We start from the raw sequence: 57121 nt of genomic DNA, 5'->3' as shown, positions 1-57121 counted from the left end.
CGGCTTCCTGGCGGATTTCCAGCGAGCCGACCTGGATGATGGTCAGCGGATCATCGCCGGCCTTTTCGACCCCGGCGTCCACCCAGGGCCGCGCATGCTCGCGAACGAAGGCGATGGTGTCGTCCAGTGCGGCGCGGCCGATACCTGCGTCGATGGCGGCGGTGGTCAGTTGGGCGAAAGGTCCGGCCAGGGTCGGCACTTCATAGGAGCGGTAGCTGGGAAACAGATTGAAGGCCGGCACGCGCAGGCCATCGGCGATGACGGTGCCGCTGGAGGTGGTGCGCTGGCCGATGCTGTCCCAGTCATCGACCACCACCAGGCCCGGCGTGCCGCGCTCGACGAAGGCCAGTTGCGCGCGGTCCTGTTCGTCCAGGGCCAGGACGCCGATCCAATGGGCGTAGAGCGAGCCGGTGCAGTAACCCTTGCGCCCGTCGATGCGATAGCCCTCGCCCTCCGCGACCAGGCGGGTGCGGATGTCGGTCACGGTCTTGCCGCCGGTCTCCGACAAGGCGTTGGCAAAGCGATGCCCCTTGAGCACCAGGTCGAAGAAGAAGCGCTTCTGCTCCTCGGTGCCTTGCAGGCGGATGTCCTCCAGCAGGCAGTAGTGGTTCTGCGGGATCTGCCCCAGGGACGGGTCGGCGGCGGAAACGATGGCGATCACCCGGGCCAGCGTGGCGAAGGACACCTCGGCGCCTCCGTAGGCACGGGGCACGGTGATGCCCCACAGGCCGCTATTGGAAAAGGCATCGACCACATCGGCCGGCACCCGGCGCTGGCGGTCGCGCTCGGCGGCACCTTCGCGCAGCAACGCGGCGATACGGTGGGCAACGGCGATCGCTTCGGCATCGTCGCGGATGATATGGGCGTCCGGTTGACGGATGTCGTAGTGGGCGGAAACGGCAGGTGTGGACATGGGAGGTTGAATCCTGGAATGCGATGACCAAGGGGCTATCGCACATCCCATGCCAACAGATAAAAACCTTTATTTTCAATTGCTTGAATTAAAAGCCCAACACTTCTACCGGCTGGTCGGCCAGCAAAATGTTGGGCTGCTGTTGCTGGGTGGACAGTTGGATGCAGATCAGTCGCTCACCCCGTTCAACCCTTGCTGTGCTCCGGCGAACTTGGCCCGGTACCGGCCTTGATCCCGCGTGGCCCCCAGATGCCCCAGACAATCAACCCGAGCACCGGGAACAACACGATACCGACGAACCAGGCCACCTTGACCCCGTCCGGCTTGTCGCTTCGGAAGATACTGACGATGGCCCAGAGGTCCACCAGGATGATGATGACCGCAACAGCGATCCAGAAATAGCTGACCGGATCCGACATGATGATTCTCCTGAAACAGGGCTGTTTCGAAGTTGGGTCATCACCGGCGGATCCGGGTTCAAATTTTATTGCGCAGCAGTAAGTAAATTAACTGTTGCGCTAACTAATGACGCCCCTTCAAACAGCCGCGGCCATCCCCATGCCGACCGAAACACCGGCCAGGTGCCGCGCGCGTGCCGCGCCCCAATTCATCGCCCGGGTCATGGTTTCACCCGGGCGGGAATCGTAGATTTCCTCGACCAGCAGTGCGCCGGCCGCAGAATAGACGCCTATGAACAGCTGGGTTGCGCCTACCCGGGACAGGCGCACCTGCACATCGACGGTCTCGCCGCCTTCCAGCACTTCTTCATGGGATCGGCTCATCAAAGGTGCTTCGGCCCAGGCCCAATAATGCTTTCCGCGATATTTCATGACCACACTCCTGTGCCCGTTTTTAATTTAAGTACCCTGCTGAGCCTAACGCCCAGGATTGTTTCCGCCAACAAGCCCGGTCATTATTCGTGAATAACTGACGACCGGTTAACAGTTACTGCCACAGCGAACAATTCAGCAACTCCTTTGAACTTTCGTGGCATATCGAAATAACCATTTCAATCAATAAAACCTTTTAACCCGAGGATTTTCCAGGGGCACCGCTGTGGCTTTTCGCATGTTCCTGCGCGGTGGAATCGCGCTTGCCATGTCCGGGTTCGTCTGGCCGGCGGGCGTCGTTATCCCGTTCCACTTCGCCGGGCATCTGCTGGTCGGGTGCAGCGCCGGTGTGCTTGCTGTTGGCCATGGTTGTTCTCCATCGATGAGCGATGCAGGAACCGACCGCTGCGCTTGGCGAAAAGATCCCCGGACACGACCACCGGCACGCTGACGACCATTCGGCGCCCGAAGCGGACAAAAAAGGAACACGGCAAACCTGCGTCGTTTCCAGATGTTCATCGCGTACAGGAGATCGCTCCGATGAAAGCTCACCTGGTCAAACTGCTCACCCACCCGGACTACGCCTGGGTCGACATCCGCAGCGAAGAAGAACGGCAACCGCGTCAGTACCTCCCGCACCTGCTGCTCTGGGCCCTGCTTCCGGCGATCTGCCTGTTCATCGGGGTCACCTGGACCGGCTGGAGCCTGGCCGAAGGCGACCGGGTACGGGTGAGTGTCGCCAGCGGACTGCAACTCGGGGTGCTGCTGTACCTCACCATGCTCCTCGGCACCCTGGTCATGGGCGGCTTCATCCGCTGGATGTCGCGGACCTTCGAAGCGCGGCCAACCCTGAACCAATGCATCGGCTTCGTCGCGTACACCACCACGCCCTACTTCCTGGCCGGTATTACCGGGCTCTATCCCAGCCGCTGGCTGGCGGTGGCCGCGCTGATCGTGGCCGGAGCCTATGCCACCTACCTGCTGTTCGTGGGCCTGCCGAAGTTCATGCGATTGAACCAGGACAAGGGGTTCCTCTATGCGGCTTCCGTGTGGGGCGTCGGCTTGCTGGTGCTGGTGACCATCCTGGTGAGCATGATCCTGTTCTGGTTCAACACCTTGCAGCCTGAGTACCTGCGACCTGCGACGTTGCCTTGAGGCCCTCATCGCTGGCAAGTCGGGGCGCCGAACCGCAGCTCCCACACTGTGGGAGCTGCGGTTCGGCGCCCCGACTTGCCAGATGAGGCCATCAGCAACACCCTCTACCGTGAGCCTTGTTCGATGCTGTAGTGGAAGGTGTTCTTGATCCCGGGCACTTCCACCGCCTTGCCATCCACGATCCTCGGCTGGTACCGAAAGCTGCGCGCCGCCTGCAACGACGGCTGGGCAAACCACGGATGACAACCCTCCACCACCTGCGGATCGCGCACCCGCCCTTGGGTATCGACGGTGTAGCTCACCGTGCAATCCCCCTGGATGCCCTTGTCCAGCGCCCGTTGCGGATAGTCCGGAGCCTTCTTGGTGATCGGCAGGTACTGCTGGCTCGCCGCCGCTGCGGCACGGGCACGCTCATCCGCCGCCCGGCGCTCGGCAGCCAGGCGCTGCTCAGCCAGCCGCGCCTCGGCTGTTTCCCGCGCCAATTGTTCCTGTCGCTGCTGCTCCTGGCGTTGGCGGCTCTCTTCCCGTTGACGACTCTCTTCCCGTTGACGGCTCTCCTCACGTTGACGACTCTCTTCACGCTGGCGCTTCTGCTCCGCCGCCCGCTCCTGCTTCTCGCGCTGCTGCTCGCGCTTGAACGCCAGCTCCGCCTCGCTCGGCACCACCGGCGCCGGGGCTTTCAGCATTTCCGGCGGTGCAGGCTCGACCGCCGCCGGCGCAGGCGGCTCTGGTGCAACCATAGGCTCGACCGGCTCAGGCACCGGCGCGCTGACCAACTGCGTAGTGATCACCGGTACCACCGGAGCCGGCAAGCGCGGGGTGTAGCCATGCCCGAGCAAAGCCACCGCCAACGCCACATGCAGAGCCACCGCCATCCCGGCGGCCCCGGCATTGACGCGCCATTGCGGCAGCGTGACGAAAGGCCCCGCAGCGGGCAGCGGCAGACTCATCGCATTCATCTCAAGGCTCCTCGGTAATCAGGCCCAGGTTGCTCACCCCGCCGCGCTGCAACTCGGCGATCCCGGCAACCACCCGCCCGTAGTCGGCGCCCTGGTCGGCACGCACATAGACCTGGGTGTCACCGCGCTCGGCAATGATCCGCCCGACCTTGTCGCGCATCTCTTCGAGGCTGACCGCGCTATCGCTCTGCCCGTCGAGCTTGAGGTCCGGCCCGACATTCCAGTAGAAGCCGCCATCGACCTTCACCGACAGGGTCAGCACCTGCCGCTCGCTGTCGGCAGGCATGGCCCGCGCGGCAACCTTGGGCAGTTCGAGCTTGACGCCCTGCACCAGCATCGGCGCGGTGACCATGAAGATCACCAGCAGCACCAGCATCACGTCGATATAGGGCACCACGTTCATTTCCGCCTTCACGGCGTGCTTGCGCTGGGGTTTGAGCAACATCGGAAAACTCCTTCTCAGGCCACCGCGGCCATGCTCGGGGTGCAGTGCAGACGCTTGTGCAGGCGTGCCAGCAGTTCATTGGCGAAAGCGTACTGGCGGGCACTGAGCATCTGCCCGCGGGCGCTGAAGCGGTTGTAGGCCATGACCGCCGGGATCGCCGCGAACAGGCCGATGGCGGTGGCGATCAGCGCTTCGGCGATGCCCGGGGCCACGGTGTTGAGGGTCGCCTGCTGGACCTGGGACAGGCCCAAAAAGGCATTCATGATGCCCCACACGGTGCCGAACAGGCCGATATAAGGGCTGACCGAGCCCACGGTGGCGAGAATGGCCAGGCCCTTGTCGAGGCGCTCGTCCTGCTCGGCGAGGGATACCTGGAGGCTGCGCTCGACGCCTTCGAGCACGGCGCCGTGTTCGATCTGCGGCTGGCGCTGCAACTGGGCGAAGGCCTGGTAACCGTCGACGAACAGGCGTTGCAGCGGCGTCTGGTCATCGCCTTCGGCAGTGTGCGCCTGGCTCTCGCGGTACAACTGGGCCAGGTCGCCGCTGACGCGGAATCGCTGGAGGAAACCGTCCGAGGCCTTTTCGCTGCGGCCCAGGCTCCAGCCACGCTGGACGATCAGGTACCAGCTCAGCAGCGAGGCCAATACCAGACAGGCCATTACTGCCTGCACCACCAGGCTGGCGTCGCTGACCAGGCCCCAGATGCTCATGGGTTCGCTTGCGTGCATGTTCTTGCTCCTTGGCCCCGCGCCAGGCGGGGCGTCGTGTAATTGGATGACACCGGTATTGCCGGCTGATGACAGCGGCTCAATCGAGCTGCAGCGCTTCCACTACCTGGCTCCAGGCAATCGCCTTGAAGTTCTGCCGCCCTTCGGGCATGCGCTTGCGGCCGTCCTGCACCACCAGCAGGCCCTGGCTCCACGGCCCACCGAGGTTGGCCGAGGTCACTTCCAGGCCGTCGGTCTGCGAAGCACCGTCGATACCGCGCTCGGCATTCAGGCCGATGGCGAAGGCACCACGCAGGCGATACGGCGGCGCAGCCTCGACCACCACGTAGCGGTCGTTGCCCTGGCTGGAGATCACCAGGTAGTCGCGCTTCTGGCCCTGGTAGAAGGCCAGCCCTTCGATATCCGCCTTGATCGCGCCGCCCACGGTGATGACGTTTTCAAGCGTGGTGGGGGCGTCGGCGCGGGCATCCAGGGTCCAGACCGCCTTGTCTTCCTCGCCGATGAACAGGCGCTGGCCACGGTCGTCGGCCACGCAGCCTTCCGGCTGGGTCGCCGTGGCGAAGCGGCGCACCAGCTCGCCCTGGACCTGGCCTTGCGCCGCACCGAGGCGGTATTGCAGAAAGCTGCCGTCCTTGTCGTTGACGATGGCGTGGATCGCTCCGCCGGCGTCCTTGAACAGGCACAGGCCGTAGATGTCCTTGAGCGGGGTGGCGACCTCGCCCAGGGGGCTGACTTCGCCGGTCCGCGGCTCGATGGCGAACAGCTGCAGGCTGTTGTGATCGCGGTTGCTGGCCACCGCCAGGTCCACCGTGCGCTCGCCGAGCCTGAAGCCGTTGCGCACATCGACGTTGTTGAGCCGGCCGGCGCGCAGGTCCTGCAACTGCTTGCCGGCAAGGTCGTAGACCAGCAGCCCGCCCTTCTTGTCGGTGCCGAGGATCCGGCTCTGCTGCGGGTGGGCGGCATTGACCCAGATCGCCGGATCGTCCGCCGCATCGCCGAAGCTCGGCACCGGCTCGGTCTGCATGCGGGCCGGCAATACCGCGACCGGCGCGGCGACCTTGGCCAGCGGCAGGTCCCAATCGAGCCGGGCGCGACGCTGGCCTTGGTCATCGACGATCAGCAGGTCCAGGCCCTTGGCGTCGCGGCGCACGCTGAGTTGCTCGGGCTCCTTGAGACCGGCCAGCGGCAGGCTCGCCTCGGCTTTCCAACCGGCGCCGGTCTGGCGGTACAGGTGCAGGTTCCCGGCCAGCGGGTCGAGGGCCAGCAGGCCGCCGGGCACCACGGCCATGCCGGCGGCACGTTTGGCGATGGCACCGAACGGCGCGCGCAGGTCCACCGGGCGCCGTTGCAGCGGCGCCTCGGCCGCCGCGCCATAGCGCCACCAACCCACGTTCTGTTCATTGACGAACAGGCTGTCGCCGCTATCGTCGCCCTGGCAGTGCTCGCTCAGCGGCGGCAGGCTCAGGCCACGAACGCGGCGGGCTTCGCTCAACGGCTGATCCGCGGTTGCCACCAGCCACTGCTCGCCCACGCCCTCGGCGCCCATCAGGAAGACGAAGCTGTTGCGCGCGCTGTCGCGATACAGGCACAGGCCCTCGACGGGAAAATCGCGCTTGGGCAGGTACAGCGGCGTGCTCCAGCCGGTGTCCTTGTGCAGTTGCACCAGCAGGGCCTGCTGGCGCCTGGTATCGAGGCTGGCGACCAGCAACGCGTGCTGGTCGCTGCGCAGGTCGAGGCCCTTGTAGCGGCCATCCAGCTGGCTCAGCACCTGGCCATCGGCCTTGAGCAGTTGCAGGCCATGCTTGCCGGCGACCACACGGTCGGCACCGAGCCAGAAGCCGTCGCTACCCAACAGTCGGGCATTCTCGACACTGCCGGGCAGGCGCTCGCCGAGGGTCAGGAGCGGCGCGGCAGCCACGGCCTGGGACAGCGTCAGGGCCAGCAGCAGGCCGCCAGCGAAGGTGAAAGGTCTTGCATTGAACATGTTCGGGTCTCGGCTGGCGGTCAGAAGTGGGTCAGGGTCAGGCCGACCTTGTAGGTCGGGCCGTATTCCTCGTACTGCGAGTTGAAGCGCGAGCGCCCGGTGTAGGTGTAGTAGGACTCGTCGGTGATGTTCTGCGCCTCGAAGGTGAGCTGCAGATCCGGAGTGAGGAAGTAGCCGGCCTTGAAATCGACGAACAGCTGGTCGTCCGAGTACAGGTCGTGGGCCTTGTCGTCCACCGCGGCGACTTCCGCCAGGTATTTCGACTTGTAATTGGCCGCCAGGCGCAGGCTGAGCTTGTCGTCTTCCCAGCCCAGGGTCAGGTTGCCGACGGTGTCGGACTGGTTGGGCAAGTCGATGCGCCGGGTCAGGCCCTGGCCTTCGATGTCCGCGCGGGACTTGCTCAGGGTCAGGTTGCCGCCCAGCAGCAAGCCGTTCCAGGGCGCCGGCAGCCAGTCGAGTTTCTGCGAGTAGGCCAGTTCCACGCCGTACAGCTTGGCGCTGCTGCCGTTGGCATAGGTCTTGGCCTCGTCGAAGTTGACCCACTCGCCGGTACCGGCCAGGTCGGTGTTGTAGACGAAATTGTCGATGTCCTTGTAGAACAGGAAGGCCGAAACGGTGCCGGCACGTCCCATGTAGTGCTCGATGCCGAGGTCGAGGTTCATCGATTCCAGTGGCTTGAGGTTCGGGTTGCCGAAGCTGGCCTCGCCTTCGCTGTCGTCGATCATGAAGCCCGGCGCCAGCTGGCCGAAGGTCGGGCGCACCACGGTGTTGGTCCAGGCCGCACGCAGTTGGGTCTGCGGGGTGAACTGGTAGCGTGCATGCAAGCCCGGGAGCCAGTGGTCGTAGCGCTTGCGGCTTTCGGTGGGGCTGTAGACGCCATCGCGCAGGCCGGTGCCCTTGGCCTCGAATTCGGTGCCCTCGTAGCGCACCCCGCCGATCAGGCGCCAGGCGTCGATATCGACGGTGTTCATCAGGTAGGCGGCGTTGATGTCTTCGCGCATGCTGAAGTCGTTGATCCGCGACTCTTCCTCGTCGTAGAAGGCATCGCGGTCCATGCCGCCGATCAGGCCCTTGATCGCCCCGGCGCTGATGCCGTTGCCGAAGTTCCCGAGGGCGTAATCGACCTTGCCGCTCTGGTAGCCCGCCAGGGTCACGTCGTCGAAATCGTCATAGACCCAGACGTCGGTGTCGGCACGTTTGTCGCGGCGGCTGGCCTTGGCGCCGAACTTCACCTGGGCGGCATTGCCGGCCAGGTCGTAGTCACGGGCCAGATCCAGGCGCAGGTTCTTTTCCTCGTCGGTGGAGTTGGCCTTTTCCCATTCCACCTTGTCCAGGGTGAAGGCGTCCGCGTCGTAGAAGTCAGCGCCTGTGCCCAGGCGTGGTTTGCGCGTGCCATCGAAGCCGATGCCGCTGAAGTCGCCTTCGAACCTGGCATTGGCGATACCGCCCGGGTCGTTCTCGCTGGACCGGCTGAAGCCGGCCTGGCCGCTGAGGGTCCAGGCATCGATCAGGCGTTCACCGCCGAATACATAGGACTGGATTTCCTGGGTGTCCTCGCGGGACTTCAGGGCGCGCCAGCCCTCGCCGTCACCGCGCTCGCCGGAGGCTTGCGGATCTCCGAACTCGACCCCGGCGGCGTTGCGGGTCTCGGTGTCCTTGAAGCGGCTGTAGAGGGTACGCAGGTAGTAGCTGGAGAAATCGTCCGGACGATAGTCGAAGTTCAGCCCGGCGCCGGTGCGTTCGCGGCGGATGCGGTAATCACGCTGCTCGGCCTCTTCCAGGCGCGCCTGGTCGCCTTCGAAGTCCCAGGCGCCGCCGGTCTCGACGTTGTCCGAACCGAAATCGCGCTGCTGCCAACTGAACGCTGCGGCCACGCCGAAGTTATCGATACCGTCGCCGAGGCTGAATGTGTTGCTGAAGGCGCCGGAGAATTTCGGGCTGGTCTGGCTGGTGTTCTCGTCATGGCTGGCTTCGCCGCTGACGGTATAGAACAGGCCCGGATGATCGAAAGCCGACAGGCTTTCCACCTCGATCGTACCGCCGAGGGAGTTGGCGTCCATGTCCGGGGTCAGCGACTTGACCACCGACAGCGACTGCACCAGTTCGGTGGGCAGAACGTCCAGGGCCACGGCGCGACGGTCGGCTTCCGGCGCCGGCAGCAGGGTGCCGTTGATGGTCACGCTGTTCAGGTCCGGGCCGATGCCACGCACGCTGACGAAACGCCCTTCGCCCTGGTCGCGCTCGACCGACAGGCCGGGAATTCGCTGCAGGGCTTCGGCGGCGTTATCGTCGGGCAACTGGCCGACAGCGTCGGCGTGGACCACACTGCGGATGCTGTCCGAGGCCTTCTGCTCCTTCAGCGCCTGGTCCAGGCTCGCGGCCTGGCCGACAACGTTGACGTGCTCCACCTTGTCTTCGGCAAAGGCCGGCAGGCTGGCGGCGATGGCCATGCCGAGCAGGCTGATCTTGAATCTGACGATTGCCACGTTATTGCTCCCCTGAAGTCGATCCGCCACACCGGGGCGGAAACTGAGGGGCACGCTAGGGCGGGTGTGTGGCAGATCTGTGACAGGAATGTCCAGGGCGGCCGGATCGGGGCATTTTCGGATGGTTTTCGCGGGGAATTGGCCTGATATGACCCCCTTTCAAGAACATTGAGGGCCCTGTGGGAGCGGGTTCACCCGCGATTGCAATAGTGAAGCTACCACGGTAATCGCGGGTGAACCCGCTCCCACAGGGTTCGCGGTGGCCTTGAGATCCACCATTTTTTTCACATCTCCCAGCGTCCAAATAGACCCCCCACCCTGTAACCCAAGCGTCATTTGCCTTTGTTTCCTTGGCCGCCAGAACCCACCGATCAAGGATCCTCCATGTACCGCCCGAGCCTGCTGGCCCTCGCCCTCGCCGCCTGCATCGGCAGCGCCACCGCCGCCGACCCCCTGCCCCATTCCCCCGGCGCGCCCTATGCCGCCACGGGCCTGGCCGACCGCATTGTCCTGACTCCCGGGGCCAATCCCGCCCGGGAAATGGCCGTGACCTTCCGTACCGACAGTCGCCAGACCAGCAGCCAGCTGCAACTGGCGCCGGCGCTGGACGGCCCGCAACTGGAAAAACGCGCCACCCTGGTCGAAGGCCGCAGCCAACCGCTGGACACGGAAAACGGTGCGGCACGGTATCACCAGGTACGTCTCACCGGCCTGCAACCGGACACCCCCTATGTGTACCGGGTCAAGGGCGCCGAAGGCTGGAGCGAATGGCTGCAGCTGCGTACCGCCGCCCAGGGCTTCAAGCCCTTCCGCTTCATCTACCTGGGCGACACCCAGAACGACATTCTCTCCATTGCCTCGCGCAGCGTGCGCCAGGCCCTGCACGCCACCGCCAGCCCGGCGCTGGTGGTCCATGCTGGCGATCTCACCTCGCAGCGCGACGACCTGGTGCACGACGACGAATGGGGCGAATGGAACCAGGCCGGCGGCTTCCACTACGCCGCAGTGCCGCAAGTGGTCGCCGCCGGCAACCACGAATACCTGGACAGCCTCAACCCCGATGGCAGCGAAGGCCGTGTGCTCGGCCCGCATTGGGCGAAACAGTTCGCCCTGCCGGGTAACGGCGTGAAGGGACTGGAAAGCACCACCTATTTCATCGATTACCAGGGCGTGCGCTTCATCGTCCTCGACGGCACGGCCGCCCTCGACCTGAACACCCTCGACCGGCAGAGCCAGTGGCTTGAACAGCGCCTGAAGGAAAGCCAGGCACGCTGGAAGATCGTGGTCACCCACCAGCCACTGTTCACCTGCGCTCGCCCGGAAGACACCGGGCCGCTGAAGGCAGCGTGGAAACCGCTGTTCGAGCGCTACAAGGTGGACCTGGTGTTGCAGGGGCACGATCACTGCTACAGCCGCCTTAGCGATGAAAACGGGCGTGCCGCAGCGAAGAAGGCGCGCGCCGCCGGCAAGGTCCAGGGCCCGGTGTACCTGGTTTCGGTGGCCGGTTCGAAGATGTACGGCCTCAACGACCGCGCCCGCCGGCAGCCGGACCGCAGCGCCGAGGACACCCAGCTGTACCAGACCGTCGAGGTGCTGCCGTCGCGTCTTGAAGTGCGCAGCTTCACCGCCAGCGGCACGCTCTACGACGCCTTCGACCTGAACCGCGACAAGCAGGGCCGCAATCGCCTGAGCGAGCCGGCCGGGAAACTGCCCGTCGAACGCTTCTGCAGCGGTGAAACAGGCCCGGACCAGTTGCCCTGCACATCACGCAGCAAATCCTTGTAACACTCCTGTGACCCAGATCGGGCACGCTGGACGGACCCGGTGCGGAGACCTTCGATGAAATCACTGCTCAAGCTGCACACCCTGACCTTTGTCGGCCTGGCCGTCGCCGCCAACCTGGGCTTGCAGGTCTACCTTGCCTTCGGCGAAGTCAAGCCGTGGGCGCAGATCAACTGGATGGACGTGGTCGGCGAAGGCGGCTCGGGGCTGATATGGCTGGTCTGGCTGGTAATGCTGATGCGCAGCCGCCCCGCTGGCCGGGTCAGCCGCCTGCTCGCGGTGGGCATGGCCTGCGTGTGTTTTTCCTGGTGGATGGATGTGCTCGACGAGTTTATCCGCCTGGCCCCGGACGCGGTCTGGGACAACTGGCTGGAAACCGCGCCGATGCCGGTGGGTCTGCTCCTGGTGACCGTCGGCATCTACCACCTGCACAAGGAGCAGCAGGCGATCAACGCGCAGATGAGCAAGCGCGAGGGGTGGTTCCGCGAACACCTGCTGTTCGACAAGCTGACCCCGCTGGGCGGCGCCCAGTACCTGCGCCAGCACGTGCAACTGGCCCTGGAGCAGGCCGAACGCGCGCAGCAGCCATTGTCGCTGGTGGTGCTGGACATCGATGATTTCAGCGCGGTGAACCTGGTGCATGGCGAGGCCGAGGGCGATCACCTGTTGCAGATGCTGGCCCAGTTGCTGGTGCTCAACCTGCGCCAGCAGGACGTGCTCTGCCGCCTGGCCGGCGACCGCTTCGTCGTGGTCATGCCCAATACCGGCGAAACCCAGGCCCGCTGGCTGGCGCAGGAGCTGCAACAGGCGGTCGCCGGCTTCGCCTACAAGACCTTGCGCCACGGCGAGCGCCTGCAACTGCGCGCCAGCGTGGCTGCGGCCATGGCCTACGACGACGATGTGGAAAGCCTGCTCAGGCGGGTCAATCTCGGCATCGCCAAGGCCAGGCGGCAAGCACCGCAGCGGGGCGCGGCATGAGCGGCTACGAGCGCGACCAGCGATTTATCGTCGGTCACTACCAGCCTGCGACCCTGATCGACCTGGCACTGTCCAGGGGCATCGACAGCCATCGTCTGCTGCACGGCTGCGAGGTGTTCTACGAGGACCTGAGCCGGGGCACCACGCGTTTCAGCCAGCAGCAGTTCCTGACCCTGATCGACAACGCCCGGCGCCTGCTGGATGCCGATGACAGCGCCTTCCTGTTCGGCCAGCGCCTGCTGCCCGGGCACTATGGCGAGGCCAGCCAGACCCTGCTGCATGCCCGGGACCTGTACCAGGCGCTGGAACACCTGTGCGAATTCCATGCGCTGCTCAGCCCGTTGCTGACACCACGCTTGATGCTCGAAGAGCAGTACCTGCACCTGTACTGGCAGGACGCTTGTGGCGCTGGCAACCAGGCGCAGTTTCTAGGCGAGGCCTGTCTCAGCGCGGTATTGGCGATGAGCCGGCGGCTGGTGGGCGAGCATCTGCCGTGGCGTATCCAGTGTGCCTGGAGCCAGCCGCGGCATATCGAGCAGTACTGGGTGTACCTCGGTGAGGAGGTGCGCTTCGATGCGCAGATCACCCTGCTCTCCTTGCCACGGCAGCATATCCACCGACCGCTGCCCAATGCGGCGACCACCCCGGGGCTGGTGGCGCGACAGGCGTGCCTGGAACAGCTGGCCGCGCTGGGCGGTGGGTCGAGCTTCCTCGACCTGTTGTTCGATCACCTGCACGCGCATATCCACGAGCCGATCAACCTCGACCGCGTAGCGGCCGCCTTCGGCATCAGTCCCACCACCTTCAAGCGCAAGCTGAGCAAGCATGGCACCCACTTCCAGCAGCAACTCGACCTGGTACGGAGGCACGTGGCGTTGTACCTCTACCAGATGAAGGGGTACACCAATGAAGAGGTATGCAACTACCTGCGGTTCAGTGATACGACCAATTTCCGCAGGTCGTTCAAGAGGTGGACCGGGTTGACGCCGAGCGGGTTGGCCCGGTGGTTTGGGTGATGGTGTCTGTACTGGCCTCATCGCCGGCAACGCCGGCTCCCACAAGGTCCTGCGGTGTACGCGATAACCGTGGGAGCCGGCGTTGCCGGCGATGAGGCCAGCAGCCACACCCCATCAGAAGTGGGTGGTCACCGACACGCCATAAGTCCTGCGGTCACCCCGCGCATCCCAGGCAATGTCGAACGGCAGCGGCACGCTGTCGGTCTTGTAGCGCTTGTCGGTGAGGTTGTTCACATAAGCGCTCAGGTCCAGGTCCTGCTTGCCGGCGAAGTGATAGGTCAGGCTGGCATTGCCCAGCGTGTACCCGCCCTGCGACACGCTATGGTCCTCCTGGGCGGTCGGCAGGAAGTAGATGCGGCTCTGGTAGCGCCAGCTGTTGTCCAGGGTCACGGCATCACCGCCTTCCAGCGGGATCCGGTAGCTCGCCCCCACCGACAGGGTCCGCTCCGGCGAGCGGGCAATGCGGTTGCCCGAGTAGTCCGGACCGCCCGGCGAGGAGAAGTCCTTCAGTTCGGTATGCAGCAGGCCCAGCGAGCCGCGCAGTTGCAGGTTCTGCAACGGCAGTGCCTGCAGTTCGAATTCGGCCCCGCGAATCACCCCGGCACCGCTGTTGGTCAGCAGCGACACCACCTGCCCGTTGCTCACCGAGACGGTGTTCACCTGGATATCGGCGTAGTCGTAATAGAAGACGTTGGCGTTGGCGATCAGGCGCTCGTCGAACCATTCGCTCTTGATCCCCAGTTCGTAGGCATCGACGTTCTCCGGCGCCACCACCGAGGTTTCCGCCTGCACCGTAGCGCCGCCATTGAAGCCGCCGGAGCGGAAGCCCTTGGCATAACGGAAATACACCCGGGCGTTGTCATTGAGCTGGTACTCGGGGGTGAAATCGTAGGTCAGCTTGTTCCAGGTGCGTTTCTCGTCCTGGGTGGCGACGGTGGCCAGGGTACCGGTGTAGGTCTTCCACCAACGGTTGCTGCTGGCGAAGGACACGTCCGCGGCATCCGGCGAAGCGACGCGATTTAGGTCGATGTCCTTGGTCTCGCGGGTCCAGCGCAAGCCCAGGGTGAAACTCAGATCATCGCTGGCCTGCCAGGTGCTGCTGCCGAACAGCGCGTAGCTGGTGGTGCTTTGGTCAAGGTCGGTGCGGCCATAGCTGGCGACGCCGAAGGGCGCGTTGTAGGCGGTGGGCAGGATCGCGCTGCTGCTGGTGCTGTCGAGGCTTTCGTGGAACAGGTGGGTGCCGACGATCCAGCTCACAGGCTGGTTCCTGGGCGAGGAAAGGCGCAATTCCTGGGACACCTGGCGCCAGTGATCGTCACCCCAGGAGCGGCCGAACTCGTAGATGCCCATGTTGGGACCCTGGGCCTTTTCCTGGATGTCGTCGAAGGCGGTGATCGAGTCCAGGGCCAGCTCGCCGAGGTCCCAGTGCAGGTTGAGCTGCACGCCGTTGTGTTCGATGCGGTCCTCGCCCTTGCCTGTGAAGGCGGCTTCATCGTCCTTGAGCGCCGGTGCCGGGCCGAACAGCGTGGTGCCGCCAGGGCCGGCGCCCCAGGCACGGGTGGCGATGCCCTGGCCCTTGTAGTCGCGGGAGCGGATCTGCAGGGTGGCATCGAGGTCGTCGCTCAGGCGGGCGAGGATCTGCGCGCGCACCGCCTGGTCATGCACGTCGCCGACGGTGTGGCCATCGACGATGTTCTTCAACTGGCCGTCCTTGCTCTGGTCGACGAAGGCCACCCGGGCGGCCAGGCGATCATCGACGAGCGTGCCGCCATAGGCCCCCTCGTACAGGCGCGAGTCGTAATTCCCGGCGTCGAGCTTGAAGTAGCCGTTGCCCTCTTCGAACTGCGGCTTGCGCGAAACGAAGTTGATCGCCCCGCCGGTGGTGTTCTTGCCCCACAGGGTGCCCTGGGGCCCGCGCAGGATTTCCACCCGCTCCAGGTCGTAGAGCGGACCGCCGGTGGCGATATGCGGGCTGATATAGGTGTCATCGACATAGATGCCCACCGGGTAAACGGTGGTCGAGGCCATATCGCCGGAGCCCATGCCGCGGATGTACCAGCGTGGCCGCTGGTTGCCGGCGAACTCGGGAGCGATGGCGTTGGGCACATCCTGCAGGGCCTTGCCGGCGGTAAAGCCGCCACCGGTCTGTTCGATGCTCTTGCCGGACACCGCGGAAACCGCAGCGGCGACGTCCTGCAACGATTCCTCGCGCTTCTGCGCGGTGACGGTCACGGTGGGCAGGGCATCGGGCTTGTCGGTGTCATCGGCCAGGGCGGCGTGGATGGGCAGCAAGGTCGTGGCGATCAACAGCGCCAGGGGCTGGCGGCGCAAAGGCAGGGTCATGGGCAGTTCTCTGATTACGGACTGGCTGCACCATGGCAATGCCCGTGCCAGAGGCTGGGAGCCTTGTGAATCAAGGGCTGTGGCGGGGATGGGGGTTTGACTGCTTTGTCAGGAACAGTGGCTCAGCAGTGGATTGCTGCTTCCCGAACAAACACCTCGGACCCTGTGGGAGCGGGTTTACCCGCGATTACGGTAGTGGATTCACCATCGCTATCGCGGGTAAACCCGCTCCCACAGGTTCATTGCAAGTCAGTGCGTTCTGCGCTCCTTATCAGAACGCCAGACCCACCTTCACGCCGAACTCGTCACGCTTGAGCTTGGTGTTGTCGGCCACTGCCGAGTCCTCGTCCAGCTTGTATTCGGTACGGGTGTAGTAGGCGCCGACCTGGATCGGCATGCCGCCCTGCTGGTTCATCAGCAGGCTGACTTCGGCGTAGGGGTTGGTGCGGTCCTTCAGGTCGACGCTGTCGCTGCCGAAATCCTCGACCTTCAGGCGCGCACGGCCATCGATGGTGTGGCGGGCACCGACTTCGACGCGCAGGGTCGAGGCATCGAACTGGTGGTTGTAGCCCAGTGCAGCCTTGGCGAATGGCGATTTGACGGTGAGCTTGGTGTCGATGTCGTTGATGTCCGGCTCGAAGCGCGACCAGCCGTAGCCGCCACCCACGCTGACATCGACGAAGTTGCGCGCATCCAGCGCGGCACGCCAGCCGAGGTCGAGGTCGGCCTGGGCTTCCTTGAGCTTGTTGTCGTTCTTCTTGCCGTACTTGGCCTCGGCTCCGATCTGGTAGATGAAGCCGGATTCGGCGGTGAGCTTGTTGCCGAAAGTGGCGAACACACCGCCCTGGCCCATATGGCTGTCGTCGGATTCGCTGCCGCCTTCGAACTTGAACTTGTCGTAGCTGCCCGTCAGACCGAGGGTAAACAGCGGGTCGGTGCTCGGCGCGGCGACGGCAGCCAGGGGAGCCCCCAGAAGGGCCAGGATGCAGGTCGGGACGAGCAGGTTACGGGTACGCATTGGTGAAGCCTCCATGACGGTAAACGTATTAACGAATGCAGGGCTTCGAGGGAATGGTCTGTAGGAAAGTTCGAAATAAAGTGAAAGTTTTGTGAAATCTGTCGCACAAGCCGAGGCTCTGGTACGGGCCTCGCCCAGGTTTTTCGGGTGTTTGGACCGGCCTCATCGCGGGTGAACCCGCTCCCACAGGTTATGCAATCCCCTGTGGGAGCGGGTTCACCCGCGATGAGGCCGGTACAGTCACCCAATAAATGCCAGCGGCGCCCGCGCCGCCCGCACAGCCGCCATCTGCCGATCGAACTCCGGCAACAGATAATCGAAGCAGAACCCGGCACTCTCCAGCTTCTCCCGCCGCAGCGGCTGCGCCAGCCCCTCGGCACAGCGGGCACTCCGGGCCCAGGCAAAGGCCAGCAGACTGATGGAGCACAACTGCAGGAAGTCCCCCGCCGCCCGATAAGGATACTCGCCATCCCCGGCACTGAACGCCTGCAGCTCCGGCAGCAATCCCTCCAGACCGTCGCACACCTCGCCCAGCGCATCGGCGTACACCGAGCCGCTCGCCTGCGCTTCCGCGCGCAGCTCGGCGAGCAGCAGGCCGAAGCCCTCGCCGCCATCGCCGAGCACCTTGCGCAGCAGCAGGTCGTTGGCCTGAATCTCGTTGCTGCCTTCGTAGATCATGGCGATGCGGCTGTCGCGCAGGGTCTGCTCGATGGGGAACTCCGCCGTGTAGCCGTACCCGCCGAACACCTGCAACGCCTTGCTCGCCAGCTCGAATCCCTGGCTGGTGAAGCTGGCCTTGACGACAGGCGTGAGCAACGCTGCGAGGGTCTCGGCCTTGGCACGCTGCGCCGGGTCAGCCGCTTCGGCGGCGATATCCAGCCAATGCGCGGCCCAGTAGCCGATGGCGCGCATGCCTTCGGTACGCACCCGCAGTTCCAGGAGAATCCGGCGCATGGCCGGGTGCAGGTGGATCGGGTCGGCCAATGCCGGCGCGACGCCCTCGGGATGCCTGGGGGCGCGCATCTGTCGCCGCTCCAGGGCGTAGTCACGGGCCACTTGCCAGGCCGCTTCGGCATGTCCCAGCCCCTGCAAGCCAACATGCAGGCGCGCCGAGTTCATCATCACGAACATCGCCGCCAGCCCGCCGTGTGGCCGGCCCACCAGCCAGCCGCGAGCGCCTTCGAAACGCAAGGCACAGGTGGCGCTGCCGCGAATGCCGAGCTTGTGTTCCAGGCCATCGCAATGCACGCCGTTGCGCTCACCGCCGTCCAGCCATTTCGGTACCAGCAGCAACGACACGCCCCTGCTGCCGGCAGGTGCATCCGGCAAGCGGGCGAGGACGAGATGAAGGATGTCGTGGCTCAGGTCATGCTCGCCACCGGAGATGAACAGCTTGTTGCCACTGACCGCATAGCTGCCGTCGTCCAGCGGCTCGGCGCGACAGCGCAGCAGACCGACATCGCTGCCGGCCTGGGGTTCGGTCAGGCACATGGTCGGCAAGGTCTCGCCGCTGACGATGCCGGGCAGATAACGCGCCTGCAATTCGGGCGAAGCGTGGGTCTTCAGGCACAGATAGGCGCCATGGGCGATCCCGGTGTACATGGCCCAGGCATGGTTGCTGGCGTAGAGCATTTCCAGCAGCGCCGCATCCAGTACCTGGGGCAGGCCCTGGCCGCCCTGCTCCACCGCGCAGGCCAGCGCCGGCCAGCCGCCTTCGACATAGGCGCGGTAAGCCGCCGGAAACCCCTCCGGGGTGATGACTTCGCCATCCACCAGCCGGCAGCCCTGGCGATCACCCGGGGTGTTCAGCGGAGCGAGGACCTGGCTGGCGAAGCGCGCCGCCTCTTCCAGCACCTGCCCGGCAAGGTCGAAATCGACCTCGGCGAACGCCGGCATTTCCCGCCAGTCGCGGTCGGCGCGCAGCCAGTGTTGCAGCACGAATTGCATATCGCCCAAAGGCGCCCGGTAGGCCATGGGTTACCTCGTTCAAGCAGCGAATTGGGGGTTTTCGATCAACAGCGCCATGCCCTGGCCGCCACCAATGCAGGCCGCGGCGATGCCATAGCGCAGGTTGCCTTCGCGCAACTGGCGAGCGAGGGTCTGCACCAGGCGCAGGCCGGTGGCCGCCAGCGGATGGCCGAGCGCGATGGAACCGCCATGGACGTTCAGGCGCTCGGGGTCCAGCTCCAGCGCACGGGCCACCGCCAGCACCTGTGCCGCCTGTGCCTCGTTGATCTCGAAGCGGTCGATCTGCTCCAGGCGCAAGCCGCTGCGCTCCAGCAGCAGGCGGATCGCCGGGGCCGGGCCGATGCCCATGGTCCGGGGCGGCACGCCGACGGCCGTGGCCATCAACAGCCGGGCCAAGGGTGGCCGCTCGCAGGCCGAGTAACGACAGACCAGCGCCGCCGCTGCACCATCGACCGCCGCGCAACTGTTGCCGGCGGTCTGTACGCCGCCCCCGTGGATGGCCCGCAGCCGGGCCAGCGCGGTGGCATCGGTAGTACGGGGATGGCTGTCACGAACGACTTCGCTGACGCCCCGGGGCAGTTCGATCCCCCGTGGCAGGCAATCGTCCGCTTCGAAGACTGCACTGCGTACGGCGGCGATTTCCTCGTCGAACCACCCGGCCGCCTGGGCGGACAGGGCCCGCTGATGGCTGCGCAAGGCCCAGGCATCCACCGCTTCCCGGTCCAGCCCGTACTCACGGGCCAGGTTCTCGGCGGTACCGATCATGTCCACGCCAGCCGCCGGGTCGTACAGTGCCTCCCAAAGAAAATCCTTGAACCCGACCGGCGCCCCCAGGCGGAAGCCGCCGCGGTGCTCGTACGCCGCAATCGGGTTGCGCGACATCGACTCCGCGCCCACGCACAGCACCCGCTGCACGCCGTCACGCAACTGCTCGCCGGCCTGGCGCAGCAATTCCAGCCCCGTGCCGCAGATCCGCTGTACCGCCAGCGCCGGCACCGCCTGCGGCACGCCGCTGTACAGGCCGATATGCCGGGGCAGCATGTACGCATCGAAACTGGCCTGGGCCATGCTGCCGGCCAGCACGCTGTCGACGCTGCCCGGGGCGAGCGCCGCCCGTTCCAGCACCGCCCTGCCCGCATGGATGCCCAGGTCGATGGGCGATACCCCGGCCAGCGCGCCACCGAGGTCGACCCATGGCGTACGCGCCATCTCGACGATCGCCACATCGTCGAAACGGCTGCACAGGCTCATGGTTTCCCTCCGGCGCGCACTATGCCCGGTGCCTCGCCGCGATACAGCGCCTCGACCTGGGCAGCCCGCCGTTGCAGCACAGCACGCTGGTTGATCGAGCCCTTGTCGGTGATCTCGCCCTGGTCGATCGAAGGCGCTTCCTCCTGCAGGGCCAGCCATTCCAGGCGGCTGGCATTGCCCTGGGCGTCGCGGTTCAGGCGCTCCAGCCAGTCGGCGAACCAGGCGCGCACCGGGGCGCTGGCCAGCACTTCGGCGTCACTGGCCTGCCCGTCCAGCCCCGCCAGTTGCCGGCATTCGGGCAAGCGCGGGAAGACCAGGATGCCCAGGCATTCCCGATCCGGCGCCGCCACCACGATGTCCTGCACATAGGGCGAGCCCTCCAGCACCGCGCGGTTGCGCAGCGGCCCGACGCTGACGAAGACCCCGGACGAAAGCTTGAAGTCCTCGGCGATGCGGCCATCGAACATCAGGCCGAGCTGGCTCTGCTGCGGATCGGCAAGCTTGATTGCGTCGCCCGAGCAATAGAACCCTTCGTCGTCGAACACTTCGGCAGTCTGCTGCGCCGCGCGCCAGTAGCCGGGCATGATGTGCGGGCCGCGGAAGCGGCCTTCGAGCTTGTCGCCCACCGGCACCAGCTTGACCTCGCACCCCGGCGCCGGCAGGCCGATATAGCCGGCCATGGACAGCGGTCCGGTGGTGAAGGTGCAGGACGGCGCGGCCTCGGTCATACCCAGCCCAGCCATCATGCGGATGCGTTCGCCGCAGTGTTGCTCGGCGATGCGGTCGAGCCGGTCCCAGATACTTTGCGACAGCCCCGCCGCGGCGAAGAAGAACAGCTTGATGCGGGCAAAGAACACCTCGCGCAGCCCGGCGTCCTGCTCCAGCGCCTTGACCAGCTCTTCCCAGCCCTTGGGCACGGTGAGGTAGGCCGTGGGCGAAATCTCGCGCAGGTTGCGCAGGGTCTCGGCGAAGCCCTGGGGCGTCGGCTTGCCGGCATCGAGGTAGAAGCTGCCGCCGTTGTACAGGACGATGCCGAGGTTATGGCTGCCGCCAAAGGTGTGGTTCCACGGCAGCCAATCCACCAGCACCGGCGGCTCCTCGGCGAACACCGGGAAGGTCTGCAGCAGCATCTGCTGGTTGGCACAGAGCATGCGCTGGGTGGTAATCACCGCCTTGGGCAGCTTGGTCGAGCCGGAGGTAAACAGGAATTTGGCGATGGTGTCGGGGCCGGTGGCGGCAAAGGCAGCGTCGGCTCTGTCCAGGTCGGTGGGCTCCAGCAGCGAAGCGAAATCGATCGTCTGGCGCCCCTCGACGACGCCACGCACGCTGATCACCGCCACCGAAGGGTCCAGCACCGCGTCGATGGCACGCTGGAACGGCTGGCTATCGCTGACGAAGACCACGCCCGGGGTGAGCACCTCGCAGACATGCCGCAGCTTGGCGAAGTCCTGGGACAGCAAGGCGTAGGCCGGCGACACCGGGCAATAGGGAATGCCCGCGTACATGGCGCCGAGGGCGATCTGCAGGTGCTCGATGTCATTGCCGGACAACAGCGCCAGCGGACGCTCGGCGCTCAGGCCCAGGTCGAGCAGGTGAGCGGCGATGGTCCGCACCTGCCGGAGCATCGCGGCGTAACTGATCTCGCGCCAGGCACCGCCGTTTTCGCGGGCGGCGATAAAGGTCTGCCCGGGGCGTACTTCGGCCCAGTATTCCAGGCGTTCGAGCAGGCGCGCAGGCAGCGGCGCCAAAGGCTCCAGCGCACGCATGCGCAGGATGCCCCCGACATCACTGACTTCAACCTCGGGATGACCGATGGACACCTGCCGATAGCGCGGAGGTTGGGCACGGTCGGTCGGCCGTGGACTGGCTTCGGAATTCACGCAGGTTGCTCCTTGTTCTTGTTGTCTGTCGTGCCGCCGCCCGGATGCGCCAGGCGGCGGGTACTGCCGGGCGGATCAGATGGGGTAGTGACGGGCACCGTGCTGCAGGGTGATCCAGCGCAACTGGGTGAACTGGTCGATCGCCGTGCGGCTGCCGAAACTGCCGTAGCCACTGGACTTGACCCCGCCGAACGGCATCTGCGCCTCGTCGTGCACGGTCGGTCCGTTGATATGGCAGATGCCCGACTCGACCCGCTGGGCCAGGGCCAGGGCGCGGCTGGTGTCGCGGCTGAAGATGGCCGAGGACAAGCCGAACTCGGAGTCGTTGGCCAGGGCCAGCAGCGCCTCGTCGTCCGTACCACGCAGAACCACCGCCACCGGACCGAAGGACTCCTCGCGATACAGGCGCATGCTGGCGTCCACCCGGTCCAGCAGGGTCGGCTGCAGGATGCTGCCGTCCAGCTGGCCGCCGCAGACCAGGCGTGCACCCTTTTCCACGGCATCGTCGATCAGCGCCTTGATGCGCTCGCCGGCGCCGCTGTCGACCAGCGAACCGAGCACGGAGGCCGGGTCCTGCGGATCGCCGGCGCGCAGGGTGGCGATCTTGGCGGCGAGCTTGTCGACGAAGGTGTCGGCGATCTTCTCGTCCACCACCAGGCGTTCGGTGGACATGCAGATCTGGCCCTGGTTGAAGTAGGCACCGAAGGCCGCCGCTTCGACGGCGGCGTCGAGGTCGGCATCGTCCAGCACCAGGAACGGCGCCTTGCCGCCCAGTTCCAGCAGCGCCGGCTTCAAGTGCCGCGCCGCCAGCTCGCCAACGATGCGCCCGACATGGGTCGAGCCGGTGAAATTGACCCGGCGCACCGCCGGGTTGGCGATCAGGCGCTCGACGATCTTCGGCGCGTCGGCCGGATCGTTGCTGATCACGTTGACCACACCATCGCCCAGGCCGGCGTCCTGCAGCACCTGGCCGATCAGCCGATGCACCGCCGGGCTCAGCTCGGAGGCCTTGAGCACCACGGTATTGCCGCAGGCCAAAGGCATGGCGATAGCGCGGGTGGCGAGGATCACCGGGGCGTTCCATGGCGCAATGCCCAGGACCACGCCGCAGGGCGCCCGTACGGCCATGGCCAGGCTGCCGGGCACGTCGGAGGGGATGATTTCGCCGGTGATCTGGGTGGTCATGGAGGCTGCTTCACGCAGCATGCCGGCGGCCAGCTTGACGTTGAATCCGTACCAGTTGGCCATGGCCCCGGTCTCGCCAGCGGCGGCGATGAACTCGGAAGTACGCGCCTGCAAGGCATCGGCGGCGGCCAGCAGGCGGCTGCGGCGTTCGTTGGGGGCCAGGCGCGACCAGGCCGGAAAAGCGGCGCTGGCCGCGGCAACCGCAGCGTCGGCGTCGTCCAGGGTGGCGGCGGCCACCCGCGACACCACTGCCCCGGTCACCGGGTTGCGCCGTTCGAAGGTTCGTCCGTCACTGGCGGGACGCGACTCGCCGCCAATCAGCAAAGGCACCTGCAACATGCTCGTTCCTCGTTAGTTGTCTTTATCGGGAAGCACGCGATGGCGACGTCGCTGGACGTCGCCGTGGGCATTCAGCGTTTATACGCCTGCAGGCCCGGCTTGATGCTCTTGTCGTCGAGGAATTGCTTCATGCCCTGCTCGCGACCGCCTTCGGTGTCCAGCAGGCGCGACTGGTCGAGCTTGGCGTACAGGTAGTCTTCGTTCTGCTCCCAGGTCAGCTCGCGGCAACGCTTGAAGCCGTTCTTGGCGGCGCGCAGGACCACCGGGTTCTTTTCCAGCAGGTTCAGCGCCAGCTCGCGCGTGGTCTGGCGCAGTTGCGCCAATGGCACGCTTTCGTTGACCAGGCCCATCTCGGCGGCTTTCGGCCCGCCGAAGGTCTTGCCGGTCATGATGTAGTACAGCGACTGGCGATGGCCCACGGTGTCGGCCATGGCCTTGCTCACCAGGTTGCCCGGCGGGATACCCCAGTTGATTTCCGAGAGGCCGAAGGTGGCTTCGTCGGCGCAGATTGCCAGGTCGCAGGCCACCAGCGGGCTGAAACCGCCGCCGAAGCACCAGCCGTTGACCATGGCGATGGTCGGCTTGGCGTACATGCGCAGCAGCTTCCATTGCCATTGCGAGGCTTCGCGACGGATCTTTTCCTGGAGGATCTCGGGGCCGGCGTCCACTTCGCGGAAGTATTCCTTGAGGTCCATGCCGGCGGTCCAGGACTCGCCCGCACCCGTCAGCACCAGCACGCCGGCCTGCGGGTCCTGCTCCAGGGTTTCCAGGACATCGACCATCTCGCGGTTGAGGGTCGGGCTCATGGCGTTGCGTTTGTCCGGACGGTTCAGGGTGACCCAGGCGATGCCCGATTCCAGTTCGACCTTGACGGTGGTCCAGCGGCCTTCGTAGTTGCTCATGTGATGCACTCTTGTTGTTCGAGGTGATGGTTAGCAAGCTAATCGAGCAAATTAGTTATGTCAATTAACTATTATGAAAATTATCCTTTCCCCAGAATCAGTAGAATGGCTTTCTTTGCTGAGCGCGCTAGCCATATCCCCTTCGGGCGGGCAAACTGGGTAACTTTCTTACTCATGATCCAAGGAGTTCCGCTTCCGATGGCAAGGTCCGCCCGCAACACCGACACCGCCCCCGAGCCGGCCCCGGCGCTGGATGCCTCCCTCGAAGACCTGATCGGTTACGCGTTGCGCCGTGCCCAGTTGAAGCTGTTCCAGAACCTCATCGCCCGGCTCGCGGTGCACGACCTGCGCCCCGCGCAGTTCTCCGCGCTGGCGATCATCGACCAAAGCCCCGGGCTGATGCAGGCCGACCTGGCCCGCGCCCTGGCCATCGAGCCGCCGCAGGTGGTGCCGTTGCTGAACAAGCTGGAAGAGCGGGCGCTGGCGGTGCGCATTCGCTGCAAGCCGGACAAGCGTTCCTACGGGATCTTCCTGAGCAAGACCGGGGAAGCGCTGCTCAAGGAACTTCGGCAGATCGCCAGCGACAGCGACCGCGATGCCACGGCGGCGCTGGACGACAGCGAGCGCGCGGAGTTGCTGCGCTTGTTGAAGAAGGTGTATCAGGAATAGACAGCACGCCGCGTACCCTGTGGGAGCCGGCGTTGCCGGCGATGAGGCCCGCCCGGACAACATCATTGTCTTTTCAGGCCTCATCGCCGGTAACGCCGGCTCCCACAGGGTTGTGTGTCAACCGTGAGATGCGGGTTACCAGATCGGCAAGGTGTAGGTCACGATGAACCGGGTCTGGTTTTCGTCCCTGAACGCCGCGCCCGTCGGGAAGTCATTGCGGTAGATCGACTTCCTCGCCAGGAACCCGACGTTCTTCATCGGCCCGCTCTGGATCACATAGCCCAGCTCCATCTGGAACTCACGCTCCTTGCGGTCGTCGGCATTGAGCGAGGCCAGCTCGATATTGTCCCCGCGCACGTAGCGCAGCCGGCTCTTGAGCCCCGGCACGCCGAGGGCGACGAAGTCGTAGTCGTAGATCGCCTGCCAGGTGTGCTCCTTGGCGTTGAGGAAGTCCGAACTCATGGTCAGCTCGCTCATGCCCATCAACTCGGTACCCGACACATAGGGCGTGGCCGAGTCGCCGCTGGAGTGCATGTAGCCGACGCCCAGCCTGTGCCCGCCCAGGCGGTAGCTGAACATCGCCGAGGCGTTGACGTTGTCCACCCTGCCCGCTCGTGCCTGGCCGTCCTCGCGGCTGAAGAAGCTGCGCAGGTCGGCGCTGAAGGTACCGTCACCGATGCCCTGCTCGTAGAGTGCGGCCAGGGTGTCCTGCTGGTAGAGGTCCTTGAGCTCGGCATGATAGGCACGAAACCCGAGGGACTTGTTCAACTGGTAGTCAGCGCCGGCATAGAGCATGTGCGGCGAGGTTTCCGGGCCACGGAAGCGGCCATTGGGCGAGGCGATCGCCATGCGCTCGTAGCTGGTGGAATCGCGCTTGTTGATACGGTCCAGGTAGCCGGCATTGACGGTCAGGCCGTCGATTTCCTTCGAGCTCAGGGTGGTGCCGCGGAATGTCTGCGGCAGCAGGCGCGACGGACTGGCGAAGGCGAACGGCAGGAAGATCAGGTTGTCGCCGCTCTTCACCGTGGTCTGGCTGATCCTCATCTTGGCGGTCATTGCCAGCCGCGAGTAATCATCGGCCGCGACCTTGTCGCTTTTCGACACCGGCAGCAGTTCGGTGCCGCTGCGATGAGGCGCCGAATCCAGCTTCAACCCCAGCAAGCCCCGGGCATCCAGGCCGAAGCCCACCGGCCCTTCGGTAAAGCCGGACTCGACGAACAGATTGAAACCCTGTGCCCACTCCCGCGCGGCGCTCTTGGCGCCGCCGTCCTTGTAGTCGCGATCCAGGTAGTAGTTTTTCAGCGCAAGGTTGGCGTGGCTGTCTTCGAAGAAGCCGCCAGCCAGGCTCGGGGTGCTGGCCAATGCCACCGCCAGCGCCAGGAAAGCGCGGGTATCACGAACGCAGTGCTGCATAAGGGGAGTCCACTCTTGTTGTTTTTGTTTTCTGGCAGTCGGGCGACGTATCGGGCGTCGCCTCGCAGCGGAGAATGGAAAGGCAGCCAGGCTCCGTCAACGGCAAATGACCGATAATCGAACATTAATTTTATTAACTATTCGATCACGACCGGGGGATTTTCCGTCGCGCCGGCGTCTAGCGCAAGCCTCTTCAAAAGCCTCGTCGATCAGAAAAAACCAGCTGCAAAAATAGTTATTCTTGTTATCTTGTTTTCACGCCGGCGTCCGAGACCGGTGCAAGCAGAACTACAACAACAAGAACGAGGCCATGCCATGGACACTTCACTGCGTCGTCCGACGCTGACAATCGCTTTGTGTTTCATCGTCGCGCTGATCGAGGGTTTCGACCTGCAATCGGCCGGCACCGCGGCTGCCGGGTTGCGCCAGAGTTTCGAGCTGGACCCGAAGATGCTCGGCTGGGTATTCAGTGCCAGCATCATCGGCCTGTTGCCGGGAGCGTTCTTCGGCGGCTGGCTGGCCGACCGGATCGGGCGCAAGAAAGTCCTGGTGGCGGCGGTCATCCTGTTCGGCGTGTTCTCCCTGTGGACCGCCTATGTCGCCACCTATAACCAGTTGCTGCTGGCCCGGCTGATGACCGGCCTGGGCTTGGGCGCCGCCCTGCCCAACCTGATCGCCCTGTGCGCCGAAGCGGTGGGCGAGCAACGGCGCAGCACCGCCATCAGCATCATGTATTCCGGGGTACCGCTCGGTGGTGCGCTGGCAGCGGTGGTGGCGATGTTCTCCCATGATCACTGGCAGATGACCTTTATCATCGGTGGCCTCGCGCCCCTGCTCGCGGTCCCGCTGATGCTGGTCATGCTTCCGGAATCCCGCGCCTTCCAGCAGGCCGGTGCGGTGCTGCAACGGCCTTCCACGTCCAGCGCGCTGTTCGGCGAAGGCAGGGCCAGTGCCACGCTGATGCTGTGGCTCGCCTACTTCTTCACCCTGACCGTGATGTACATGCTGCTCAACTGGCTGCCGTCGCTGCTGATCGGCCAGGGCTTCAGCAAGCCGGATGCCGGGCTGGTGCAGATGCTGTTCAACGTCGGCGGCGCGCTGGGTTCGCTGCTGGGCGGCATGCTGCTGGACCGTGGCAGCCCGCAGCGGGTCACCCTGTGCATCTATGCCGGCCTGCTTGTATCGCTGGCCGGGCTGGGGTTGTCGGTGGGCGTGACGGCCATGGCCATTGCCGGGTTTGCCGCAGGGCTGTTCGTGATCGCCGCGCAACTGGTGCTCTACGCGCTGGCCCCGCCGCTGTATCCGACCGCCGTACGCGCTACCGGTGTCGGGGCGGCAGTGGCCATCGGGCGCCTGGGTTCGGTGAGCGGACCGCTGGCGGCCGGGCAGATCCTTGCGGCCGGTGCCGGGACGGCCGGCGTGCTGCTGGCCGCTTCGCCGGGGCTGGTGGTAGCGGCGCTGGCGGCGATCCATGTGATGCGGCATTCCGGACAGGCTGCGGAGGCCGTTTCCGCACCGTTGCAGAAAGCCGGGTCCTGATGTCTATTTCACCCAGGGCATCCGCGTCTTCCACGCTTCAATAGTCATACCGGTCCACCGCCCTGCGCCGCTCGTTGTCATCGCGCATATCGTAGTTGGCGGTGGTCTGGATATTGCTGTGGTGCGCCAGTTTCTGCGCGATGGACAGGTCATGCTCCTCGATCACCCGGGTAATGAACGACCGGCGGAAATCGTGGGGCATGATCTTCACCCCCACCTGTTGTCCGCGCTGGCGGGCGATGTAGTAGATCGCGTGCTTGGTGATGCGCTCGCGGGTGATATGGCTGCCGCGGCGAATGCGGTTGAACAGGAAGCCATCGTCCTGGACGCCCGGCGGTAACTGCTGGCGACGGAACGTCAGCCAGGCATCGAGCTTTTCGAAGGCCCAGGCCGGGGCGTACTTGATCAACTGCTTGTTGCCCTTGCCCAGCACCTGCAGGCTGCGCTCGGCAAAGTCCACCTGGGCCAGGTCGATGTTCACCGACTCCGATTTGCGCATGCCGGTCCCGTACAGCAAAGCGATCAGCGCCGCATCGCGCAGGCCCTGGGGCCGCGGATCGGCGGCGCAGACCTCCATCAGTTCGCGGATCAGGCTGCGCTTGAGGTTGCGCCCCACCGGCAGGCGGGTGCCCTGCACGCCCTTGACTTCGCGAATGCGCAACAGGCGCTCCTGGTCGATCAGGCCCAGGCGCCAGGCTTCGTTCATCACGCCACGAACGGCATTGACGTAGAGCGACGTGCTGTTAGGCGCGTAGCCATCGCTGCGCAGGGCGGCAACCAGATCGGTGATATGCGCGGGTTCGAGCTGATGCCAGGGCACGTCGCTGATATCGCACTCGTCGAAACCGAGACGGTCGGCAGCGTCCTGCAGCACATAGTTCATGGTCAACTGGCTGGAGGGGGCCAATCGGGCGAGGTATTGCAACAACGGGTTGGGCAGTGACTCGGGCAAACCTTGGGGTTCCTCGGCGGGTAGCGATGCGGGGCAGGATGACCGAGCCCCCGTACGCGAGCAAGTGCTTTCCGGCGTACGCGAACCTCACACCAGCCGCTCGAAGATCGCCCCTTCGACGCCCAGCACCTCGCCGTCGCCGGAATAGATGCCAACCCCCGTCTCCCACACGTCCTTGATCTGCCCACCGGCGCTGCGGATCCGGTAGCTCAGTTGATAGGGCTCGTGCTTGAGCAGCGCGCATTGCACGCAGTACCAGATGTACTCCGCATACTCGTCGAGGATCAGCGAGCCGTAGCTGCGCTCCGGGCTGGAGGTCAGGTATTCCGGTGGATAGCCGGTCAATGGCAGGCACCCTGCGCTGACGTACTCCATGTACCAGGTGCGGTCGTTGCGCCCGCGGTAGATCAGCCCCGGCAGTTCATCCAGCAGGCCGGAAGCGAACGGAATCGGTGCAGCAGGCATCACCGGTGCACCGCGATGCACCCTCGTGGCCAGGGCCAGGCGCGAGCCGAGGCGGAACTTGCGCAGCAGATTGCGCACGTAGATCTTCACGGTGCCGTCGCTGATTCCCAGTTCCCGGGCGATCTGCTTGTTGCTCAGGCCCGCGCCGATCAGCGCCAGGGTCTGGCCCTCGCGCTCGGTGAGGTCGTCCCGCGCGATGGGCGACTGCAAGGCATTGTCCATCCCTCTCCTCCTGCAACCCTGGGGAATTGATTCCCAAGGCAGCAACTTTCGTGCCCTGCGGCGCCCACTACTCCTTTTGGCATACCCCCTCTAGCGGATTGAGCGAAATTTCCTGAGGAGAAATTATTTCCCTCACGAAGAAACAGCCGCAGAGAAAAGCCATGACCGATCACCCTTTCAGCGTCCCCCGCTACGAGCCCCAGGCCGGGCCGGCGGATCTGCTGGTCACGCAGTACCGCGACGCCGGGTATCCCGCCGCGCAGCAGCTGGTGCAGGGCGATTACGCCAGCAACGCTGCCTTGCAGCAGGCCCTCGCCGCCCGCCTTGAACTGGCCCGCTGCGGCCTGCGCCTGGAATTGCGCGGCGACGAAGCCTTCATCTGGCCGCTGCAAGCCGTGGCCCAGGCCGCCGGCCTGCAGGGCGATGAAATCCTCCTCAGCCGCTTGCCGGGCAGTCGCCGGGTGTTCTGCGTGCACTGCGCCCAGTGCCAGCCGGCCAGCGCCGCCGAATCCCTGACCTGCGCCCACTGCGGCGTGCAGCTGGAGGTGCGGCGCCACTTCTCGCAACGCCTGGGCGCCTACCTCGGTGTGTGCGCCGATGCCGACCAACCCTACGCCGACTTGCCGAATGCCGACTTGCCGAATGGAGAGCCCCGCCCATGATCGATGTCCGCGTCGCCGCCATCCATGAACTGACCCCGGTGATCCGCGAGTACCGCCTGCAAGCGATCGACGGCGCCCTGCCCGGCTTTTCCGCCGGCAGCCACGTCCAGGTGCACCTGCCCGATGGACGACGCAATGCCTATTCGCTGCTCGGCGACCCGGCTGACAACCGTGAATACCGCATCGCCGTGCGCCATCAGGACAACTCCCGGGGCGGCTCGCGCTACCTGCACCAGGTGCTGTGCAGTGGCGATCACTTGCGCATCGGCGCCCCGGCCAATCTCTTCCCGCTCTACAGCAAGGCCCGGCAGCACCTGCTGGTGGCCGCAGGGATCGGCATCACGCCCTTCATGGCCCACAGCCGCGAACTGCTGCGCCGCGGTGACGACTTCGAGCTGCACTACGCCTACCGCAGCGGCAGCAGCGATGCCTACCTGGGCGAACTGCGCCAGTCGCTCGGCCCGCGCTTGCACGAGTACCCCGCCGGCATCCGTCGCCTGGATGCCCGGGCCCTGCTCAAGGACCGCTCACTGGGCGCCCACGTCTACAGCTGCGGCCCGCAATCCTTGCTGCTGGCGATAGCCGAACAGGCCGCGGCCCAGGGCTGGAGTCCGCGCCGCGTTCACAGCGAAGCCTTTGCTGCGGCCGAGCCGGGCCTGCCCTTCAGCGTCGAGCTGCAGCGCAGCGGCCGCCAATTGCAGGTCGGTGCCGAGCAAAGCCTGCTCGAAGCCCTCGAAGCCGCCGGCGTCGAGATCCCCAACCTGTGCCGTGGCGGCGTGTGCGGCCAGTGCCAGACGCCTTACCTGAAAGGCGACGTCGAGCACCGCGACCACTTCCTAGCCGCCAACGAGCGTGCCACCAGCCTGATGCCCTGCGTATCCCGTGGCTGCGGCAGCCCGATCCTGCTGGATATCTGACCCCGGAGCCTTCGCCATGACCCTGACCTTCAAGCCGCTGGAAACCTACCGGGACGACTTCAGCTTCGCCAACAGCGCCGAAGCCATCGCCCGCTTTCCCTTCCCGTTCCCGGAAGACCAGTACATGTACTCGGTGAACCTGGAGCCGGCCACCTCCCGCGATCCCGGCTCGGTGTTCGAGCACCTGTTCGACGTCGATGAGCATTACGTCTCGGAGATGGCCGAGCGTGCCCGCGTGCTCGAACTGGACCCGCAGCGCTGCCTGGTGATGCCGCACATGGCCCAGGCCGCCTGGGACAGTGTGGCCCTGCTGATGCAAAGCCTGGCCACGGACTACCCGCAACACTTCCGCCTGGCCCGCGACGGCGATGCCTGGCATTGGCAGAACCTGGCCCTGGGCATCGACCAGCGCTTCACCTTCGGCGACCCGGCCACCCTGCCCTGCGAGCCGCTTGAGTACATCACCCGGCAGATGCAGGGCGACTTCGCCCTGCTCGACCAGCGCGACAACGACCTGTTCATGGACGCCGGCATGGTCACCTGCCCGGCCGACTGGTCGCTGCGCTTCGACGCCGGCATGAGCTTCCAGCAATGGCACGCGCCGGTGCCCATGGCCCATCGCGCCGGCGTGTTCGAGCGGGCCTTGAAATACCTGCTGAACATCCAGGTCGGCCAGCCGGTGCGCCGCCTGAACTGGACCCTGACCATCAACCCGCGCCTGGACACCTCGCCCGAAACGTATCACCAGTGGGGCAGCGACCGCGGCAAGGTCACCGCCGACAACGCCGGGGCCCTGGTGCACCTGCGGGTCGAGCTGCAACTGATGGTGCGCCTGCCGCGTTCCAACGCGCTGATGTTCAGCATCCGCACCTACCTCATCAGCCTGGACGAACTGGTCACCAACCCGGCCTGGGCGCAACGCCTGTACCGGGTGATGCGCGACCTGCCGGAGCCGATCGCCGACTACAAGGGCATCAGCCGCTACCGCCAGCCACTGCTGGACTGGCTGCGACCGTTCGATCCCCAAGCCTGAACCCGACTCATCACGACAAAAGGACATTTACCATGGCCAACTCCTGGCGCATCAGCGCGCTCCGCGAACGCCACCTGGCGCTCGGTTCGAAACTCGAAGACTGGAACGGGATGGGCACTGCCTGGACCTACGCCAGCGATCTCGCCGACCACCACGAAGCCATCCGTACCCGTGCCGGCCTGATGGACGTTTCCGGGCTGAAGAAGGTCCACTACGTCGGTCCCCATGCCGAAAGCCTGCTGCAGGACGCCACCACCCGGGATATCTCCAAGCTCTATCCGGGCAAGTCGGTGTACGCCTGCATGCTCAATGAAGACGGCACCTTCGCCGACGACTGCATCGTCTACCGCACCGGCCCCAATGCCTTCATGGTGGTCCACGGCGCCGGCAGCGGCCACGAGATGCTGGTGCGCTCGGCCCAGGGCCGGCAGGTGGCGGTGCTGTTCGACGACGACCTGCACGACCTGTCGCTGCAAGGGCCGAAGGCCGTGGACTTCCTCGCCGAGCATGTTCCCGGCATCCGCGAGCTGCCGTACTTCCATCACCTGCAGACCAAACTGTTCGAACGCCCGGTGATGATCTCCCGCACCGGCTACACCGGCGAACGTGGCTATGAAATCTTCTGCAAGGCCGCCGACGCGCCGCTGATCTGGGACAGCATCCTCGAGAAAGGCGCCGGCCACGGCATCATTCCCTGTGCCTTCACGGCCCTGGACTGGCTGCGGGTCGAGAGCTACCTGCTGTTCTACCCCTACGACAACTCGCAGATGTACCCCTTCGCCGACCAGAAGGCCGGCGACACCCTGTGGGAACTGGGCCTGGACTTCACCGTGTCCCCCGGCAAGCAGGACTTCCGTGGTGCCGGCGAGCACCTGCGCCTGCAAGGCAAGGAGCGCTTCAGGATCTACGGCGTGCTGCTCGACGGCCACAGTGCCGCGCAGAACGGCGACACCCTGTGGCACGACGGCCGCCAGGTCGGGGTGATCACCTGCGCCATGTACTCGCGCCTGACCGAACGCTCCATGGCCATCGCCCGGGTCGAACCGCAGATCGCCACCCAGGACCTGCCCCTTGAAGTGCGCGGCAGCCTCGTCGCCAAGGCCATCGCCCACAGCCTGCCGTTCGACGATCCGGAAAAGAAAAAGCGCACCGCCAAGGGCTGACGAGACCACGACCATGACCCACTACATCCTCAAGATCAGCTGCCCGGCCACCTCCGGCATCGTGGCGGCGGTGACCACCTACCTGGCCGGGCGCCAGTGCTATATCAGCGAACTGGCGCAGTTCGACGACGAACTGGCCGGGCGCTTCTTCATGCGCGCGGTGTTCCGCTTCAACGACGGGGTCAAGCCCGGGCTGGATGCCCTGCGTGAAGGCTTCACCGATATCGCCATGCCCTTCGCCATGGACTGGGAACTGTTCGAAGGCAACCGGCCCATGCCGGTGCTGCTGATGGTCAGCAAGTACGACCATTGCCTGACCGACCTGCTCTATCGCCATCAGAAAGGCGAGCTGGACATGCGCATCACCGCCATCGTGTCCAACCACCTCGACCTGCGGGCCATGGCCGAGCGCGAGGGCATCCGCTTCGTCTACCTGCCGGTGACCAAGGACACCAAGGCCCAGCAGGAGGCCGCGCTGCTGCAACTGGTGGAAGAAACCGGCACCGAACTGGTGGTCCTCGCCCGCTACATGCAGATCCTCTCCGATGACCTGTGCCGCCAGCTTTCGGGACGGGCGATCAATATCCATCACTCGTTCCTGCCCGGCTTCAAGGGCGCCAAGCCCTATCACCAGGCCTATGCCCGGGGCGTGAAGCTGATCGGTGCCACCGCCCACTACGTCACCTCGGACCTCGACGAAGGACCGATCATCGAGCAGGAAGTGCAGCGCGTCGATCACGCCTGGCTGCCCGACGACCTGGTGCGCATCGGCCGCGACACCGAGACCGTGGCCCTGTCGCGGGCGGTGAAATACCACCTGGAGCACCGGGTGTTCCTCAACGGCGAGCGCACGGTGATTTTCCGCTAGCCCTCAAGCACACCGCGAACCCTGTGGGAGCGGGTTCACCCGCGATTGCGATGGTGGGCCCACTGACGTCATCGCGGGTAAACCCGCTCCCACAGGGTCCGCGGCGCCCTCTGGATTACTACAGTTCCGAATGCGGAGTAGATGCCATGAACCAACGCGTTGCCATCATCGGCGCCGGCCCCTGCGGCCTGGCCCAGTTGCGAGCCTTCCAGTCCGCCCGGGCCAAGGGCGCGGACATCCCCGAGCTGGTGTGCTTCGAGAAGCAGGCCGACTGGGGCGGGATGTGGAACTACACCTGGCGCACCGGCCTCGACCAGCACGGCGAGCCGGTCCACGGCAGCATGTATCGCTACCTCTGGTCCAACGGGCCAAAGGAATGCCTGGAGTTCGCCGACTACAGCTTCGACGAGCATTTCGGCCGGCCCATGGGCTCATACCCGCCAAGAGAGGTGCTCTGGGACTACATCAAGGGCCGGGTCGAGAAAGCCGGGGTCCGCGAACTGATCCGCTTCAATACCGCCGTGCGCGATGTGCGCTTCGACGCCGACAGCCAGACCTTCGTGGTCACCGCCCACAGCTATGCCGACGACCTGACCTACAGCGAAACCTTCGACTACGTGGTGGTCGCCAGCGGGCATTTCTCCACCCCCAACGTCCCGAGCTTTCCCGGCTTCGAAAGCTTCGCCGGGCGCATCCTGCACGCCCACGACTTCCGCGACGCCCTGGAATTCAAAGGCAAGGACGTGCTGATCGTCGGCGGCAGCTACTCCGCCGAGGACATCGGTTCGCAATGCTTCAAATACGGCGCGCGCAGCATCACCAGTTGCTACCGCAGCGCGCCCATGGGCTACCAGTGGCCGCAGAACTGGGAGGAAAAACCGCTGCTGACCCACGTCACGGGCAGCACCGCGTTCTTCGTCGATGGCAGCAGCAAGCACATCGACGCGATCATCCTTTGCACGGGATACAAGCACCACTTCCCCTTCCTTCCGGAAGACCTGCGCCTGAAGACCGACAACCGCCTGTGGCCGCTGAACCTGTACAAGGGCGTGTTCTGGGAGCAGAACCCGCGGCTGGCCTACCTCGGCATGCAGGACCAGTGGTACAGCTTCAACATGTTCGACGCCCAGGCCTGGTATGCCCGCGACGTGATCCTAGGGCGCATCGCCCTGCCCGACCAGGCCGCCATGCACGCCGAAGACCAGGCCTGGCGCGAAGAGGAACTGAAGCTGGAGAACGCCCAGCAGATGTTCGAATTCCAGGGTGAATACATTCGCCAGTTGATCGAGGCCACCGACTATCCCAGCTTCGATATCGCCGAGGTCAACCGCACCTTCCTGCAATGGAAGCACGACAAGTACGAAAACATCATGGGCTACCGCGACAAATGCCATCGTTCGCTGATCACCGGGACCCTCGCTACGCCCCATCACACCCCCTGGCTGCAAGCGCTGGACGACTCGCTGGAGGCCTACCTGGCCGAACAGCCAGGCCCTGGCAAGCGGACGGCACCTTGAGGAGCAGCCCATGCAAGCACCCGTGATTTCACGGCCGCAGGAGCCGGCGCTGTTTGCCCGCAATCCGCTGGTGGAACGCCACCGCGTGGCGCCGGGCGGGCTGACGGTAGTGGAGCTGGAGCCCGGTGATCGCCTGGAAGTGATCGACGTCGAAGGCGACCAGCGCGCCGAACTGCTGGCCTTCGCCGGCAACCGCCAGGCGCTCGGCGCCCTGGGCTTGCGCCCCAGCCCCGGTGCGGCGTTTATCGGCCATCTGCTGCATGACGGCAGCCGCGAGGCAGCCCATGTGACGGCGGGACTGGCCCGCCGTGGCATCGACTGCCGACAGTTGCCGGACGCCGCACGGCTCTGGTCCGAGGCAACCCCGGCGGGACACAGCCGGGTGTTCCACAGCGGTGAAAACCTGCTGGTACTGGTGGCCGCCCCCGGCGGCGCCGAGCCGGTGGACAGCCAGGCGCGGGCCAGCGAACTGCGCCTGCTGGTACGCCGGGCCAATCCGAGGACGGCCTTCGTACCGCCGTTGCCCGCACCGCTGGGCGAGGTGCTGGACGAGTTCACCATCACCCCCGGCACCGCCCGCGACTACCAGGTCGGCGCCGGGCAGTACATCCAGGTGCTGGATGTGGCCGGTCGGCAGTGTTCGGACTTCGTCGCCTTCGACCGGCGTGGCCTGGACAGCGGCGCCCAGATCGACCTGGACCCGACCGTGACGCGCACGCTCAACGGCAATGCCTATCCCGGCCCGGGCCTGTTCAGCCGCTTCTACGACCGCAACCTGCAACCCATGCTCGAAGTGGTGCGCGATACCGTTGGCCGCCACGACACCTTCGCCCTGGCCTGCACCGCGCGCTATTACGAGGCCCAGGGTTATTTCGGCCATGACAACTGCAGCGACAACATCAGCCGCGTGCTGGCCCGCCATGGCGTGACGCCGCGGGCGGGCTGGCCGGCGATCAACTTTTTCTTCAACACCGCTGTGGATGCCCACCAGCAACTGACCGTCGATGAACCCTGGTCGCGGCCCGGCGACTACGTCCTGCTGCGCGCCATGACCGATCTGGTCTGCGCCAGCAGCTCGTGCCCGGACGATATCGACCCGGCCAACGGCTGGCAGCCCACCGACATACATATCCGCGTCTATTGCGCCAAGGAGCGCTTCAGTCTCGCCATGGCCACTCGCAAAGCCCCCGACGCTCCAGCGCAACTGACCCGCGAAAGCGGCTTCCACCCCGGCACCAGCGCCCTTACCCGGCAATTCACCGAATACCGCGGCTTCTGGACCCCGCGCCAGTTCGACGGCTACGGCACCCTCGCCGAATACCATGGCTGCCGCGAACGGGTGGCGGTGATGGACCTTTCGGCGCTGCGCAAATTCGAAGTGCTCGGCCCGGACGCCGAGGCCCTGCTCGACTACTGCCTGACCCGCGACGTGCGCAAGCTGGCGGTGGGCCAGGTGGTGTACAGCGCCCTGTGCTACGAGCACGGCGGCATGCTCGATGACGGCACGCTCCTGCGCCTTGGCGCCGATGCGTTCCGCTGGATCGGCGGCGAGGAGCATGCCGGCGACTGGTTGCGCGAGCAGGCGGCGCGGCTGGGCATGAAGGTGTGGGTCAAGAGCGCTTCCGAGCAGATCCACAATATAGCGGTGCAGGGCCCCCTGGCCCGTGCCCTGCTCAAGGGCATGATCTGGACGCCGGGCACCCAGCCGGCACTGGAAGACCTGGGCTGGTTCCGCTTCCTCACCGGGCGCCTCGACGACTACAACGGCCCGCCACTGATGGTTTCGCGTACCGGCTACACCGGTGAGCTGGGCTACGAGATCTGGTGTCACCCGCGGGACGCCATGGCGATCTGGACCCGGTTATGGCAGTTGGGCGATCCGCTGGGGCTGGTGCCGCTGGGGCTGGATGCCCTGGACATGCTGCGCATCGAAGCCGGGCTGATCTTCTCCGGCTATGACTTCTGCGACCAGACCGACCCGTTCGAGGCCGGCATCGGCTTCTGCGTACCGCTGAACAGCAAGCAGGCCGACTTCATCGGCCGCACCGCCCTGTTGCGGCGCAGTGCCGAGCCGCAGCGGCGCCTTGTCGGGCTGCTGCTGGAGGGCAATGAAACCGCGGTCCACGGCGATTGCGTGCGGGTCGGCCGGGCCCAGGTCGGGGTCATCACCAGTGCCACCCGCTCGCCCGTGCTGGGGCGCAACATCGCCCTGTGCCGCCTGGACGTGGCCCATTGCGCGCCGGGCACGCAGGTCGAGGTAGGCAAGCTCGATGGCCAGCAGAAACGCCTTTCCGCGACCGTAACGGCCAGCACCGTAGCCTACGATCCGGAAAAACGTCGGGTGCGTGGGTGAAACTGGATGGGAAATTGCAGGTAATCGGGACAGGGATTGTCCCTTTTGCATGGAGAACCTGACGATGTGGTTCAGCAAAGCGTCCAGCGACCTGGCCAACGAGCTCAGCCAATGGCTCGAGCAACTTTCCCGCAATGGCTCTGTTACGGGCCATTCACCCCTGTTGCAGCGCCAGCCGCGGCTGCTCGGCACGCTTGAACATCTGCAAAGGGACTGGGGCGAACTGCAACGGATTCGCCAGCAGGCCGAGGGTTATGTAGCACCGCCGTGCACCGCGGATGAGCTGGATGCGCTGCAACAGCGCCTGGCCGAGGCCGATGCGCGGGTGCAGCAGCTGACCACGGAGCGCGATGCCGTTGCCCAGCAACTGCAGGTGCTGAGTGCCGAGCGCGAGCGCTGGAGCGAAGACCGCCAGGTCTGGGAATTGACCCAGCGCACCCTTACCGAAGGCTGCTGGGCAATGAACGTGGTCAACGGTGATCCGGACCATCCGCACAACGTGATTCGCTGGTCGGAGCAGTTCCGCGCCCTGATCGGCTACAGCCGCGAGGAGTTTCCCGATGGCTGGGACAGCTACTTCGGCGTGGTCAATGCCGACGACCTGAAGAACGTGATGAAAGCCTTCAATGCCTCGATGGTCGACAGTGGTGGCGACGGTGTCTACGCGGTGGAATACCGCATGCGCCACAAGACCCGTGGCGAGGTTTGGTTCCGCGAGCGCGGGCGCTGCCTGCGCGATGCCAAGGGGCGGCTGACCTGGGTGACCGGTGCGGTACGCGAGATCAGCGACGAGAAGACCGCCGCCAGCCTGCATGACCGCGAGCAGGCCAGCATCCAGGCCACCTACGGGCATATCGCCCAGGTCGCCGGGGTGATCCGCGGAATTGCCGAACAGACCAACCTGCTGGCGTTGAATGCGGCCATCGAGGCAGCCCGCGCCGGGGAAGGCGGCCGGGGGTTCGCGGTGGTGGCGGACGAGGTGCGCAACCTGGCCCGCAGGACCCAGGAGTCCGTGCAGCAGATCCAGAACATGTTGCAGTCCTGAAGACAACGCGGCCCCTGTGGGAGCGGGTTCACCCGCGATTACGATAGTGGATTCACCAACGCGATCGCGGGTGAACCCGCTCCCACAGGGGCCGCGGAACCTTCCCGAAATCACACAACAATAAAAGCCTTGAAAGGCAAGCAGTCCACTTCCCTCTGCCCACCACAACATTCCTAAAGCATTTGCATCGAGGATCGAGTGATGGAAGAACAGAAAGCCCCGACCCTGGAGGAATTGAAGGGTCTGATCGAAATGACCAACACCCTGAACATGGAGATCTTCTACTGGTGGTGCATCGCCTTGATGATCCTGATCCATGCCGGGTTCCTCTCCTACGAAATCGGCGCATCGCGCCTGAAGAACGCCCTCGCTGCCGGCGTCAAGAACATCCTTGCCTTCGGTTTCATCGTCCCCACCTTCTTCCTGTTCGGCTGGGCCATCTACAACGCCTTCCCCGATGGCCTGGTGCCGCGCATGGATGCCCTGGCCGCCGCGATGCCGTGGAGCCAGGCGATGGGCCCGAACATCAAGGACAATGCCACCGGCATCTTCTGGGGTGCCTTCGCCCTGTTCGCCGCCACCACCGGTTCGATCCTGTCCGGGGCGATCATCGAGCGGGCGCGGATGAGCGCCTTCATCATCATGACCATCCTCCTCGGCTCGGTGCTCTGGCTGTTCGGCGCGGCCTGGGGCTGGCACCCGGAGGGCTGGCTCACGGTCAAATGGGGCTACCACGACGTCGGCGCGGCCGGGGTGGTGCACATGATCGCCGGCTTCTTCGCCCTGGCCGTGGTCATCAACCTCGGCGCACGCATCGGCCGCTTCAACCCGGACGGCAGCGCCAACGCCATCGTCGGCCATAGCATGCCGATGAGCGTGGTCGGGCTGATGCTGATCATCGTCGGCTTCTTCGGCTTCCTCGGCGGCTGCATCATCTACAGTTCGGGCGCGCAGTGGATCAACATCTACGGCCAGCCGACCACCCTCTCCGCCTTCGCCTTCAATACCCTGATGGGCTTCGCCGGGGGCCTGATCGGCGCCTACCTGACCAGCCGCGAGCCGTACTGGATGATGTCCGGCGGCCTGGTGGGGATCATCTCCGTGGCCCCCGGCCTGGACCTCTACCACCCCGGCCTGGCGTACCTGATCGGCATGGGCGTGGCCGCCGTGGCGCCGCTGGTCAACAACCTGCTGCTGAAATTCCGCCTCGACGACGCGGTCGGCGCATTCGCCGTGCATGGCTTCGGCGGCTTCGCGGGGCTGGTGATCAGTGGCGTGTTCCTGTCCGGCTACCCGAACATGAACGGCATGGCCGAGATCAGCTTCATGGGGCAACTGGGCGGTGCCGTGGTCATGGCGTCGCTGGGGTTCATTCCCGGCTACCTGGTGTCCTGGGCGCTGAAGAAAGCGGGCGTGCTGCGGGTGCCGGCGCATGCCGAAGAGCGTGGCCTGGACCTCACCGAAGTACCGGCCCAGGCCTATCCGGAATGGAGCGGGATCTATGGCGAGCCGGTGAAAGCCAAGCCGGTGATGATCGCTGAAAGCAAAGCCACTGTCTGAGGGGAAACGCCATGAGCATCAGTACCTATGAAGGCGCCAGCGCCGTATTTACCTTTGCCGACAAACCTGCCGTACTGGCGGTGATCACCCTGGTGGTGATCGCCGCCACGCTGTATGCGCTGGTGACTACCTTCGTGCATGAGAAGCACAGTTATGCGATGCCGGACGAAGATCTACCGAAGCTGAAGTAAAGCCACAAAGCGACGCGGACCCTGTGGGAGTGGGTTCACCCGCGATTGCGGTAGTGAGTTCCCAATAGCAATCGCGGGTAAACCCGCTCCCACAAGGTCCCTGCAAATCAAAGAGTTATGTTTTGTTCTATCAGAGCTGGCTTGCCAGCGATGAGGCACTCAAACACACCACCTTAAGCAACCTGCCCATCCCCCACCAGCTTCAACCCGACAATCCCGCCGACGATCATCAACAGGCACACGCCCTTCAGCACACCCAGCGATTCCCCGAGAAATACACTCCCGTAGATCACCGTCCCCAGCGTGCCGATCCCCACCCACACCGCATAGGCCAGGCCCAGCGGCAGTTCCCTGACCGACAGGCTCAGCAGGTAGATGCTCAGGGCCAGGAACACCCCGCAATACAGGCTCGGCCACAAGCGGGTAAAACCATCGGTACGCGGAATGATCGAGGCATACAGCACTTCGCAGGCCCCGGCCGCCAGCAGATACGTCCATCCATTCAACCAGCCCACTGCCCTTCTCCTTTCATCACACAAGCAAACGCCGGCACAAAGCGCCGGCGCTGTTTTCACTCAGGGATCAGTTGGAATACTTGTATCCCACCTCGCCGTGCGCGGAGAGGTCCAGGCCGTCCACCTCGGACTCTTCATCCACCCGCAGCCCGCCACAGAACGCCGCAGCGATCTTGAAGGCGACCCAACTGCTGACGGCCGAGAAGACGATGCTGAACAGGATCGCCCCGCCATTGACCACCAGTTGCTCCATCAGCCCGCGCCCTTCGGCAAAGCCCTGGCCACCGATGGCGGTGAGGGCGAACACCGGGGTCAGCAGGCCGCCGAGAATCCCTGCCACGCCATGCACGCCGAACACGTCGAAGGCGTCGTCCAGGCCGATCATCGGCTTGAGCTTGTCCACCGACCAGACGCACACGGGCCCTGCGATGAAGCCCAGCAGGATGGCGCCCATAGGGCCGACGAAACCGCAGGCGGGAGTGATCGCCACCAGGCCGGCAATGGCCCCGGAAATCGCGCCGAACAGGCTGGGACGACCGCGGTACTGCCATTCGACGATCAGCCAGCCAAGGGCGCCGGCACAGCTGGCAAGCATGGTGTTGACCATCACCAGCATGGCGAAACCGCTGGCGGCCAGGGCGCAGCCACCACAGAAGCCGAGCCAGCCGACCCAGAGCATGCAGCCACCGGTGTAGGTCATGGTCATGTTGTGCGGGGCCAGGGCCTGGGTGCCGAAACCGCGCCGGCGCCCGAGCATCCAGGCGCCGACCAGGGCGGCGATGCCGACGTTCAGGTGCACCACGTTGCCGCCGGCGAAATCCTGCACGCCAAGGTTGAACACCCAGCCGCCACCCCAGCCCATATGGGCCATGGGCAGGTAGTTGAGGGTCAGCCAGAAGGCCATGAACACCATCACCGCCGAGAACTTCATGCGCTCGGCAAACGCACCGACGATGATCGCCGGGGTGATCGCGGCGAACAGCAGCATGAACAGGAAGTACAGGTATTCAGGGATGGTGCCGGTGATCGAATCCTTGCCTACCCCGTGCAGGAACAACTTGTCCAGGCCACCGATGAACGACTGCAGCGAGCCGCCATCGGTGAAGGTCAGGCTGTAGCCATAAAGCGCGAATAGCACCGCGGCCAGGGACGCGGTACAGAACACCTGCATCAGAATCGACAGCACATTCTTGCTACGCGCCATGCCGCCATAGAACAGGGCAAGGCCGGGCAACATCATCAACAGCACCACCAGCGAACACAGGGCCACGAAGGCGGTGTCGCCGCTGTCGATGGCCGCCGGCGCGTCCTCGGCCAATGCCGACGTCGCGCCCAACATCAAGGAAAGGCCCAAGGTACCGCGGACCACAGGTGAATACCGGATCATTGCCCACTGCCTCCAATCGATGGCATGCCGGTGACCGCAGCGTCAAACGGGCCGGCATTCGTTATCGCTGCGGCGCACCGCAACTGTTTGATAGCCAGGGGGACAACGCAAGCGCCTTGCCAAGTTGGGCAAAACGCCACGAATTCATGGCAATCGCTTGAAAACAAAGGTGTTTGTCGGAGCGGACGCGGCATGGCATGCGGGCATGAAACGATTCCCCATAGGAAATTTAGTTTCTTTTAGTGCAATCAACGCTGAGGCTTCACCAGTTTGGTGCTCCGGCTGCAAGCCCTCTGCCGCGGGGCTTTTCCTGTCCGTATCATCAGGATTTACGGCATACCGTCCACCAATAAAGTGATTGCAAACAAGAAACACTCGCAGATAATATCCGCGCGCATTTTCTTCTTGTCCTACAAATTTCGTCAGGATTCCCACCCCGATGCGCCGTACCATCGTCTCGCTCTGCCTGCTCCACGCCGTCCCTGCCCTGGCCCTCGCCGCCGAACCCAGCCTCCAGCTCGAAGCCGTGAACATCAACGACAGCGCCGACTACGAGCGCGCCGATGGGCCGGTGCAGGGCTACAAGGCCACCCGCTCGGCCAGTGCGACACGCACCGACACCGCCCTGCACGAAACGCCGCAGTCGGTTAGCGTGGTGCCTCGCGCAGTGCTGGAAGACACCGGCGCAACCCGCCTGCAGGACGCCCTCGACTACGCCGGAGGCGTCGGCCGGGCCAACAATTTCGGAGCCCAGGGCCTGACCACCGTCACCGTGCGCGGCTTCACCACCGGTGAGTACTACCGCAATGGCTTCCCGATGAACCGCGGCTATCCTGGCGCGCCGGACTCGGCCATCGTCGAGCGCCTGGAGGTGATCCGCGGCCCGGCCACCAGCCTGTATGGACGTGGCGACCCCGGCGGCACCTTCAACGTGGTCACCAAGCAGCCATTGCCCGAATCGAAGGTCACCGTCGGCAGCCAGCTCGATGACCAGGGCATGCACCGCGCCACCCTCGATGCCACTGGCCCGCTCAACCAGGACGGCAGCCTGGCCTATCGCCTCAACGTGCTCGGCGAAGGTGGCGAGAGCTTCCGCGATGACGTGGAAAGCGAGCGCTACGAAGTGGCGCCGGTGCTCAGCTGGCAGGTCAACGACGCCACGAAGATCGTTTTCGAAGGCGACTTCATGCGCAATAACCATCCGCTGGACCGCGGCCTGACCCGCTATGCCACGCAACAGGGCAGCGCCTCGCGGGACACCTATCTGTGGGAGAAAGGCAGCGACAACCTGCTGCATAACGATAACGACATGGCCCAGGTACGCTTCGAGCATCTGCTCAACGACGACTGGACCCTGGCCGGTGGCGTGCAATGGCTGGACGGGTCGCTGCAAGGCAACGCCGTGGAAGCCAACGCACTCCAGGCCGATGGCCGCACCCTTGGGCGCAACTTCAACTGGCGCAAGCTGGAATGGTCCGACCGCGATTACCAGTTGAACCTGACCGGTCACTTCGACACCGGGGCGTTCAGCCACACCCTGCTCACCGGCATCGAATACGAGGACTACGACTACCAGTCGATCATCCTGCGTTCGGCAGCCGGCGCCAGCGCCTACCCGATCGATATCTACCATCCGGTGCTCGGCCAGCCGCGCCCGGCCCTGACCCGCACCACCACCCACGACAAGGAAAACCTCAAGACCTGGGCGTTCTTCATCCAGGACCAGGTGGCCCTGACCGAGCGCCTCAAGGCCCTGGCCGGCGCCCGCTTCGAACGTTTCGAGCACGACTACGACAACCGGCTCAACAGCACCGGCGACTTCACCAAGGCCGAGAACGGCGTGACCCCGCGCCTGGGCCTGCTCTACGACCTGACCGACACTGTCGCGGTCTACGCCAACACCGCACGCTCGTTCAAGCCCAACAGCGGCGCGGCCCGTGAAGGCGGTGGTTTCGATCCGGAAAAAGGCCGGTCGTGGGAGCTGGGGGTGAAATGGGAAGCCCTGGAACGCCAGCTCGCGGTGGACGCGGCGATCTACCACATCGTCAAGGAAAACGTGCTGACCCGCGACCCGATCGACCCGACCTACAGCATCGCTGCCGGCGAGGTTCGCAGCCGTGGCCTGGACATCAACGTCGCCGGCAACATCACCCCCGAATGGCGGGTGATCGGTGGCTACGCCTATGTCGATGCCGAAGTGACCAAGGACAACCGCCTGCCCACCGGCACGCGCCTGGCGAACATCCCGCGCAACAGCTTCAGCCTGCTCAACACCTATGAATTCCAGGACGGCCTGGCCAAGGGCCTGGGCCTGGGTGTCGGGGTGAAATACGTCGATGATCGCAACGGCCAGACCGAAGCGGTGACCTACACCATGGAGCGCTATAGCGTTGTCGACCTGTTGAGCTTCTACAAGGTCAACGAGCATGTGCGCCTGAACCTGGACGTGAAGAACCTGTTCAACAAGGGCTATGACGAAGGTGCGTTCAATACCTATGCCTATCCGGGAGCACCGCGCACGGTGCAGGCCGGGGTGGCGTACACCTTCTAGATTCCAAGGCTGACAGCAAATCCTGTGGGACCGAAATCGCGGGTGAACCCGCTCCCACAGGGTTCTCGGCAGGCCCTCAATATCGAGGCTTGCCGCAGCTGAGTGTGGGAGCGGGTTCACCCGCGATAGCGTCAGGTCAGGTAACACAGATATCAGTAGATAACGCGATAGATCGCCTCAACCTCCCCCACATCCATATCCCGCGGATTGCTGTCGATCAGCCGCTGCAACCCGCCGACCACATCCCCGGCCATGCCCGGGATCGCCGCTTCATCCACGCCAAGCTTCGACAAGCGCAGTTCCAGGCCGCTGTCGCGCACCAGCCCTTCAATAGCCTGGACAAAGGCTTCGGCCGCGGCCCCCTCGTCAGCAAACACCGCTCCCGGCAACAGATGCCCCGCCAGTTCCGCATACAACCCCCGCGCCGCTTCCAGGTTGAAGCGGATCATCGGCGCCATGACCAGCGCATTGGCATGTCCATGGGGAATGTGGAAGCGCGCCCCCAACGGATAGGCCAACCCGTGGATGGCGGCCACCGAGGCATTGACGAAGGCCATCCCGGCCATCAGCGAGCCTTGCAGCATCGCTTCCCGCGCCGCCACGTCGCGACCGTCCGCCAGCACCTTGCGCAGGTTGCCGCCGAGCAGCCTTAGCGCCGTGGTCGCCAGGCCATCGGAGATGGGGTTCTTGCGCGTGCGGCTGGTGTACGCCTCGATGGCATGCACCATGGCGTCCAGCCCAGTGGCGGCCGTAACCTGCGCCGGCAGGCCGAGGGTCAGTTCGGGGTCGAGCAGTGCCACGTCCGGCATCAGTTGCGCCGAGTACACCGCCTGCTTGCGCTGCTGCTCGTCGGTAATCACCGAGACCCAGGTCACTTCCGAGCCGGTGCCCGCCGTGGTCGGCACCAGCACCAGCGGTACGCGCCGGCCTTGGGCCTTGTCGGTGCCGTACAGGTCCTCCAGAGGCTGATCGCTGTTGACCAGCAAGGCCACCAGCTTGGCGGCATCCAGCGAGCTGCCGCCGCCCAGGCCCAGCACGCCATCGGCAGCGAATGCCCGTCCCCGTTCGACCGCCTGCCTGACAACGGCAACCGGCGGATCCGCCACTACCTGGTCGAACACCGCCACCTGGCAACCTGCCGCTTCCAGCGCCGCTACGGCCGTGGCGGCAAAGCCCAGCTTGACGATGCCCGGATCACAGACCAGCAGCACCCGCCCCGCCCCCAGCCCGGCGAACACCTCGCCGATGCCGCCCAGACTCCCCGCCGCGCAGACGATGCGCGGCACGCTTCTGAATTCATGGTTCATCGCGAGCGGCCCTCACAACACCGAGGCATAGATGGCCCGCGCATCGTCACGGGTGACCGGACGCGGATTGTTGACCAGCAGGCGCTGGACCTTCATCGCGTCGTCGCTGAGGCGGTCGAGGTCCTCCTCGGTGACCCCGACTTCGGCCAGGCGCTGGGCAAACGGCATCCGCTCGACCAGCGCCGTGATGAAGCCGATAAAGGCATCGCAGGCCGCCGCCGGGCTGTCGAAACGCTGCCCCGGCAACACGCTTGGCGCCAGCTCGGCATACAGGTCCTGCGCGGCGCTGCGATTGAAGTTCAGCACCGGCACCAGTACCAGCGCATTGCTCAGGCCATGGGGCACATGGAAATGCCCGCCCAGCGGGTAGGCCAGCGCATGCACTGCCGCCACCGGGGCGTTGGCGAAGGCCATGCCGGCCAGCATCGAGCCCAGCAGCATGTCGGAGCGGGCCTTGAGGTCGCCCGGCTCGGCGAGCACACGGTCCAGGTTGCCGGCCAGCAGGCGCAGTGCCTGCACGGCCAGGCCATCGGAAAGCACGTTCTTCTTGTGCAGGCTGGTATAGGCCTCGATGGCATGGACCATGGCATCCACGCCGGTCATGGCACTGACCGCCGCCGGCAGGCCGACGGTCAGGCGCGCATCGAGCAGGGCAATGTCCGGGTACAGCAGCGGGCTGACCACACCTTTTTTCTCGTGGCTCGGGGTGGTGACGATGGCCACTGCGGTGACTTCCGAACCGGTCCCGGCCGTGGTCGGCACCTGGATCAGCGGCACGCGCGGCCCCTGGGCCAGGTTGATGCCGTAGATGTCCTCCAGCTTCTGCTCGCGACCACAGAGCAGCGCCACCAGCTTGGCGGTGTCCAGCGAGCTGCCGCCACCCAGGCCGATCACCGCCTGGGCGCCACAGTCGCGCCCGGCTGCCACGGCATCAAGTACCGAGGCCTCTGGCGGATCGGCCTGTACGTCGCTGTACAGCGTCACGTCAACACCCGCTTCGCGCAGCGCTTGCATCGGCGCGTCCAGCAGGCCGGCTTTGTGCAGCCCGGGATCGCTGACCAGCAGCACCCGCCGGGCCCCCAGTTCGCGGCACAGCGTACCCAGGCGCAAGGCGCCATCCACTTCGCAGATCACCCGTGGCGTGGTTTCAAAGGTAAAGTTCGACATGGCTTCTTATCCTGCTTGTACGCTGCCGCGCTCGATGCGGTAGACGGCATCGACCAGGTCAGCGGAATGGGTGTCATCGGATTCGGAGATCAGCACGCACAGGCCTTCGTCGCCGAGCCTGGCGATCACTTCGCTCAGGCGCCGGGACAGCACCGGGGCCACGCCTTCGAAGGGTTCATCGAGGATCAGCAGGCGCTGGCCGGGCATCAACGCCCGGGCCAGGGCCACCAGCTTCTGCTGTCCGCCGGACAGTTGCATGGCGCGACGCTCGCGGAACTGGGCAATTTCCGGAATCAGGCTGTAGACCCACTCCAGGCGCTCGGCACTGCCGGGCAGCTTGTTGGCCCAGACCGGCAGGAGGATGTTCTCCTCCACGGTCAGCGCCGGGATCAGCCGGCGGTCTTCCGGCAGGTAGCTAATCCCCGCCGCCGCGCGCTGGTGGCCGGGCTGGGCGCGCAGGTCGCTGTCGTTGAAGCGGATCGAGCCGGAATCGGCCTCGAGCAGGCCCATCAGGGTGCGGATCAAGGTGGTCTTGCCGGCGCCGTTATGGCCGATCAGGCCGACCATCTGCCCGGCGCCGACGTTAAGCGAGACGTTGTGCAGGATCGGCACCGACTCGATGGAGACATTGAGGTTGCGGATTTCCAGGCTCATGCGTGTGCTCCCTTGTGCGCCTTGTGGCCACCGGTGACCAGTTCCTGGACCCGGGCATTGGCCAGGACCTCCTCGGGCGGGCCGTCGGCCAGTACCTCACCGCTGTAGAAGGCGAGGATGCGCGACACGTAGCGGCGCACCACGTCCATATCGTGTTCGACGAACAGCACCGTGACCTGGTGGCGCGACACCACCTGCATCACCGTGTCCATCAGTTGGGTCTTCTCCTCGGCGCTGACGCCGCTGGTGGGTTCGTCCAGCAGGAGCATCTGCGGATCGCCGATCAGGGCCATGGCGATGTCGATCAGCTTGCGCACGCCCTGGGGCACGGCGGTGACCTTGCTGTCGCGCCAGTCGAGGATGCTGAACTCGCCAAGGATCGCCTCGGCGCGGGCAATCCGCGCGGCGCTGCGCAGCGGCCGCAACAGCGACGGGAACGGCGATTCGGCAGCCGCCAGGGCGATCAGCAGGTTGTCCAGCACCGTCAGTTCCGGGAACAGCTGGGCCACCTGGAACGAACGGGCCATGCCGGCGCGGGTGATCGCCCGCGGCGTGCGGCCGATGATCGATTGCTGGTTGAAGAGGATTTCGCCACGGCTCGGCTTGAGGTAGCCGGTGACCATGTTGATGAAGGTGGTCTTGCCGGCACCGTTGGAGCCGATCACCCCCACCACCTCGCCCTTGGCGATGCGCACGTTGACGTCCTTCGCCGCGGTGACCGCGCCGAATTCCTTGTACAGACCACGGGTTTCCAGAATGCAGCTCATGCCTTGGCCTCCACGGCTTTGGCCCGGCGGGCCTGGCCACTGAACAGGCTCCACAGCCCCTTGGGCAGGAACACGATGATTGCCAGCAGGGTGATGCCGAGGATCATCTGCCAGCTATGGGGCACCAGCTCGATGGCATAGGTACGCACCACGGCGAACAGGATCGCGGCGATGATCGGCGCCGCCACATGGGCCGTGCCGCCGAGCAAGGCGATGAAGACGAACTCGCCGGAAGTGATCCAGTAGGCCATTTCCGGGTCGATGTGCCCGGCGGCCAGGGCCATGAAACCACCGCCCAGCGCCGATACCCCGGCAGCGGCGACGTAGTTCATGTACAGCACCCAGCGCGGTGACTGGCCGAGGTATTCGACCCGCACTTCGTTCTCGCGAATCGCCTCGCACATCGCCCCGGCGCTGCTGCGCCCGTAGCGGTGCAGAAGTACAGCGAGCACGGCGCTGGCCGCGACGATGATGACGAACAGCGCCAGGGGCGCCTGCCCCGCGGCCGGGCTCCAGCCGAACAGGGTCCAGGCCTTGACGTTGAAGCCGTCGGTGCTGCCCAGGGCCGGGCTTTTCACCAGCATGCCGTAGAGGATCATGGAAAACGCCAGCGACAGCATGGCGAAGAAGATCTCGCGGTAGCGGGTCATCAACAGGCCCAGCAGCATCGCCAGCGCCACCGCTGCGGCCACGCCGATCAGCAGCAGGGTCGGCAGGTCGCTGAGCGCCAGGAAATGCCCGCTCATACCCACGGCATAGCCGCCCATGCAGAAGTACAGGCCCTGGCCGAAGGTCACCAGGCCTGCGCGCATCTGCATCACCACGCCCTGCACCACCATGGACTTGGCCAGGGCCATGGTCAGCAGGAACACCAGCCACTGCGGGGCGATCAGGCCGCCGAGGGCGAGCAGTACGGCCACGCCCAGCAGAATCGTTTCGGTTCGATCGAGACGCATCAGATTTTCCTCGCCAGCACGCGGCCGAACAGGCCCTGCGGACGCACCGCCAGGACCAGCGCCATCACGCCGTAGATAACGAACAGTTCGAATTGCGGCGCGTAATGCACCGCCGCCGCACGGCTCAGGCCCACCAGCAAGGCGCCCAGGGCGGCGCCCTCGATGCTGCCCATGCCGCCGATCACCACCACGGCGAAGGCCAGCACGATGATCTCCACGCCGATGCCCGGTGCCACCGAGATCGCCGGAGCGGTCAGAGCGCCAGCCAGGGTGCCGAGCACGGTGCCGAGGATGAACACCAGGGTGAATACCCGGCGCACGTTGACGCCCATGGCCTGGGCCACTTCGCGGTCATGGATCACCGCGCGCAGGACCTTGCCCTGGTGAGTGCGCTCCAGCCACAGCCATAGCGACAGGCCCAGCACCAGGGAAACGCCGACCAGCATCAGGTCATAGTTGGACACCTTGAGCCCGGCCAGCACGCTGCGGCCCATTTCCGCGTAGGGCTGGTAGGCGAAGTACGGATTGACGCCCCAGATCATCTTCATGGCGTCTTCGAGGATCAGCAGCAGTGCGTAGGTGATGATCACCATCAGCACTTCGTCGCGGCCATACATGAAGCGCAGCAGCCCGCGCTCGATCAGCAGGCCGACGACCAGGCCTGCGGCAAGCGCACAACCGAGCATCATCAGGTAGCCGACCCAGACCGGGCCGATCCCGTTGTTGAAATACCAGCCCACCAGCGAGGCGGCGGCATAGGCACCGATGGCGTAGAAGCTGCCATGGGCCATGTTGAGAATGCGCATGACACCGTAGATGACGGTGAGCCCCGCCGCGACCAGAAACAGCCACGAGGCATAGATGGCGCCGTCGATCAGCACCGCATAAAGACTCATCATTTCGATCCTGCCTTTGGCAAGCGTGGCGGCCGGGAAGTGGCCGCCACGGGTAGGTCAAGAGGTGCCGATCAATTGCACTGGGCGCCCGGGAAACCGGCCTTGATCCAGTCGTGGGCGGTGGTGCCGTCCGGCGGGGTCACGCATTCGCCAGAGAAGGCGATGACGTTCTGCACGCTGCCCTTCTTGCTGGCGGCGTCGTAGTGGTACTCGCCGTAGGCGATGCCTTGCATGGCCTGGTGGCCGCCGGCACGGGCCATCTGCACGGTGCCCGAGACCGATTCGAAGGTGGCGCCCTTCATGGCCTTGGCCATTTCCAGCGGGGCCGGCACCGTGCCGGCTTGGGCACCGGCGTTCTCGGCGGCGAACTTCAGGCCGAGGATGGCCTGGGCCATCTTGCTTGCCGGGTAGGTCGGCGAGGATTTGTAGGCAGCCTGGTACTGGCGGGTGAACCAGTTGTTCAGGGCGTTATCCGGCGCGAAGGCTCCGAACGGGCCGCGGCCGCCGATGATCATGCCGTTGGGGGCCTGATCCTTGTAGCGCTCCAGGGCCGACTCGCCGCAGGTCAGCACGGCGGTGGCATCTTCCAGCAGGCCGCGGGAGTTGGCCTGAAGCACCAGGGCCTCCATGTCGCCGCCCCAGAAGCTGGAGTGGATGATGTCCGGGCGCTTCACCGACAGCGCCGAGATTTCCGCGCCGTACTGGCCCTGGAAGACCTTGGGCATCTGCGACTCGACCACCTGGCTCTTGGGCATGACCTGGGCCATGGACAGGGTGAAGTCGTTCCAGCTGTCCTGGCCCCAGGCGTAGTTCTGCTGGATGCCGCCGATACGCACGGCATCCGGACGGGTCTTGGCCAGGTAGCGGGCGGCACCGATGTTGTCCACGGCAGCGTCGAGGCTGGTGCGGAATACGTATTGCGGGGTCTTGTCCTCGGTGAACAGCTGGGAGGTGCCGCAGTCGTAGAACACGGTCATGGCGCCCAGCTCCTCGGCCACTGGCGCGATCGCCAGGCAGTCGCCGGACGAGATGTAGCCGACCACGGCATCGACCTTCTGGCGCTGTACGAGGTTGCGGAATTCCTCGACCTGCTTGGCCGCACCACCGGCCTCGTCGATGATCACCATCTCGATTTCGGCGCCGTTGATGCCGAGCTTGTCGTAGGGCGCGGGCAGCTTGCCCTGGTTCAGGCCCTCCACCAGCACCTTGGCAGCGTTGGCCGACGGTTCGCCGAACGGACCGGCCGCCGGGCCGGAGAGGAAGGTCACCACGCCGATGCGGAACTTGCCGTTCTCGGCGGCAACGGCTGCGCCGTTGAAGCCGGCGGCAGCGATGGCCAGGGCCAGTGGCAGGGTCTTGCAGTGTTGCTGGAGGCGTTTCTTGTAGTTATTCATGGCGTTTCCATTGCGGGCTTTACGGGTTAAGGAACGGGCTAAGGGGCGTGCCCCTCGGGGTTACGGATCTGTTGGGCCAAACGCCGGGCACGCGTGGCCGGATCGGGTTGCAGTTCCTCGGCGGAATACAGCTGCCAATTGCCAAGCATCAGCCGGGCCGGCGGGTAGTCGTGGTTGGGCACCGGCGTACCGACCGCCTGGGTCTGCTGGATCTGGTGGGTCAGCGGGTCGATGCGCGAGGCAAAGCCGGGCGGATCTTCCGGCAAGGCGATTTCCAGCCCTTCGAGGGCGCGGATCAAGGATTCGGTATCGGTGGCACCAGCGGCCTTCTGGCTGGCCCTGGCCAGGACCATGACCCCGGTGTAGGCGCCTTGCGCGGCGTAGGTCGGGAAGCGTCCGGTCAGGGTGTGGAAGCGCTCGACGAAGGCACGGTTGCGCGCTGTGTCGGGGAAATTGTTGTGGTGCCGGGCGGACAGGATCAGGCCCGGTGGTGCCTTGTCGCCAAGGGAGACAAGGAAGTCGTAGTTGCCACCGGTATCGAAGTTGGCCAGGCGCGAGGTCTCGAACAGGCGTGTGCCGGCCGCCTGCTTGACGAAGGCATGGAAATCGCCGCCCCACAGGGCCGAGACGATGATGTCGGGCTTGGCCTGCTCCAGCGCGGCGATATAGGCGGAATAGTCCGGCTCGTAGAGGCGCGGCCACAGCTCGGTGACGTCGTCGAACTTCACCCCCTGCTGGCGCAGCGCTTCATGCAGGTCGTCGCGCGAGACGTGGCCGTATTCGTAGTCGGGGCCGATGAAGGCCAGGCGTGTCCAGCCGGTCCTGGCCTGCAGGTCCTTCAGGTAGCGGGCGCCGGCGGCCATGGAGGTCCAGGTGTCGTTGGTCACCCGGAAGTAATAGCGGTGGCCGTTTTCCAGGCTCATGCGCGACGAGGCGTGATCGGTGCCGATCATCAGCACCTTCTGTTCCCGGGCCAACTGGCTCACGGCGATCGCTACCCCCGAGGAGACCATGCCGCACAGCACCTGCACGCCGTCCTTGCGAATGAAGGCGCGGGCCAGGCCGGTGCCGTAGGAGGCCTTGGACTGGTCGTCGTCGATGATCACGCGCATCCGCGGCACCTGCTCGCCGGCTTCGCGCAGGCCTTGCAACTCGCTCAGGGCGACCTGGATGCCGGCAATGCTGTCCTGGCCATAGATCGCCGCGCGCTCGGTCATCGGGTACAGGCAGCCAAGGGTCAGGTCCGCCTGGGTGGCGGCCGCGCCCAGCTCGACCCGACCGGCGTCGGCGGTGCAGGCGAAGCCCAGCAGCAGGCTGCTCAGGGCGATAACGGATGGCAGTCGGGAAAACGACGATTGCATGTCAGTACCTTGGGGCGTTCGTGGACGCCTCTTGTGGTTAGCGAAAGGGTTATCGCAAAGGCTGTGCCAGCCTCTGTGCGATGCACCATAAGAAACCGTGCAAGCGCTCTGGAACAAGGCTTTGCACGGCGATTCACGGCGAGTTCGGAACACCGTGGCGCGGTAAGGCACGGTGTTGGGCGGGAGACGTTGAGCGGTAACCGCTCAGCGCGGGCGAGCGCTTGAGCGGTTACCGCTCATCGAAGCGCTCGATGCCCAGGCGTTGCAGGCGACGCTTGAGGGCGTGGCGGGAGATACCGAGGATCTCGGCAGCCATGCCCTTGTGCCCGGCGCTGCGGCTGAGGGCATCGAACACCAGTTCGCGCTCGGCGCGCTGCAATTGATCCTCGATCGGCAAGCGGCTGGCGTCCACGGGCCCGGCGGCCTGCATCAGCTCCGGCAATTGCGCTGCGGCGATGGCCTGGCCGGGCATCAGGATGGTCAGGCGCTCGATCAGGTTCTTCAATTCACGGACATTGCCCGGCCAGCGATGCCGCAGCAGCGCCGCCTCGGCGTCGGCCTGGAAGGCGATGGCCGCGCCCTGCTCTTCCCGCGCCTGGCGCTCGGCGAAGTGCCGGGCCAGCAGAAGGATGTCGTCGCCACGCTGGCGCAGGGCCGGAATATCGATGGTGATCACGTTCAGGCGGTAGAACAGGTCTTCGCGGAAACGCCCCTGGCTTACGTCATCGGCGAGGTCGCGGTTGGTCGCCGCCACCACCCGCACATCGGCGCTGCTGGCCTGGCTGGCGCCGACCGCACGGTAGCTGCCGTTCTCCAGGAAGTGCAAAAGCTTGGCCTGCAACGCCAGCGGCAGCTCGCCGATCTCGTCGAGGAACAGCGTGCCGTTGCTCGCCTGGGCCACCAGGCCGACACGCTTCTGGTGAGCGCCGGTATAGGAGCCCTTCTCGGAACCGAACAGCTCGGCCTCGATCAACTGCTCCGGCAGCGCCGCGCAGTTGACCTCGATAAACGGCTGGCCGGCGCGGTTGCTGGCGTCGTGCAGGGCCTGGGCGACCAGGGTCTTGCCGGTGCCGGATTCGCCAAGCAGGAGGATCCGCGTCGCCGAACTGCGTGCCACCCGCTGCACCGCCCCGTGCAAGGCGCGCATGGCCGGGCTCTGGCCGAGCAGATTGCCCGGGGCCGCATCGGCGTCGCTCGGCGCCGGCACGGCCAGGGTGGCCTGGATAGTGGCCAGCAGGTCGTCCAGTTCGAAGGGTTTGGTCAGATAGTCCGTGGCCCCGCCCTTCACTGCCTGCACGGCGGCGCGGGTGTCGCCATGGGCGGAGATCATGATCACCGGCAGGGTCGGGCGCAGCTTGCGCAGGCCATCGAGGGTGGCAATGCCGTCCAGGCCCGGCAGGCCCAGATCGAGCAGGACGATATCGCAGCGCCTGGCGCTGTCGGCCAGCAGCGCCAGCCCCTCCTCGCCGCTGCCGGCTGCGCCGACGTTGAAACCCTCGGCGCGCAGGGCGTAGCTGAGGGAGCGCACCAGCGCTTCTTCGTCGTCGATGATCAGTACATGGAAGTCGGACATCACAGGCTCACTTCAAATCGGTCGGGCAAGGCGCGGGAAAGTCCAGGGTCACCACGGTGCCCTTGCCGGCGGTACTCGCGATCTCCATTCGCGATGCATTGGCTTGCAGCAGTTGCTGGCAGATGCTCAGCCCAAGGCCGGTGCCCCGGGGCTTGAGGGTAAAGAACGGCTGGCGTACGCGGTTCAGCGCATCGAGGGGGATGCCACAGCCATCGTCGCTGACGCTGACCAGTACACGCTCGCCGTGGCGGTAGCCGGCAAGGCTGACGCGCTTGCCGGCAGCACAGGCCTCCAGTGCGTTCAGGCACAGGTTCAGGAGGATCTGCCGGGCCTGGTCCGGGTCGACGAACAGGCGGATACCGCCGGCGCAACCGGCTTCGAAGTGGATGGCGCGGGCCTCGGCTTGCGGGGCGATCTGGCGCTTCACCCGTTCGAACAGGCTGTGCAGTTCCACGACTTCCGGGTTGGCCGGATGGGGCCGGCCGTACTCCAGCAGGTCGCTGGTAACGTGGGAGAGCCGGTCGATTTCCTGGCCCAGGTCGCTCAACAGCAGGCGCCGCTCGCTTTCCGGCTCCCGGCGCAGCAGGGCCTGCACGGTGGTCTTCATGGTCGCCAGGGGGTTGCGCACTTCATGGGCCACGCCAGTGGCAAAGGTACCGAGCACGGCGAGGTTTTCCGAGCGCACGGTCTGCTCCATCACGTCCGCCAGGCGCCCGGCCATGACGTTGAAGGCGCGGGTCACCCGGCCGATCTCGTCATTGCTCGACTGTTCCGGCAGGCGGTAGCCGAGGTCGCCCATGGACAGCTGGTGGGCACCCTCGACCAGCGTGCCCACCCGTGCCCGCAACTGCCGTGACAGGGTGAAGAACACCACCAGGATGAACGCGATGAAACCGACGGCGGCCAGGTACAACCACCAGCGGGCATCGTCCAGCGGCTTGAGGATGGCTTCGGGCTGCACGCTGAACACCACCTGCCAGCCGGGCAGGATCAGCGGGCCTTCGCGCAGGTCGTCGGGGGCTGCGACCTGGCGCCCGGTGGCATCGATAAAGGCGCCGCCGGGCACGCGCAGCAAGGGCGTCACCACCCCGCTCAGGCCGGCGCTGGTGAGCAGTTCGGTCAACGAGGCCAGACGCAGGTGCAGACCGATGCTGACCCGGTGATCGGTGCGGCCGTTGCGGATGGTCTTGCGGATCAGCAGCCAGCCGGAGCGCCCGGCCTGGGGCAAGGCCGGGCCGATCACCTCGATATCGCCGACCTTCTGCCTGGGCAATCCGGCCAGGGACCAGTCCTCGTTGCTCCAGTACGGCGCCCCCGAGGCCGCCGGGCCGGGCAAAACCTTGAGCAGGCGTTCGTCGTCGCTGAAGAACAGCACGCCGTAGAGAAACGGCAGCTCGCTTTCCAGCTTCAGCAGCGCGTCGATATCGCCGACGGAATGGCTTTGGTCGGCGATGAAATCGGGCATGTTCGGGTGATTGGACAAGGCCGAGAGCTGATAGAAGCGCTCATCGAGGAAGGACGACACGCGGTTGGCCGTGGACAGCGCCTGGGCATCGAGGCGCTCACCGGTCAGGCGGTTGAGCAGGTCCTTGGCCAGTTGTTCATAGAGCACGGCCAGGGCGATCAGCGCCACGCTCATCACCAGCGTGGACAACAGGGTATAGCGTGCGACCAGGCTGCGCCGCGGCCGGGCAAACCGGCGCCACAGCGCAGCAGCGGGAAATTCGACATCCATGGGCTTTGTAATTGTTGTTCATGTAGTGGCGGGGAGGATAAGGAGCCGGGGATGGGGTTGTCCATTGGCGCAATGTCGGGGGTGGGGATTGTTGTCGCTCTTTCGGGCCTCATCGCGGGGGTAACCC

The 57121-nt window shown here is 65.5% G+C and carries 48 protein-coding genes and 1 pseudogene (1 of these 49 cut by a window edge); 17 read left to right on the top strand and 32 right to left on the bottom strand.

Annotated elements, in window-relative coordinates; all coding sequences use genetic code 11:
- From ACKLLE_RS11810 to ACKLLE_RS11795, 4 genes are all read right to left on the bottom strand, one after another.
- Positions 1-913, bottom strand: partial view of an SfnB family sulfur acquisition oxidoreductase gene (locus tag ACKLLE_RS11810; RefSeq protein WP_064304201.1) — the 5' portion only. It extends 311 nt beyond the left edge of the window; 913 of the gene's 1224 nt are visible here — the first part of the coding sequence; it begins with the start codon at positions 911-913; its stop codon lies off the left edge, out of view.
- Positions 914-1098: 185 nt separating this feature from the next.
- Complete coding sequence (locus ACKLLE_RS11805) at positions 1099-1332, bottom strand: PLD nuclease N-terminal domain-containing protein (RefSeq protein ID WP_009400910.1); 234 nt, start codon at positions 1330-1332, stop codon at positions 1099-1101.
- Positions 1333-1449: 117 nt separating this feature from the next.
- The gene (locus ACKLLE_RS11800; protein WP_081263243.1) at positions 1450-1743 is read right to left on the bottom strand and encodes a hypothetical protein; all 294 of its coding nucleotides are present in this window, start codon (positions 1741-1743) and stop codon (positions 1450-1452) included.
- Between the two features lie 196 nt (positions 1744-1939).
- Positions 1940-2110, bottom strand: coding sequence for a hypothetical protein (locus tag ACKLLE_RS11795; RefSeq protein WP_420058060.1), 171 nt, complete (start codon positions 2108-2110; stop codon positions 1940-1942).
- Positions 2111-2283: 173 nt separating this feature from the next.
- On the opposite strand from ACKLLE_RS11795, the gene ACKLLE_RS11790 reads away from it, so the two are divergent.
- A complete protein-coding gene (locus ACKLLE_RS11790; RefSeq protein WP_420058058.1) occupies positions 2284-2898 on the top strand; it encodes a Yip1 family protein in 615 nt (204 codons plus the stop codon).
- Between the two features lie 104 nt (positions 2899-3002).
- Here the strand turns inward: ACKLLE_RS11790 and ACKLLE_RS11785 are convergent, their stop codons facing one another.
- From ACKLLE_RS11785 to ACKLLE_RS11765, 5 genes are all read right to left on the bottom strand, one after another.
- Positions 3003-3857, bottom strand: a complete 855-nt coding sequence (locus tag ACKLLE_RS11785; protein ID WP_420058056.1) for an energy transducer TonB — start codon at positions 3855-3857, stop codon at positions 3003-3005.
- A 1-nt stretch (position 3858) separates the two neighbouring features.
- Complete coding sequence (locus ACKLLE_RS11780; RefSeq protein WP_064304198.1) at positions 3859-4302, bottom strand: ExbD/TolR family protein; 444 nt, start codon at positions 4300-4302, stop codon at positions 3859-3861.
- Positions 4303-4316: 14 nt separating this feature from the next.
- The gene (gene tolQ, locus ACKLLE_RS11775) at positions 4317-5030 is read right to left on the bottom strand and encodes a protein TolQ (protein ID WP_420058054.1); all 714 of its coding nucleotides are present in this window, start codon (positions 5028-5030) and stop codon (positions 4317-4319) included.
- Between the two features lie 79 nt (positions 5031-5109).
- Entirely contained in the window at positions 5110-7014 is a 1905-nt protein-coding gene (locus tag ACKLLE_RS11770) for a phytase (RefSeq protein ID WP_420058053.1), read from the bottom strand.
- Positions 7015-7034: 20 nt separating this feature from the next.
- Positions 7035-9464, bottom strand: coding sequence for a TonB-dependent receptor (locus ACKLLE_RS11765; protein ID WP_420058158.1), 2430 nt, complete (start codon positions 9462-9464; stop codon positions 7035-7037).
- Between the two features lie 420 nt (positions 9465-9884).
- On the opposite strand from ACKLLE_RS11765, the gene ACKLLE_RS11760 reads away from it, so the two are divergent.
- From ACKLLE_RS11760 to ACKLLE_RS11750, 3 genes are read left to right on the top strand one after another with little or no spacing between them, the layout of a single operon-like run.
- The gene (locus tag ACKLLE_RS11760) at positions 9885-11285 is read left to right on the top strand and encodes a purple acid phosphatase family protein (RefSeq protein WP_420058052.1); all 1401 of its coding nucleotides are present in this window, start codon (positions 9885-9887) and stop codon (positions 11283-11285) included.
- 54 nt (positions 11286-11339) lie between these two features.
- A complete protein-coding gene (locus ACKLLE_RS11755; RefSeq protein WP_420058050.1) occupies positions 11340-12260 on the top strand; it encodes a GGDEF domain-containing protein in 921 nt (306 codons plus the stop codon).
- Positions 12257-13276 carry an AraC family transcriptional regulator gene (locus ACKLLE_RS11750; RefSeq protein WP_420058048.1) on the top strand — a complete coding sequence of 340 codons (1020 nt, stop codon included), beginning with the start codon at positions 12257-12259 and terminating at the stop codon, positions 13274-13276. Before ACKLLE_RS11755 ends, ACKLLE_RS11750 begins: the two co-directional genes overlap by 4 nt.
- Before the next feature lie 114 nt (positions 13277-13390).
- On the opposite strand, the gene ACKLLE_RS11745 is transcribed toward ACKLLE_RS11750, so the two are convergent.
- From ACKLLE_RS11745 to ACKLLE_RS11715, 7 genes are all read right to left on the bottom strand, one after another.
- On the bottom strand, positions 13391-15619 hold the full coding sequence (locus ACKLLE_RS11745; RefSeq protein WP_420058047.1) for a TonB-dependent receptor: 2229 nt from the start codon (positions 15617-15619) through the stop codon (positions 13391-13393).
- 271 nt (positions 15620-15890) lie between these two features.
- Positions 15891-16637 carry an outer membrane beta-barrel protein gene (locus ACKLLE_RS11740; protein ID WP_420058046.1) on the bottom strand — a complete coding sequence of 249 codons (747 nt, stop codon included), beginning with the start codon at positions 16635-16637 and terminating at the stop codon, positions 15891-15893.
- Positions 16638-16877: 240 nt separating this feature from the next.
- On the bottom strand, positions 16878-18611 hold the full coding sequence (locus ACKLLE_RS11735) for an acyl-CoA dehydrogenase family protein (RefSeq protein WP_420058045.1): 1734 nt from the start codon (positions 18609-18611) through the stop codon (positions 16878-16880).
- Positions 18612-18623: 12 nt separating this feature from the next.
- Positions 18624-19856: a thiolase family protein gene (locus tag ACKLLE_RS11730; protein WP_420058043.1), complete on the bottom strand. Its 1233-nt coding sequence runs from the start codon at positions 19854-19856 to the stop codon at positions 18624-18626.
- The gene (locus ACKLLE_RS11725) at positions 19853-21736 is read right to left on the bottom strand and encodes a feruloyl-CoA synthase (protein ID WP_420058042.1); all 1884 of its coding nucleotides are present in this window, start codon (positions 21734-21736) and stop codon (positions 19853-19855) included. The genes ACKLLE_RS11730 and ACKLLE_RS11725 overlap by 4 nt, the downstream gene beginning before the upstream one ends.
- 75 nt (positions 21737-21811) lie before the next feature.
- Positions 21812-23260 (bottom strand): aldehyde dehydrogenase, encoded by a 1449-nt coding sequence (locus tag ACKLLE_RS11720; protein WP_420058041.1) that lies wholly within the window; start codon positions 23258-23260, stop codon positions 21812-21814.
- Positions 23261-23331: 71 nt separating this feature from the next.
- On the bottom strand, positions 23332-24162 hold the full coding sequence (locus tag ACKLLE_RS11715) for a p-hydroxycinnamoyl CoA hydratase/lyase (protein WP_009400868.1): 831 nt from the start codon (positions 24160-24162) through the stop codon (positions 23332-23334).
- Positions 24163-24360: 198 nt separating this feature from the next.
- Here ACKLLE_RS11715 and ACKLLE_RS11710 point away from each other — a divergent pair, with 198 nt between their 5' ends.
- Positions 24361-24831 carry a MarR family winged helix-turn-helix transcriptional regulator gene (locus tag ACKLLE_RS11710; RefSeq protein ID WP_064304187.1) on the top strand — a complete coding sequence of 157 codons (471 nt, stop codon included), beginning with the start codon at positions 24361-24363 and terminating at the stop codon, positions 24829-24831.
- A 135-nt stretch (positions 24832-24966) separates the two neighbouring features.
- Here ACKLLE_RS11710 and ACKLLE_RS11705 read toward each other — a convergent pair whose 3' ends face one another.
- Positions 24967-26244: an OprD family porin gene (locus ACKLLE_RS11705; protein ID WP_420058039.1), complete on the bottom strand. Its 1278-nt coding sequence runs from the start codon at positions 26242-26244 to the stop codon at positions 24967-24969.
- 315 nt (positions 26245-26559) lie between these two features.
- Here ACKLLE_RS11705 and mhpT point away from each other — a divergent pair, with 315 nt between their 5' ends.
- Positions 26560-27783 carry a 3-(3-hydroxy-phenyl)propionate transporter MhpT gene (gene mhpT, locus ACKLLE_RS11700; protein WP_420058037.1) on the top strand — a complete coding sequence of 408 codons (1224 nt, stop codon included), beginning with the start codon at positions 26560-26562 and terminating at the stop codon, positions 27781-27783.
- A gap of 37 nt (positions 27784-27820) precedes the next feature.
- On the opposite strand, the gene ACKLLE_RS11695 is transcribed toward mhpT, so the two are convergent.
- The gene (locus tag ACKLLE_RS11695) at positions 27821-28735 is read right to left on the bottom strand and encodes a site-specific integrase (protein WP_064304184.1); all 915 of its coding nucleotides are present in this window, start codon (positions 28733-28735) and stop codon (positions 27821-27823) included.
- 87 nt (positions 28736-28822) lie between these two features.
- The gene (locus ACKLLE_RS11690) at positions 28823-29422 is read right to left on the bottom strand and encodes a LuxR C-terminal-related transcriptional regulator (protein WP_064304183.1); all 600 of its coding nucleotides are present in this window, start codon (positions 29420-29422) and stop codon (positions 28823-28825) included.
- A gap of 161 nt (positions 29423-29583) precedes the next feature.
- On the opposite strand from ACKLLE_RS11690, the gene ACKLLE_RS11685 reads away from it, so the two are divergent.
- The 10 genes and pseudogenes from ACKLLE_RS11685 (at position 29584) to ACKLLE_RS11640 (ending at position 40731) form a co-directional block, all read left to right on the top strand.
- Entirely contained in the window at positions 29584-30084 is a 501-nt protein-coding gene (locus tag ACKLLE_RS11685; protein ID WP_420058035.1) for a dimethylamine monooxygenase subunit DmmA family protein, read from the top strand.
- A complete protein-coding gene (locus ACKLLE_RS11680) occupies positions 30081-31001 on the top strand; it encodes a PDR/VanB family oxidoreductase (protein WP_420058033.1) in 921 nt (306 codons plus the stop codon). Before ACKLLE_RS11685 ends, ACKLLE_RS11680 begins: the two co-directional genes overlap by 4 nt.
- Before the next feature lie 16 nt (positions 31002-31017).
- On the top strand, positions 31018-32034 hold the full coding sequence (locus tag ACKLLE_RS11675; protein ID WP_420058032.1) for a heme-dependent oxidative N-demethylase family protein: 1017 nt from the start codon (positions 31018-31020) through the stop codon (positions 32032-32034).
- A 32-nt stretch (positions 32035-32066) separates the two neighbouring features.
- On the top strand, positions 32067-33197 hold the full coding sequence (locus tag ACKLLE_RS11670; RefSeq protein ID WP_420058031.1) for an aminomethyl transferase family protein: 1131 nt from the start codon (positions 32067-32069) through the stop codon (positions 33195-33197).
- 13 nt (positions 33198-33210) lie between these two features.
- The gene (purU, locus tag ACKLLE_RS11665) at positions 33211-34065 is read left to right on the top strand and encodes a formyltetrahydrofolate deformylase (RefSeq protein ID WP_420058030.1); all 855 of its coding nucleotides are present in this window, start codon (positions 33211-33213) and stop codon (positions 34063-34065) included.
- Positions 34066-34211: 146 nt separating this feature from the next.
- Positions 34212-35582, top strand: a complete 1371-nt coding sequence (locus tag ACKLLE_RS11660; protein ID WP_420058028.1) for an NAD(P)-binding domain-containing protein — start codon at positions 34212-34214, stop codon at positions 35580-35582.
- A gap of 10 nt (positions 35583-35592) precedes the next feature.
- Complete coding sequence (locus ACKLLE_RS11655; RefSeq protein WP_420058026.1) at positions 35593-37935, top strand: trimethylamine N-oxide demethylase; 2343 nt, start codon at positions 35593-35595, stop codon at positions 37933-37935.
- 49 nt (positions 37936-37984) lie between these two features.
- Positions 37985-38971, top strand: a pseudogene (locus ACKLLE_RS11650) (methyl-accepting chemotaxis protein); the annotation flags it as partial.
- A 210-nt stretch (positions 38972-39181) separates the two neighbouring features.
- Positions 39182-40540, top strand: a complete 1359-nt coding sequence (locus tag ACKLLE_RS11645) for an ammonium transporter (RefSeq protein ID WP_009397871.1) — start codon at positions 39182-39184, stop codon at positions 40538-40540.
- Between the two features lie 11 nt (positions 40541-40551).
- Positions 40552-40731 carry a hypothetical protein gene (locus tag ACKLLE_RS11640; protein ID WP_009397873.1) on the top strand — a complete coding sequence of 60 codons (180 nt, stop codon included), beginning with the start codon at positions 40552-40554 and terminating at the stop codon, positions 40729-40731.
- 173 nt (positions 40732-40904) lie between these two features.
- On the opposite strand, the gene ACKLLE_RS11635 is transcribed toward ACKLLE_RS11640, so the two are convergent.
- From ACKLLE_RS11635 to ACKLLE_RS11625, 3 genes are all read right to left on the bottom strand, one after another.
- The gene (locus ACKLLE_RS11635) at positions 40905-41246 is read right to left on the bottom strand and encodes a DMT family transporter (protein WP_009404044.1); all 342 of its coding nucleotides are present in this window, start codon (positions 41244-41246) and stop codon (positions 40905-40907) included.
- 67 nt (positions 41247-41313) lie between these two features.
- Entirely contained in the window at positions 41314-42633 is a 1320-nt protein-coding gene (locus ACKLLE_RS11630; RefSeq protein ID WP_064304174.1) for an ammonium transporter, read from the bottom strand.
- A 144-nt stretch (positions 42634-42777) separates the two neighbouring features.
- Positions 42778-43086 (bottom strand): hypothetical protein, encoded by a 309-nt coding sequence (locus ACKLLE_RS11625; RefSeq protein ID WP_420058025.1) that lies wholly within the window; start codon positions 43084-43086, stop codon positions 42778-42780.
- Here ACKLLE_RS11625 and ACKLLE_RS11620 point away from each other — a divergent pair.
- Entirely contained in the window at positions 43073-45184 is a 2112-nt protein-coding gene (locus tag ACKLLE_RS11620) for a TonB-dependent siderophore receptor (protein ID WP_064304173.1), read from the top strand. The genes ACKLLE_RS11625 and ACKLLE_RS11620 overlap by 14 nt on opposite strands.
- A gap of 152 nt (positions 45185-45336) precedes the next feature.
- Here ACKLLE_RS11620 and ACKLLE_RS11615 read toward each other — a convergent pair whose 3' ends face one another.
- From ACKLLE_RS11615 to ACKLLE_RS11570, 10 genes are all read right to left on the bottom strand, one after another.
- On the bottom strand, positions 45337-46491 hold the full coding sequence (locus tag ACKLLE_RS11615; RefSeq protein WP_420058024.1) for an iron-containing alcohol dehydrogenase: 1155 nt from the start codon (positions 46489-46491) through the stop codon (positions 45337-45339).
- Positions 46492-46503: 12 nt separating this feature from the next.
- A complete protein-coding gene (locus ACKLLE_RS11610) occupies positions 46504-47658 on the bottom strand; it encodes an iron-containing alcohol dehydrogenase (protein WP_420058023.1) in 1155 nt (384 codons plus the stop codon).
- Between the two features lie 6 nt (positions 47659-47664).
- The gene (locus ACKLLE_RS11605; RefSeq protein ID WP_009407037.1) at positions 47665-48312 is read right to left on the bottom strand and encodes an ABC transporter ATP-binding protein; all 648 of its coding nucleotides are present in this window, start codon (positions 48310-48312) and stop codon (positions 47665-47667) included.
- Entirely contained in the window at positions 48309-49079 is a 771-nt protein-coding gene (locus tag ACKLLE_RS11600) for an ABC transporter ATP-binding protein (RefSeq protein WP_420058022.1), read from the bottom strand. The genes ACKLLE_RS11605 and ACKLLE_RS11600 overlap by 4 nt, the downstream gene beginning before the upstream one ends.
- Positions 49076-50035, bottom strand: coding sequence for a branched-chain amino acid ABC transporter permease (locus ACKLLE_RS11595; protein WP_420058020.1), 960 nt, complete (start codon positions 50033-50035; stop codon positions 49076-49078). Before ACKLLE_RS11595 ends, ACKLLE_RS11600 begins: the two co-directional genes overlap by 4 nt.
- Positions 50035-50931, bottom strand: a complete 897-nt coding sequence (locus ACKLLE_RS11590; protein WP_009407043.1) for a branched-chain amino acid ABC transporter permease — start codon at positions 50929-50931, stop codon at positions 50035-50037. The genes ACKLLE_RS11595 and ACKLLE_RS11590 overlap by 1 nt, the downstream gene beginning before the upstream one ends.
- 71 nt (positions 50932-51002) lie before the next feature.
- Positions 51003-52325: an ABC transporter substrate-binding protein gene (locus ACKLLE_RS11585; RefSeq protein ID WP_064304168.1), complete on the bottom strand. Its 1323-nt coding sequence runs from the start codon at positions 52323-52325 to the stop codon at positions 51003-51005.
- A gap of 38 nt (positions 52326-52363) precedes the next feature.
- Positions 52364-53686 carry an ABC transporter substrate-binding protein gene (locus ACKLLE_RS11580; protein ID WP_420058017.1) on the bottom strand — a complete coding sequence of 441 codons (1323 nt, stop codon included), beginning with the start codon at positions 53684-53686 and terminating at the stop codon, positions 52364-52366.
- A gap of 229 nt (positions 53687-53915) precedes the next feature.
- Positions 53916-55259: a sigma-54-dependent transcriptional regulator gene (locus ACKLLE_RS11575; RefSeq protein WP_420058016.1), complete on the bottom strand. Its 1344-nt coding sequence runs from the start codon at positions 55257-55259 to the stop codon at positions 53916-53918.
- 7 nt (positions 55260-55266) lie between these two features.
- Positions 55267-56994 carry a sensor histidine kinase gene (locus ACKLLE_RS11570; RefSeq protein ID WP_420058015.1) on the bottom strand — a complete coding sequence of 576 codons (1728 nt, stop codon included), beginning with the start codon at positions 56992-56994 and terminating at the stop codon, positions 55267-55269.
- Between the last annotated feature and the right edge of the window lie 127 nt (positions 56995-57121).

It is taken from the genome of Pseudomonas bharatica, from assembly GCF_048586865.1.
Taxonomy (GTDB): domain Bacteria; phylum Pseudomonadota; class Gammaproteobacteria; order Pseudomonadales; family Pseudomonadaceae; genus Aquipseudomonas; species Aquipseudomonas bharatica.
This window is presented reverse-complemented; position numbering and strand designations above follow the sequence as displayed.

Excerpts from the sequence above, each read along its gene's own strand:
- ACKLLE_RS11655 (WP_420058026.1), top strand. The coding sequence starts at position 35,593 with ATGCAAGCACCCGTGATTTCACGGCCGCAGGAGCCGGCGCTGTTTGCC.
- ACKLLE_RS11780 (WP_064304198.1), bottom strand. The coding sequence starts at position 4,302 with ATGTTGCTCAAACCCCAGCGCAAGCACGCCGTGAAGGCGGAAATGAAC.
- ACKLLE_RS11585 (WP_064304168.1), bottom strand. The coding sequence starts at position 52,325 with ATGAATAACTACAAGAAACGCCTCCAGCAACACTGCAAGACCCTGCCA.
- ACKLLE_RS11765 (WP_420058158.1), bottom strand. The coding sequence starts at position 9,464 with ATGGCCATCGCCGCCAGCCTGCCGGCCTTTGCCGAAGACAAGGTGGAG.
- ACKLLE_RS11610 (WP_420058023.1), bottom strand. The coding sequence starts at position 47,658 with ATGTCGAACTTTACCTTTGAAACCACGCCACGGGTGATCTGCGAAGTG.
- ACKLLE_RS11685 (WP_420058035.1), top strand. The coding sequence starts at position 29,584 with ATGACCGATCACCCTTTCAGCGTCCCCCGCTACGAGCCCCAGGCCGGG.
- ACKLLE_RS11785 (WP_420058056.1), bottom strand. The coding sequence starts at position 3,857 with ATGAATGCGATGAGTCTGCCGCTGCCCGCTGCGGGGCCTTTCGTCACG.
- ACKLLE_RS11750 (WP_420058048.1), top strand. The coding sequence starts at position 12,257 with ATGAGCGGCTACGAGCGCGACCAGCGATTTATCGTCGGTCACTACCAG.
- ACKLLE_RS11805 (WP_009400910.1), bottom strand. The coding sequence starts at position 1,332 with ATGTCGGATCCGGTCAGCTATTTCTGGATCGCTGTTGCGGTCATCATC.
- ACKLLE_RS11800 (WP_081263243.1), bottom strand. The coding sequence starts at position 1,743 with ATGAAATATCGCGGAAAGCATTATTGGGCCTGGGCCGAAGCACCTTTG.
- ACKLLE_RS11790 (WP_420058058.1), top strand. The coding sequence starts at position 2,284 with ATGAAAGCTCACCTGGTCAAACTGCTCACCCACCCGGACTACGCCTGG.
- purU (WP_420058030.1), top strand. The coding sequence starts at position 33,211 with ATGACCCACTACATCCTCAAGATCAGCTGCCCGGCCACCTCCGGCATC.
- ACKLLE_RS11705 (WP_420058039.1), bottom strand. The coding sequence starts at position 26,244 with ATGCAGCACTGCGTTCGTGATACCCGCGCTTTCCTGGCGCTGGCGGTG.
- tolQ (WP_420058054.1), bottom strand. The coding sequence starts at position 5,030 with ATGCACGCAAGCGAACCCATGAGCATCTGGGGCCTGGTCAGCGACGCC.
- ACKLLE_RS11710 (WP_064304187.1), top strand. The coding sequence starts at position 24,361 with ATGGCAAGGTCCGCCCGCAACACCGACACCGCCCCCGAGCCGGCCCCG.
- ACKLLE_RS11755 (WP_420058050.1), top strand. The coding sequence starts at position 11,340 with ATGAAATCACTGCTCAAGCTGCACACCCTGACCTTTGTCGGCCTGGCC.
- ACKLLE_RS11570 (WP_420058015.1), bottom strand. The coding sequence starts at position 56,994 with ATGGATGTCGAATTTCCCGCTGCTGCGCTGTGGCGCCGGTTTGCCCGG.
- ACKLLE_RS11720 (WP_420058041.1), bottom strand. The coding sequence starts at position 23,260 with ATGTTGCAGGTGCCTTTGCTGATTGGCGGCGAGTCGCGTCCCGCCAGT.
- ACKLLE_RS11590 (WP_009407043.1), bottom strand. The coding sequence starts at position 50,931 with ATGAGTCTTTATGCGGTGCTGATCGACGGCGCCATCTATGCCTCGTGG.
- ACKLLE_RS11730 (WP_420058043.1), bottom strand. The coding sequence starts at position 19,856 with ATGAGCCTGTGCAGCCGTTTCGACGATGTGGCGATCGTCGAGATGGCG.
- ACKLLE_RS11620 (WP_064304173.1), top strand. The coding sequence starts at position 43,073 with ATGCGCCGTACCATCGTCTCGCTCTGCCTGCTCCACGCCGTCCCTGCC.
- ACKLLE_RS11770 (WP_420058053.1), bottom strand. The coding sequence starts at position 7,014 with ATGTTCAATGCAAGACCTTTCACCTTCGCTGGCGGCCTGCTGCTGGCC.
- ACKLLE_RS11735 (WP_420058045.1), bottom strand. The coding sequence starts at position 18,611 with ATGGCCTACCGGGCGCCTTTGGGCGATATGCAATTCGTGCTGCAACAC.
- ACKLLE_RS11605 (WP_009407037.1), bottom strand. The coding sequence starts at position 48,312 with ATGAGCCTGGAAATCCGCAACCTCAATGTCTCCATCGAGTCGGTGCCG.
- ACKLLE_RS11595 (WP_420058020.1), bottom strand. The coding sequence starts at position 50,035 with ATGCGTCTCGATCGAACCGAAACGATTCTGCTGGGCGTGGCCGTACTG.
- ACKLLE_RS11645 (WP_009397871.1), top strand. The coding sequence starts at position 39,182 with ATGGAAGAACAGAAAGCCCCGACCCTGGAGGAATTGAAGGGTCTGATC.
- ACKLLE_RS11745 (WP_420058047.1), bottom strand. The coding sequence starts at position 15,619 with ATGACCCTGCCTTTGCGCCGCCAGCCCCTGGCGCTGTTGATCGCCACG.
- ACKLLE_RS11670 (WP_420058031.1), top strand. The coding sequence starts at position 32,067 with ATGGCCAACTCCTGGCGCATCAGCGCGCTCCGCGAACGCCACCTGGCG.
- ACKLLE_RS11760 (WP_420058052.1), top strand. The coding sequence starts at position 9,885 with ATGTACCGCCCGAGCCTGCTGGCCCTCGCCCTCGCCGCCTGCATCGGC.
- ACKLLE_RS11630 (WP_064304174.1), bottom strand. The coding sequence starts at position 42,633 with ATGATCCGGTATTCACCTGTGGTCCGCGGTACCTTGGGCCTTTCCTTG.
- ACKLLE_RS11680 (WP_420058033.1), top strand. The coding sequence starts at position 30,081 with ATGATCGATGTCCGCGTCGCCGCCATCCATGAACTGACCCCGGTGATC.
- mhpT (WP_420058037.1), top strand. The coding sequence starts at position 26,560 with ATGGACACTTCACTGCGTCGTCCGACGCTGACAATCGCTTTGTGTTTC.
- ACKLLE_RS11600 (WP_420058022.1), bottom strand. The coding sequence starts at position 49,079 with ATGAGCTGCATTCTGGAAACCCGTGGTCTGTACAAGGAATTCGGCGCG.
- ACKLLE_RS11615 (WP_420058024.1), bottom strand. The coding sequence starts at position 46,491 with ATGAACCATGAATTCAGAAGCGTGCCGCGCATCGTCTGCGCGGCGGGG.
- ACKLLE_RS11660 (WP_420058028.1), top strand. The coding sequence starts at position 34,212 with ATGAACCAACGCGTTGCCATCATCGGCGCCGGCCCCTGCGGCCTGGCC.
- ACKLLE_RS11795 (WP_420058060.1), bottom strand. The coding sequence starts at position 2,110 with ATGGCCAACAGCAAGCACACCGGCGCTGCACCCGACCAGCAGATGCCC.
- ACKLLE_RS11580 (WP_420058017.1), bottom strand. The coding sequence starts at position 53,686 with ATGCAATCGTCGTTTTCCCGACTGCCATCCGTTATCGCCCTGAGCAGC.
- ACKLLE_RS11675 (WP_420058032.1), top strand. The coding sequence starts at position 31,018 with ATGACCCTGACCTTCAAGCCGCTGGAAACCTACCGGGACGACTTCAGC.
- ACKLLE_RS11690 (WP_064304183.1), bottom strand. The coding sequence starts at position 29,422 with ATGGACAATGCCTTGCAGTCGCCCATCGCGCGGGACGACCTCACCGAG.
- ACKLLE_RS11575 (WP_420058016.1), bottom strand. The coding sequence starts at position 55,259 with ATGTCCGACTTCCATGTACTGATCATCGACGACGAAGAAGCGCTGGTG.
- ACKLLE_RS11740 (WP_420058046.1), bottom strand. The coding sequence starts at position 16,637 with ATGCGTACCCGTAACCTGCTCGTCCCGACCTGCATCCTGGCCCTTCTG.
- ACKLLE_RS11625 (WP_420058025.1), bottom strand. The coding sequence starts at position 43,086 with ATGGTACGGCGCATCGGGGTGGGAATCCTGACGAAATTTGTAGGACAA.
- ACKLLE_RS11715 (WP_009400868.1), bottom strand. The coding sequence starts at position 24,162 with ATGAGCAACTACGAAGGCCGCTGGACCACCGTCAAGGTCGAACTGGAA.
- ACKLLE_RS11640 (WP_009397873.1), top strand. The coding sequence starts at position 40,552 with ATGAGCATCAGTACCTATGAAGGCGCCAGCGCCGTATTTACCTTTGCC.